Genomic DNA, 57,671 nt, shown 5'->3' on the forward strand with positions numbered 1-57,671 from the left:
GTGATGTAACAAGAATACCAAATACATAGACTAGCGCCAGCATGATAACAATGGATGCAAGCATTCCACCCATTTGATGGCATGGAAGCCATATAGCGAAAGTACAATTTGCACCAATTGAATCGCGACAAAGCAAATGACCGTATTATCAAAAGCGCCACCCGTAATGATCTTTACGATTTCGTTTAAGGCAGTACCGCCAATCCAACTTTGAAAACCGTACCAGATTATGGCCGGAATACCACGCAAAAGTGATGATAGGATGGAGCCTTTCATCCCGAAGGACATTCTGAGCTGAACAACATAGGGAATACCGGTCCTGTATCCAATCCTATCATTTAAAGCGAAAATCACGGAAATGATAGCGATGGCAATGGCAGCTGCGGTAAATGTCTGAAGAATATTCAACGTAGCGGTTCCTGCTACGACCAAGCTTGCCCCAAGTGTCATATTCCCTAAATTGACGCCGTCCCCAATCCACATGAACGTATAGGATATCGGGCCAACCGTCCTATCTTCTTTTGATCTCGGCTTCAGAGATTCATCCAAATCCGCAGCATGGTGGAACTCCGCCTCTTCTAAAGCATGGCTTTCTAGATATGTAGACAATTTACACTCAACTCCTATTCATAGTGTGTTATATGATATGACTATTGATGTGATAAAAACTAACATGAGAAAAGTATACAGGTTTCGTATTTAGGAATCATTAGAAGAAGTGTGAAATTTCAGATATTATTTTGTGCTTTTTAACTAAATGAAGATCAAATGAACTCTTGTCCTGCTGTATCGTGATTTGTTTGCAGTAACTAAGGTTGCTGCGGCAGACCTTTTCGGGAAAAACGACGCAGCATAGGTAAGATTAAGCCTTGAAATTCATTGAATAGAAGTGATAAAATTGTTATATCAGTGTGTAGAGATATTGGTCTTTTTTATTGACCAAAAATATATGTCTCACGATACGTCTGCCATCTGAAATATTTTTAATGGGGATGATCATATGCACGATGAAACAAGATTACCGCGAAATGGAAAAGACTTTGTATTATTTTTAGCGATTATATCAATACTTTCAGTCAACATTATTGCACCACTTATTATGGGATTTAAATTTGGATTCAGTAAAGAAGTGTATTTTGAAACCTTACGAGTAATTCCAGTTGTATGGATTTGTGTCATTTTATTAGTAACACTTGTTGTAAATCCTCTGGTTAATAAACTCGTACAAAAGTTTATTGAACCTACGGACGGTTTTAATGCAAGAGTGTTATTCACGATATTATTCAGCGTAACCATCCTGTCCATTTTACTGACGGTTATCGGATCTTGGATTGGCATGAGAGAAATTAGTATGGAGCCGATTCAGTCGTTCTTTTATGAGTGGCCACGTAACTTTTTCATCGCATTTTGGGTTGAAGTACTGATCGCACAGCCGATAGCAAGATTTGCAATGAAAAAATTACATGCAAGTCAGGCCCGTAAAGCAGTAAATGCGTAACATTCAAATAAATTGCCTATATAGCCGATTGGTTTTATTAAAAACCAGTCGGCTTTTTTGTGCAGAAAAGCGGCGTAATTAATGAAGAAATTTCCATTTTTCACACAATGAAAAGCTGTCAAATGGTATGATTAAATAAAAAATTGTACTTAAGGGGAAATAATTTCTTGAAAATAGTTAAAATCATCTTAGCTATAATTGTAGTTTCTTTATATGCATATCAGCTAATTACTGGAAGTGTTGAGTTGATGCCATATTCTATGTTGTTTCTCGCGGTAATTATGTTAATAACAGGATTAGAGAAGCCTCAAAAAGATAGAAAAGGAGGTTTTTTGAGGTACGTTGTTGTCTCATTATTTCTTTTCTTTGTATCCATGCTGGGTTTCTTAATGAACTAAAACGTGAGCTACTATTACCTCTTTAGTAGGTGAGGAGGAGGAAAAATGAAGATAATAGAACTGCCAATTGAATTTGAATTTAATGGGCAAAAAAATCACATTAATCCTAGCTTGATTGTATTGAAGAATGAACTAACCTTGGTCGATACAGGGTATCCTGAATTTTTACCTTTAATTGAAAATGAAATTATAAAAAGTGGTTATGAAATGAAGAATTTAAAGAATATAATCATTACTCATTATGATATTGATCATATAGGCTCCTTATATGATTTTAAGGAAAAGTATCCTTTGATTAACATTATAGCCAGTGAAGTAGAATCAAAATATATTAGTGGTGAAATGAAATCAGAGAGATTGGTTCAAGCCGAAGAAATGCTGGAAAATATGGCAAATCAAGAAATCGAGTTCGGTAAATGGTTTATACAACAATTAAAGAATTTGAAGCATGTTTCAATTGATGAAAAGGTACATGATGGTGATTTGATTTTAGATAACGAATGCAGGGTAGTAGCAACACCAGGTCATACTTCAGGGCATATTTCATTATATTTTCCAAGTTTAAAAAGTGTAATAGCAGGTGACGCAGCTGTTATAGAGAATCATGAATTGGTCATTGCTAATCCGCACTTTTGTCTAAATGTCGAGGAAGCAGAACAGTCCTTAAGAAAGATTAAAGATCTTAGAGCTGTAAATTACTATTGTTATCATGGTGGGACATTCACTTTATAATTGGGTTTTGCTTAAGATTGGGGCTGTCTTTAGGCAGCCTTTTCTTATGAGCTAAAGGGGCAGGATAGTTAAGGGCTAGAAATGAAACCCCCATCTAAACCAGGAAGGGGGTATATGTGTTTGAAGTTTTAAAATTAAATAACTTATTGTAATCTTGACATTTCTTTATTGCGGGCGGTGACAGCTTCGCTGGTACTACCCATTTATACAGAAAAAACCGAACTTTTTACAGTTCGGTCAAGCAAAGGTGGGGGAATATATCCTTTGGAATCTATATTGTTTGCTAGTTTGAAGATTTTTGTAGAATCATAATATATTAATAATTCTGTTGTTCACTTCCAATAGGAAATGAAACCCCCATAGTTCGTAAAGCTTCTTTTGCTTGATTTAAATAGGATTCCGCTTGTTCTTGCCATTTGATAATCACTTTAATAAAGGCTATATATTCAGGTCCTGCGTTTTCCTCCATTACTTTTAATCCTTCATGTACTTTTTTATCTTGGGTTTCAGCGTTTATTATACAAGCTGTCATTGTTTCTACAATGGTTTGCTGTTGCTCGCCATTTTTTAGTCTTTGGGCTGACCCCACTGCGGTTACACGGTGATATGAAGCAGGGATTAGATGGTTATGCATCTCGCGACTTCCTTTTAAATCTTTGGTTTCGGGTATATGGAAAAGCTCACTGCTCATGGCACATACCATTTCTTCAGCATATAAACTTTGATGTAACATATATAAAATAGGTTCCCAGTTGTTTACTCGATAATAATAATCATTCGGATACAAAAAAACATCTCCTCTTTCAGTACATTTTATCGTTATAATTTAGGATTGAAATTAATGAAATTGTGTTTTCCATCATATGTTTATTAATGTTGTCCAGTTCAAATAATAATGCAAAGGTTAAACATGGATAACTTATTCCTAGATGACAACTGAATATGTACCTTTACCGCCTCTAGTCAAGATGTCCGTAACTCAGTAGATTATTTATGAGAAAATACATATAAATCCAACATTTTATCCTCTGAACAGAGATGGAGACTAATGGTGTCATCTTCCTGATTAGAGCATAAGATGATATTACCCATTTATTCCTCCTTAAAAAAAAGGAGATGTTTCTATATGTCAGGTTGTGAACATGATTTTGACCGCGGTTTTGGATTTGGTGGAGGTTTCGCCTTTATAGTCGTTTTGTTTATACTCTTAATCATTGTTGGGTGTAGTTGTTTTTAAGGCGGGAAAGGGCGGCTTCTGCTAAAAAAGTATAAAAAAGCCTGACCCTATTTGGTCAGGCTTTTTATATTTAATCTAAGTATCATCAATTTTTGAATCAGCCTAGATACTGCTTTAATATTTCTAATCCTATTTTTAACTCATCGAATGAGTTTGTGGAAGAAAGTGCAATACGCAAATACATATCAGGGGTGGTCTGCCCGCTTTGAAAACGATTGGAATGAAATACCCGAATACCTCGCCTTTTCAAATCCGTTTCCAGCTGTAACGCATCGTTATGTCCTTTAATTGGAAGCCAACGATAAAGACTGAGAGGATGTCCAACATCCATTCTTAAAGGAAAGTATTCCGAATAAATATCATTTGCAGTTTGTGCAAGCTGTTTCTTTTGAGAAACAATTTCATGAGCCTTTCCTGATAGGATTAACTCTGTGATAACCTCTGCATCAAAAGAAGAGGTCTTTACATTAATGTTGAAAATGGCTTGGGCAATTTTCTCGCGAAAGGCCTCCCCATAAACCATATAGGCAACTCTTAATCCAGAACATATTGACTTAGAGGTGCCGCAAATATAAACGCTCTGTTCCGGAAGCAAATGGAACATCGGCTGCCGGTAGTCGGAGATAATGCCTGCAGTCAAAAATGCATGAATATCATCCTCAATCAAAATTAAACGATGCTTACGGATGATCGCAGCTAATTCCTGCTTTCGAAAATCTGAGATCATGACTGTAGTTGGATTGTTGCAAGAGGGCATCAGGAAAATGCCGTCAATATTTGTTTGAGAACACTGCTTTTCAAGTTCATCTGGCAGCATTCCATAATGGTCTCCGGGAATGGGCACTAACTTAATATGAAACATCTTTGCCAGCTCGATAAAGTTTGAATATGTGTATAAGTCGGTTGCAATTCTATTACCAGGCTCAAACAAAGCTGCCAAGGCTATGGCCAATGCATTTTGGGCACCGGAAACGATTGCAATATGCTCTTGATCCGCGTGAATGCCGAAAGATTCCATCCAGTTTAGAGCTGCTGTTTTTTGATGTGGAATACCAGTCGGGTCGTTGTAATTCAGCAGATGCTCCAAATAACTTTTGTTCACAGTTTTTTGTAAAGTTTCTGAAACAATATCATTGGTTTGCTCAAAAGATGCCACAAAACCAAGATCAATGCTGTTTGCCGCTTTATCTGCGGAAATGGTTATGGAACGAGTGGCATTAGGAGCCACAAAAGTTCCGCTTCCCGTAACAGCATATATCAATCCCTTTACTTCACATATTTTGTAGGAACGAGTAATCGTGGTGAAGTTTAAGTCTAGAAAATCCGCCAATTCTCGTTGCGGGGGCAACTTGGTTCCAGGTGCTATAAAACCATTTGTTATATCTTGTTCAAGTAATGAAGCAAGAGATTTATAAAAAGGCCGCTTTAATGCTTTCTTATCAGGTTTCCAAGACATTGGATAATTGTCAAATGAATTTACGGGCATAGTTCACCTCTACTATCACATTCCATACAATCATAACATTTTTTGTATGGAACTCTAATGGATTTGAGCTGGCTTTAAACGAATATAAGGTGATAAGCCTATCAGTCCGTCCGTTTCATGAAATGTGCGAATTTTATTTTAATTGTAATCCATACAATTAACTTGTTTTTTGTACGGATTTTGTATGTTAAGTTTAAATAAATTTAGTCATCAGGATGTGAATTATATGAAAAAAAGAACTCAAATGCTAACTGCATTTCGTGCGGCTTTTCCGTACACAGTGCCCATTTTGGCAGGCTTTTTATTTTTAGGCATCGCTTATGGAATCTTTATGAATTCATTAGGGTTCAGTGCGATTTACCCGATATTGATGAGTCTAACAATATTTGCAGGATCGATGGAGTTTATTGCAGCCAATTTATTGCTTGTCGCGTTCAATCCGATTAACGCCCTTTTTCTAACATTAATGGTGAATGCACGGCATTTGTTTTATGGCATATCAATGCTGGATAAGTATAGGGGGACCGGTAAGAAAAAGCTGTATCTGATTTTTGGGCTTTGCGATGAGTCTTTTTCCATCAATTGTACCGTTGATGTTCCGAAGAATGTAGACAAGGGCTGGTTTATGTTTTTCGTGACAATGCTCAATCATTGCTATTGGGTGATAGGATCAACGATTGGCGGTATTTTTGGCTCTTTTGTCAAATTCAACACAGAAGGACTCGATTTTGTTATGACGGCTCTCTTTGTAGTGATTTTCATTGAACAATGGATGAAAGAGAAAAAACATCATAGTGCTCTCGCTGGGCTTGGGCTGTCAGCTGTCTGCCTTATTATTTTTGGCGGAAGCAATTTCATCATCCCTGCCATGTTTGCCATTTTGGGGGTACTCACCTTACTTAGAAAGCCGTTAGAGAAAGTTGAGGTGAGAACCATATGACAATGACTTTAACGCAGCAAATCATTACAATCGCTATGGTTGTTTTAGGCACAATGCTTACAAGATTTCTTCCCTTCATCGTTTTCCCATCAGGTAAACCTACACCGAAGTATGTACAGTATCTTGGTAAAATGCTGCCATCTGCAGTAATTGGGCTTTTGGTCATTTATTGTTTAAAGGATGTGAGCTTACAATCCGGAAGTCACGGCATCCCTGAATTTATTGGGGTGGCTGTAGTTGCCTTGCTTCACCTTTGGAAGAAAATGATGCTCCTCTCCATAGCGGGGGGAACGATTGTCTACATGGTGCTGGTTCAATTGGTTTTTTAAATTGATAATAATCAGCACAACCAATTCATGTCACAATTACTATGGTATTGGAAGGGGCAGGTAATGGTGAAGAAGCAAATTGATGAATATCAAATTTATGAAAAACACTATGAACAAATTCATGAGCAAGTGAAAAACGATCCGTATGCTCAGTCGTTAGGCATTCAGTTAACAAAATTCGAGGCAGGTTTTGCAGAAGCAACGTTAGAAGTGCAAAGCACTATGGTAAATACATATGGAACTGTTCACGGGGCAGTTATTTATGCTGTAGCAGATCATGCTTTTTCCGCAGCCTGTAATGCCTATGGCAAAACATCATTAGGACTTTCGACAACCATCCAGTTTATTGAATCAGCTAAACCCGGGGACAAGATAGTAGCCCGTGCAACTGAAGTCAAACGAAACTATCGGACAGGATTTTATCGAATAGACGTCTTGCATGAGCAAAACCTGATCGCGACCATGGAGGCAGTGTCATACCGTAAGGATCATTATTTTAGTGAACTTGATGAACAAGATTAATCAGTTTAATAGTTTACGAGCAGAGCTGTCTTTAAGACAGCTTTTTTCTTATGGCAATATAGGGCAGGATTTTAATTCATATCTCCGTAAACTCAACTTTAAATGAATACCTCTTAGTAAAATACAAATGTTGATAACCTCTTGTTCCCACATTTTGGTTACTTAAAGGAAATATTAATCAATCCGCTTCCAGCACTGATATAAAGTCGATTCCGATTTAGATAGAAACGTAAGAGGATTAGGCATTGATTTAAGAGAAATAGGACAGCGGCCGCTTTTTAATCTGTAGGATAATGAGGATACCTCCACATTAATACACTACTCTTTTATAGTGTTTATGTGCTAATGCCTCAAATTACAAATTCACTGTATATATGGGAACGATTGCTAGTTTTGTATAGTAATAATTCGGAAAGAAACTTGGAGGAAAATAGATGAAAAAACTATTATTTATGTCCCTGGCTTTGGTCATGTCCAACACTCTTTCTGCATGTAACAGCAATAATGACAGTAATGGGATTTCCCAACAGGAACAACAATCAGAATCCAATCGTGAATTGGTTGAATTCCCTGAGAACTACGATAAAGGTGTAAACTATACCACTGTCAATCGTGGAAATGTCAGGGAGGAACTATACACGAGCAGGGAAGCGATCGAAGCGGTGCAGAACGGTCAGTCAATCCCTGACGGCACAATAATCACACTCGAAATCTATCGGGATAAAGATCTTGATGAAATCTTCGTAATGGAAAAGCGTGCTGGCTGGGCTGATGGGAACCCATCTGAGATGCGTAATGGAGATTGGCTATACCAGGAATTCAATGGAGACAAGTCGGTGGATTACAAGGAAGAAATCGGCAGATGCTTTACTTGTCATGCGAACCAGGAACGGGATGACTTCGTGAACACGATGGATGAAATGAAAAGTTTTGACCTTGGAGAGTTTACAGGATCAAAGGATGGCAATACGGGATCCCAGATCGCAGGTATCCCCACCGAACACTGGGAGGTGAAAGCGGCAGATGACCTGGAGGGCTCTCAGGATATATTGCATGAAAGCAGATTAATGGAAGAAGAAAAATCCGGAATTATCCAGAAGGTTCTATTGATGGTTCATTATAATAAAGAGACATAGGGAGTTAGCTTACGGAAAACCAACCTAGGGATAAATAAAATTAGAAAGAGGAGAACTTCTTGAATCGAAATATGTTAATCCGGCTGGTCATTGACCTTTCTATGACAGTTCTGATGTTAGTTGTGATGGCTTACCAGATTACTGGAAATGCAATGCATGAACTGGCAGGAGTATTATTGTGTTTATTGTTTATTACCCACAATATTTTAAATCGACGATGGTATAAGACGATCTTTAAGGGAAAGCACAATGGACGACGTATTCTGAGCATAGCGGTCAATCTGCTTTTTCTTGTATCCATGGCTGCAGTGATGATAAGTTCTGTGCCCATATCTTGTGACATAATACCTTTTATTTCGATTAACAATGACACGGTTCCATTGCAGATACATGTTATGACTTCATATTGGGGATTTATCTTCATGGCTGTGCATATAGGAATGTCCTGGGCAACCATTATCAATTCAGTTCGAAAGATGACGGGCATTACTGGCACCAGCCGTATCCGCACCATAGCATTTCGTGTCATAGCGGTGTTGATTGTTGTTTACGGGGTTCAGGCTTCTTTCGAAAGGGAGATGTTTTACAAATTAACCATATATAATCCGTTTGGTTGGAAATTTAATGATTCCTCCATGGGGTTTTTACTAGATCATCTAGCTATCATGGGAATATATATCAGTGGGACTCATTATGTTCTGAAATTTGTTCAGAAGCAGGATAACACAAATTTCCAGAATAAAAAAGTGCATTAATCCATAATAGATTAATGCACTTTTTTATTCATATGTTGCCTTCAGGCGGTTAATATCTTCTTTCGGGGGTAAACCAAACAAGCGGGAATATTCACGGCTGAATTGGGATGGGCTCTCGTAGCCTACGCGGAATGCTGCTTCAGTGGCATCTGTTGACTCGGATAATAATAGGCGCCGGGCTTCCTGTAGCCTCAGTTGTTTTTGGAACTGAATGGGACTCATTGCTGTTACCTCTTTAAAGTGCCTATGAAGCGATGAAACGCTCATATTTGCAATTTCCGCAAGGTCTTCAATCCGAAAAGACTGGTCATAATTATTCATTATATGGTCGACAACGTCGCCAATTTGATAGGTGGAACTTCCTTCTATCGCAATTTGGCCAAGAGTAACTCCATGCTGCCCTTGTAAAACCCTATAGATGATTTCCTTCTTGATAAGAGGTGCGAGTACCGGTATATCATTAGGATTGTCCAGCAAACGAGCTAATCTGGTTACCGCGTCCAACAGAGATATCTCTATTTGGCATACATACATGCCTCTTTTAGCATGTTCTTTCTGGTTAACAGCAAGTTGAGAATCCTGTAATACCTCCAAGATCTGGCTTGGTGTAAATTCGAGTTTGAGTGCCAAATATGGATTTTCGGAAGAGGCTTCTGTGACTATTCCGGTAATTGGCAAGTTAACAGAGGCAATAAGGTAATCGGCTGGACCGTATACATAGCGGTCCTGTGCAAGCAGTACCTCCTTCATACCTTGAACGATAATGCATAAGGAAGGCTTGGAAACTCCGTAATTCGGACCGGTAACTGTAGAGAATCGAGAGTAAAATAAAGAAGGAATTGCAGTCGGATGAGACCCGTCCTCGCCTGTGTGACTCTCAATGAGTTGGGTGAGCTCTGCCCGCTGTTTATAGATTTGTTCAGACATAAAAACCTCCTTGATTCCTTATTCTTTCTAGTTCCATTCTAATACATATCGCTCTGGAATTTAAGTGATGTGAGAGGATTAGGCAATGATTTGGCAGGAATGGTATAAGGGTTTCTTATTTATATATTGCATAATAAGGGAGTAATTGAATGTGTTGAAACGCACTATGGCTAACTCTTATCATTTTTTAGTTCGAACATCTCAATTACCCAATCAGATTTTCTTACTGCCGCCCATGTGCTTAACACCACATCGGTTGCGGATAAAATATAACAGCAAAGTGACAATCAAAAAAGAGGAGGGAATAGTTATGCAAAAACGTAAATTAGGAAAAAGTGACTTAGAAGTTTCTTCTATCGGACTTGGATGCATGGGCATGAGCCATGGTTACGGTCCTGCTTCGGACAAGAAGTTGATGATTTCGCTGATTCATGAGGCAATTGACCGAGGTGTTACTTTTTTCGATACTGCTGAAGTATATGGTCCATTTGTAAATGAGGAGTTGTTAGGAGAAGCGCTTGCCCCTTTCAAGGGAAAAGCGGTTATTGCGACTAAATTTGGTATCCAAATGGTAAATGGCAAGCAGGTGCTTGACAGTAAGCCGGAGCGTATTAGGCAATCAATCGAAGGCTCGCTTAAACGGCTTAAGGTTGACACCATAGATCTGTACTATCAGCATCGGGTGGACCCAAGTGTTCCAATTGAGGAGGTTGCCGGAGTAATACAAGACCTGATCAAGGAAGGCAAGATTAAGCATTGGGGACTTTCTGAAGCAGGGGTGGAAACGATTCGTCGTGCACACTCGGTTTATCCACTCACTGCCATTCAAAGTGAATACTCAATGATGTGGAGAAGTCCTGAAGAAGAACTACTGCCTGCCCTTGAAGAGCTTGGAATTGGATTTGTTCCTTTCAGTCCGTTGGGTAAGGGATTCCTTACTGGGAAAATTAATAAGGACGCAACGTTCGGCAGTTTTGATTTCCGCAGTATTGTTCCTCGCTTCAAATCTGAGAATATCGAAGCAAATCAGGTATTGGTCGAACTGATAAAGAAGATTGCTGCAGGAAAAGATGCAACGCCTGCTCAAATCGCTCTATCATGGGTACTTGCTCAGAAGCAATGGATTGTTCCGATTCCCGGTACACGGAAATTGGAGCGCCTCGAAGAAAATCTTGGTGCAGCAGATATTGAACTGACCCATGAGGAATTAAAAGATTTGAACAATGCGCTCTCGAAAATAGAGATTTCAGGAGATCGCTATCCGGCAGAATACGCAAATAGAGTAGGTAAATAACAGATAAAACAGGAGGATTTCATATGCAAAAAGTAATCTTGAACAATGGTGTTGAAATGCCGATACTAGGTTTTGGGGTTTTTCAAATTCAAGATGAAAATGAATGCGAACAAAGCGTTTATGACGCTATTATGGCAGGCTATCGTCTTATCGATACCGCTGCCTCTTATCTAAATGAAGAAGCAGTAGGCAGAGCAATCAAGCGGAGTGGTGTGCCACGAGAGGAATTGTTTATTACTACAAAACTCTGGGTTCAGGATGCTGGTTATGAGAGCACAAAGAACGCATTCACAAAATCGCTGAAAAGACTACAATTGGATTATTTGGATTTGTATCTGATCCATCAGCCATTTGGGGACGTATTTGGTTCTTGGCGTGCAATGGAGGAATTGAACCGTGAGGGAAAAATTAGGGCAATTGGGGTTAGTAACTTTCAGATGGACCGTCTAGTGGATTTGATTATCCACAATGACGTAATTCCTGCAGTAAACCAGGTTGAAACTCATGTTTTTAATCAACAAATAGAAAGTGCGAAACTTATGAAAGAGAACAATGTTCAAATAGAGTCGTGGGGTCCATTTGCTGAAGGAAAAAATGATATGTTCCAGAACGAAATATTAGTGTCCATCGCCGAAAAGTATAATAAATCTGTGGCACAGGTGATTTTACGATGGTTGACACAAAGAGGAGTCGTTGCGATTCCAAAGTCTGTTCGTAAGGAAAGAATCATCGAAAACTTCAAAATCTTTGACTTCGAATTGGACCAAGAAGATATGGAGAAGATTGCTGCGTTAGATACGAAAGAGAGCTTGTTCTTTTCTCATAGCGATCCTGAAATTGTGAAATGGATCAGTACCCGTAAACTTGATATTTAACGCTCTCTTCCAAAATGAAGCGAAGAAATAGTCGATTTCCTTTTAGGAATATCGGCATTTCTTCGTTATAAACATTTGATAGGGATTTTAAAAGCGGAAAAGGATTTATGCACAAAAAGGATTACTGATGAAGTTTACCAAAGAAATGAGTAATTGTTGTTGATCTATCGGGTGCGTTAGCTGAAGGTTGGAGCTGTCTTTAAGACAGCTTTTTCAAATTGAGGTAAAGGGGCAGGGAAATCCGGTAACTTTATTTGGAAACTATGTTAAGATTGGGGTATTGATTTTTGAAAGGCGTTGGAATATGAGTCAAGACAATCCAAAAACAAAGATATACCTCTGGCTATCTGTTACGCTTTTACTCTGTGGAATTGTTTCTTGGATTCCTTATTTGGTCTTTAAAATTGAAGTATCTTACGGGATGCTAACATTTGTTCTTAACCCAATTGGAGTAATATTAGGTTCATTTTCAAACAATAGATTAATAGCCTTTAGCAATTTATTTATGGTCTTTAGTTTTATTCCTGTTATGATATTTGTATATCTAACAAAAGGGTACATTCCTATGTGATTGTCAGGTGATTTTTTGACACTCCATCAAACGTTATATAGAAGTAATAGGTGCGAGAGCAGTAAATCAGATCTGTCATCTAGATAGGTTTAGTTATGTGAAATGACACTCCTTCTAAAAAATAATAAAGAAAAAGTTATTGTGTCGCAGTTCGATAGAATTGTGGTGAAAAATAGGATGATAATTGTTCAACTAACAAGTGCTTCACTTCACTAAGAAAGGTTGCTGCGGCATCCTGTTTCATATGAAACTAACGGGGTCAGGTTAGTTCAAGCAGGTAAAGGGAAGGTACTAATCAATTAGACTTCCTCTTTATGTAATAACGGAATAGAATATAAATAAAAAGGTGATTACAATTAAAAAAGTAAAAAGTATCCTATTTTTTCTTCTTGGATCCATATCTCTTTTGATTGGTATTGCAGGGACTGTGTTACCAGTTCTGCCGGGCGGTCCATTTTACTTATTTGCTGCTTTTTGCTTTGCTAAAAGTTCCAAGTCGATTGAAAATTGGTTCAAGAGCACCTCATTATATGAAAAATACGTTGAAGCATTCCTGCAAAAAAAAGGTATGACTCGAAGAGAGAAAATCAGAATCAATATAATTGCCGATTTCTTCATCGTAATTTCTGTATTTTATGTGGACATCCTATTAGTGAAAATCTTATTGGTCGTGCTAGCCCTCTACAAACATTATTATTTCATTAAAAAAATTAAGACAATTGACCGAAAAAGTACGGAAAAAAAAGCTTTTTGAACCTTAATTAACGGAGTTGCTTCGGCAGCTCTTTTTTTATGGAGCTAAAGGGGCAGTATAGCTAAATAAAAACAAAGGGGAAATCCCCTGATCCCAAGCAAATGTAACAGAAGGCATTGATTATTGCCATAAGTTAACAAAGTGCCAACATGCATTCCTGCGTAACACTCATGTGCTTAGACGGTGCTGACAAATGGCAGTCTGTTATAGGATAATGGTGATATATATTGATGGGCAAAATATTAGGGAAAACTCCATAATGAAGGAAGTGCTAAACGATGAATTTAGAAATGGTCATGCAGGAGCTTGAAGCCCTTGGCAAGGAACGAACTAAAAAAATGTACATATCAAATGGGGCGCATGAGCCGCTTTTTGGCGTGGCTACAGGCGCCATGAAACCAATTGTAAGGAAAATAAAAATAAATCAGCGTTTAGCTGAAGAGCTTTATTCGACAGGTAACTATGATGCAATGTACTTTGCAGGCATAATTGCAGACCCAAAAGCCATGACTGAGTCTGATTATGATCGCTGGATGGATGCTGCGTATTTTTATATGCTGTCCGATTATGTAGTGGCTGTAACTTTATCAGAGTCAGATATTGCACAAGAAGTTTCCGATAAATGGATTGCAAGCGGTGAAGAGCTGAGAATGTCAGCGGGCTGGAGTTGCTATTGTTGGCTTTTAGGAAATCGAAAAGACGTTGAATTTTCAGAAAGAAAAATTTCCGATATGCTTGACCTTGTGAAAAGTACGATTCACGATTCGCCAGAACGAACGAAATCCGCTATGAATAATTTTCTATACACCGTGGGGATTTCATATTTGCCACTCCATGAAAAGGCAGTCGAGACCGCAAAGGGAATAGGAATCGTAGAAGTCAAACGGGACAAGAAAAAAAGCAGTTTTCTAAATGCTTACGAAAGTATTCAAAAGGAAGTCGGTAAAGGAAAGCTTGGTTTTAAGCGCAAGCATGTAAGATGTTAAAATTGGTTTTGCAAAATTGAAGTGTAATTTCAATAAAGGAGGTTGCTTAGGCAGCCTTTTTCTTAGTTGATGAACCAAACACAATAAATGTGGGGTGAATTATACTTGAAGTCATTTCAACTGAACGAAAAAACAAGATCTTTTTTATCGGAATATCAATTATTTGAAGATGATTTGATACAACAAGTTCAGTTGCAGCACCGTTTGGAATTAGTATCGGCATTTGGGATTCAAAAAGGAATGCGTGTATTAGAAATAGGTTGTGGTCAAGGGGATACAACCGTTGCTATAGCAGACGCAGTAGGGGAAAGCGGATCTGTTGTCGCAATAGATATTGCTAGTCCCGATTACGGAGCACCGTTAACATTAGGTCAAGCAGCAGAACGTATTAAGGAATCTTCATTAGGAGAGCATATTGACTTCCATTTTGAAATGGATTTTAATTTTTTTGAATCACCTATACCATTTGATGTGGCGGTATTATCCCATTGTTCATGGTATTTCAAGCAACCCGAAGATTTATTGAAATACTTTAAAAAAATTCGTAAATTGGCAGAACATATATGTTTTGCAGAATGGGACCTCGATTTTACCTGCATTTCTCAACGTCCCCATTTTTGTGCAGTTTCCATTTTGGCATTGTACTCAAACTTCGTAAAGAATGAAGGAAATATCCAAAACTTGTTTCATAAAACTCAAATTCACCAGCTACTCCAGCAGGCAAATTTTGAAGTGATAAAACAACTTACCGTAGATGCAGCATTTTTACAAGACGGTCAATGGGAAAAAAGTTATGCAAATAGTATCCGTGCAGAATTCATTAAAGTTCCTTACATGATGCAACCGTTGATAACTGGTTATTATGAACTGATGAACAATTCGAATGAAAAGGAGAATTCATTAAATAGTTTCATTGTTTGTGCAATGTAATGAGTACCTCATTTGCGACCGTCACAACTCATTAAAGCTATAGTACCTTTTAGTTGAATTAATCAAATTTGATGTTTTTTCTCCTTTTTCAGCTTGAGCAAAAAAGAAAACAATTCGGCAGCTCTGGATTTTGACCTCGTTTGTTAAAGTACCAAAAAGCATATCTTCAAATAATCAAACTGAATACTGAATCACAAGAAAATCCATTTTGATCAATCTTTCTCAAAATGGATTTTTTTATTTACGCTCGTTAAAGAGGACATTTAGATTTATTTCAAAGCTACAGCAGTTAAAACATTTCATTAACTTCCCATGATTCGACTATTTGATGCGCCAACCTTGGATCATATCCTTTACCCATCAGATAGGCAATAGCTGCAATTTCCATCATTGCATGAGGGACAGATGTTTTTTGAGCTTCGTTTAAACCATACTGTACCCAAGGGCCAACCTGTGACAATGTCTCTTGTTTGAGCTGGTGTGGGTTAGTGTAAGAAGGATACACAATATTACATCCTTTCAAAAATATAGTTAAATATCACAATTCCATTTTATGCACCTTAACTCATCCCGTGTTCGATAATCTCTAATTTTATAGATAAAAGTTATGGGTCAAAGGATGTCCTTCTTCAACAATGGAGGGAGGGGAGTTTAAGTTGGAAATTGCACAAGTGTTTCTAATTAAAGTATTGTAACTTCCTCGAGAAGAAACAATCAGCCTAAAGAATATAAACTAAATCAGGAAAAGTGAATTTTTTTGAAATTGGTTAAACTAGGGGTATCTATTAATCCTTCAAAGATTTATAAAAAACGTTGACAAAGTCCACTAATCACAATAAAGTATTAGTGGATAAAGTCCACTAAAAAGGAAGTCTATAATGAATATAAATAAAAATACCATTGCAGATATCCGGCAATTCAATAGATTTTATACGAATATACTTGGTGTGTTGGATAAGCATATTTTGGATACCGGATATTCTTTTACTGAGGCACGGGTAATTTTAGAAATCGGTTTGATGGAGCAGTGTATAGCGAACAATTTAGTTGATAAACTGGAAATTGATCGCAGCTATATGAGCAGAATAATTAATAAGTTAAGCAAAGATGGACTGGTTATGAAGGAAAATTCGGCCTTGGACAACAGAACTAGTCTAATTCGGTTGACTCCTGAAGGGTTGACTCTTTTTGACCAGCTTAATGAAAGATCTGATGAACAATTAGTGAGGTTATTCCAAGGATTATCAGAAAACGAAATAAAAGAAATCCATGCTTCTATGATGTTCATTCAGAAGAAATTGGATAGTTTGGGGAGATTATAGGATGATACGTTTTGAAAATGATTATACAGAAGGTGCTCATAAGCGAATTCTGAAAAGGTTAATAGAAACCAATGAAGAACAAACACCTGGATATGGAGTGGATGAACACTGTGAAAAAGCGAGAGTCTACATTCGAAAAGAGTGTGATGCTGCAAATGCAGATATACACTTTTTAGTAGGAGGAACACAAACGAATACAACTATTATCGCTTCAATTTTGCGGCCGCATCAAGGTGCAGTTTCTGCAATTACCGGTCATATCGCGGTACATGAAACAGGGGCGATTGAAGCCACTGGTCATAAAGTGCTTACTTTGCCGAGTGATGATGGAAAAATTCAAGCTGGACAGGTGAAAGAATTATATGATGCTCACTGGAATGATGTTACTCATGAGCATATGGTACAGCCAGGCTTGGTTTACATTTCTAACCCTACAGAAAATGGAACGACTTATAGTAAAGCCGAATTGGAAGCATTGAGTGAAGTTTGCCGGGAATGTGGTTTGCCATTGGTATTGGATGGAGCTAGATTAGGGTATGGCTTGGCTTCGAAAGACAGCGATTTAACCTTGGCGGATGTTGCCAGGCTATGTGATGTGTTCTATATAGGGGGAACGAAAGTTGGTGCAATGTTTGGTGAAGCGGCAGTCATCATGAATGATGCCCTGAAAAAGGATTTCCGCTATTTCATCAAGCAAAAGGGAGGCATGCTGGCTAAAGGGAGACTTTTGGGGATCCAGTTTGAAACCCTATTTGAAGATGGCTTATATTATGAAGTTTCTAATCATGCCGTGGAAATGTCAATGATGATTCGAGAAGCATTTGTTGAAAATGGATTTTCATTACGATATGACTCCACATCAAATCAGCAATTTCCCATCTTGCCCGAAGATGTAATTTTGGAATTAGGCAAAAAGTATTCATTCTCCTTCTGGGAAAAAGTCGATGCTACACACAGTGCTGTGAGATTTTGTACCAGTTGGGCTACGAAAAAAGAACATGTTGATATGCTCGTAGAGGATATTAACGCAATTAAAGGAGAAAAAAATGGCCACGATAGAGTTATATGTAGAGAATAGTTATCTAAAAGAATGTTCGGCAAATATTGTTTCCATACAAGACCGATTTGTTGTGTTCAATCAAACCATTTTTTATCCTGGCGGCGGTGGGCAGCCTTGTGACCGGGGGATCATTAAACAAGGTGATGAAAGCTATCATGTATTAGCAGTAAAAAAAGTAGATGGTGAAATTATTCATGAACTAGAACGTCCATTACAGGACATTGATCAAACAGTAGAAATGCAGATTGACTGGTCTTGGCGGTATCAGAATATGCAGTATCACACATTATTGCATGTCATTTCAGGTTATTTATATGAACATTACAATGCTTTAGCTACAAGCAGTCAAATTGAAAAAGAACATGCGAGATTAGAGCTGTCTTTTTCTCCTGAAATAATACAAGAAATACCATTCGATCAATTAGAACAAACGATAAAGAAGGTACTGGCCCAACCCCATAATGTTGACACGAATACAATTAGCAGAGCTGAAGCAGAGCAAAAAGAAGGGGTTATTAAAACGGTCATTAATTTACTTCCAGCTTCTATTAACGAAATTCGAATCGTTCAAATAAATGATATTGATGAGCAAGCATGTGGCGGAACCCACGTCAACAACACTAATGAAATTAAAGACTTTTCCATTATGAAAATTCAACAAAAAGGTCCGACGAAAAAAAGGATCAAAATTCAACTATTGGATTAAATTTAATGAGGAATATAAATGGCAGAGATACGTCCTTGTAATTTGGTATTAAGCTAAGTCGGAAACATCGTCCGTGTTTTTTAATTCAATTGACTATCAATGATGTAAATGATTATTATTACTACAAGAGTTTATTCGCTTAAAGAAGGTGTTGGACTAATATGACCTGGGTTTTGAATGTTTCAAACCACCTAACCGATAATGCAGAATCTCTAGCTGAAGAAATTGTTGAAGGTGTTCTGCATAGTATGGAATTAGATATTCCACTGTGGGAAAAAGAGCAAGCAATAAAAATGTATATGGAATTTATAAATTTTTTAGGTGAATCACTTTTGGTCATGGATGAGGGAGTGCCACAGACACTCATTGAATGGAGTAATAAGAACGCAGCTGGACAGGTATCTCCCGAAGGGGCAATTTCAGAGATAATTGTTCGTTATCCGCCAACGAGGGACATTTTTACCGACATTATTACGAAAATCAGCTTAGAGTTCCAGCTTTCATTAAAAGATCATTCCTTCATTATTAAGAGGATAAACAATATGTTGGACATAAGCCTTAATGAAACCATTTTTGCTTTCGAACGCCTTTCCGACGAATATAAGGAGAAAACGCAAAGAGAACTGGATGAGCTTTCAGCACCCATTGTAATGATTAAAGATGGTATTGCGGTACTCCCATTGATTGGTATTATAGATTCATATAGGGCGAATTACATTATGGAAAAAGTCGTACCAAAAATTTCTGAACTACGGTTAAACTATGTGATTGTTGACTCCTCAGGCATATTGAAAATAGATACAGATATTGCACGTCATCTTCATCAAATAGGACGAATGCTTGATTTGCTAGGAATACAAACCCTTACAACAGGGCTACGCCCTGAATTAGCCAAAACCGTTGTAAAAAGCGGAATTAATATGTCGGAAATTACTTCTTTCGCAAACGTTAAGCAAGCATTAGAAAGCATTAAATAAAACTATTATACCAGCAATATATCTGCTGGATTTTTTTATACAATGGATCGGTTAAAACAATTATGTTGAGTTTCTTCTTAGTCTAACGGGGCAGGTCAGTTCAATAAGCGATTTCTTATTGTCGTGTTGTTACTGTTTAATGTCAGTGGAGGCTGTTGAACTTCTAAGATCCAAAGGTGTTAATGCATTTCGTTTAGAGGAAGGTGTACATGATTGGAAGAAATTATAGAATTATAAATGAGGTCTTAACAAATGTCAGGTAAAACTTTTCAAAAGAACCAGAGTTATGTAGATTCTCAAGAAAAACAAAAGATGTTATACAAACGTACATTAATTATTGTAAGTATTTCACAAATTTTTGGCGGTGCTGGGTTAGCGGCTGGAATTACGGTGGGGGCACTTCTTGCACAACAAATGCTTGGCACAGATGCATTTGCTGGACTTCCTTCTGGTTTATTTACTTTAGGGTCTGCAGGGGCTGCTTTAATCGTAGGTAGACTTTCTCAACGTTATGGTCGTCGTACAGGTCTAACAGCTGGTTTCATGATAGGGGGACTTGGAGCGCTAGGGGTCATAATCGCAGCTATAATAAATAGCGTTTTCCTTTTATTTGCTTCCCTGCTCATTTATGGTGCAGGAACAGCGACAAATTTACAAGCTCGTTACGCTGGTACGGACTTGGCAAACAATAAACAACGCGCTACTGCTATTAGTATTACTATGGTGTTTACAACATTTGGTGCAGTTGCAGGTCCGAATTTAGTGAATGTAATGGGGGATTTTGCTCTTTCCATTGGCGTTCCATCACTAGCTGGTCCTTTCATTTTATCAGCAGCAGCATTTATCTTAGCAGGTCTTGTACTTTTCATTATGCTTCGCCCAGACCCATTAGTTGTAGCAAGAACAATGGAAGCGTCCAACCAGGAAAGTAATCGAATTGAGTATTCGATTGATACTGAACGAATAGAAAATAAAAGAGGTATTATGGTTGGTGCGACAATTATGGTTCTTACTCAAATTGTAATGGTGGCTATTATGACAATGACACCAGTTCATATGAGACATCATGGACATAACTTGGGTGAAATAGGTCTCGTTATTGGTTTTCATGTAGCTGCAATGTATCTTCCTTCACTGGTTACAGGTGTCCTTGTTGATAAGTTTGGCCGTACTGCCATGGCTATTGCCTCTGGAGCTACGCTGCTTCTGGCAGGTTTAATATCAGCGATTGCACCAGGCGATTCTATGATTCTCCTAGTTATTGCCCTTTGTTTACTTGGATTAGGATGGAATTTTGGTTTAATAAGCGGGACTGCTCTTATTGTTGATTCAACTGACACTTCAAACCGGGCTAAAACTCAAGGTACAGTGGATGTTTTAATAGCCTTATCAGGAGCTTCTGGCGGTGCCTTATCAGGAATGATTGTGGCCGGTTCAAGTTATACAACATTATCATTTATTGGAGGTTCATTATCTTTATTATTGATTCCAGTGGTAATCTGGTCTCGGGGAAGTAAAAAATAAAAAACTGATTTCTCTACGAAATCAGTTTTTTTGTTGATCTAACAAGTGCTATACTTCATTGCCAGGAGCTGATCTGCAGCTCCTTTTCTTATGCAACAAACGTGGCATAATGCCCCCTCATATAGCAACATTTGTGGTACCTCAACCACCGCGTAATACTTGCCCCCTTATTTTCTTCAGTATCGACTTCAATCGTTCAATTTTGGAATTCACCTTCACTGTATATCCGTATTGCATATAAACCCGTTTTTCAATTCATATAAAAGGCTTGAAAGCGATTCTAGTTGCTATGCTGCCGTACTTATTTTCATATATTAGGACAAGTCACCATGCAATGAAGGACTCTCCTTCATAACATATAACAACTTGAAAAAATGGGTAATGACAGGTTGTTAAAAGGACCATTCGAGTTCCTTTTTTTATTTATTATATTAAGTTCGGAAGCCATACTAGGAGTGATAACATGCATCCATTGGAAGCAAGATCATTAACGTTAGCCTATGGAGAAACAATAATTATTGACCAACTAAATTTACAAATTCCAAATGGGGAAATCACGGTTTTTATAGGTAGTAATGGTTGTGGTAAATCAACCTTGCTTCGTTCTTTAGCACGTCTATTACGCCCTAAGGAAGGTTCTGTTATTCTCGATGGGAAAGATATTGAAAAATGGCCGACAAAAGAAATTGCCAAACATTTGGCTATTCTTCCACAGGGACCAATTGCTCCGGAAGGACTTTCTGTCACTCAATTGGTAAAGCAAGGGAGATACCCTTATCATAATTGGCTGAAGCAATGGTCGGAAGAAGATGAAATTATAGTGAATAAAGCATTGGAAGCTACAGGAATGAAATCTTTAGCAGATCGTTCGGTTGACTCCCTATCCGGGGGACAACGACAAAGAGCCTGGATTGCCATGACACTTGCGCAAGAAACAGACATCATTCTTTTAGACGAGCCAACCACGTATTTAGACATGACCCATCAAATCGAAATACTTGATTTGCTGTTTGAATTAAACGAAAAAGAACAGCGTACTATCGTGATGGTTCTTCATGATATAAATCTAGCCTGTCGATATGCTCAACATATTGTAGCGATTCATAACCGAAACGTTTTTGCTCAAGGAAAACCAGAAGATATTGTAAATGCCGATATGGTTCGTTCGGTTTTTCAAATAGAATGTGAGATTACTGTCGATCCATTGTTTGGGACCCCTTTATGCATTCCATATGGCAAAGGGAGAAAAGTAAGTGATAGGAAGTAATATGCTATTCATTATTGGGTATCTACTATTCTTGAAAAAATCGGGGGAATGAATTATGAAGAAATTATTCAGGGTGCTGTTGTTAGTAACATTTGCAACTATCTTGGCAGCTTGTAACCAATCACAAATGGATGGGACAACTCCTGATGGGCAAACATCCAATGAAAATGAACCAGTAACGATTAAGCATGTATTAGGAAACACGGAACTACACGCAAAACCGAAAAAAATTGTTGTTTTAGAATGGACATACGTAGAAGACTTGTTAGCTCTTGATATACAGCCTGTCGGTGTTACAGATATAGAAGGGTATAACAAATGGGTACAAATCGATGAAGAGCTATCAACTGATGTAACAGATGTGGGCACCAGACAAGAACCGAATCTTGAGGCTATCGCTCAGTTGGAACCGGATCTAATAATTACAACAAAGTTTCGTCATGAGGGAATTAAAAAAGAGTTGGAATCAATTGCCCCTACTATATTCTTTGAACCTTATCCACAAGATGAATCCATTAGCCAATACGATGAAATGGTAACAACCTTCAAAACAATTGCAAAAGCAGTTCAAAAGGAAGATCAAGCTGATGTCATTTTAAATGAATTAAATGAAAAATATAAAGAAACAAAAGAGAAAATCCAAGCAGAAAAATTAAAAACAAATCAATTTGTGTTAACTCAGGCTTATAGCTCGAATCAAGTACCTGTTCTTCGGGTATTTACACCAAACTCAATGGCATCAGTTATTTTGGAGAAGGTAGGGTTACAAAACGCTTATCAAAATGAAAACTTTGAAGTATATGGTTTCTCTACAGTCAATGTGGAGGCACTTCCTGCCTTAGAAGAAGCCAACTTCATTTATGTCGTTCAAGATAATGATAATATATTTGAAAACCAATTAAAGGATAATGACGTTTGGAAAAACATAGCGTTCGTTAAAGAAGATCGTACTTATTCATTAGGGGAAGATACTTGGTTATTCGGGGGCCCGCTATCTGCAAAAGTACTCGTAGATCAAATTGAAAACGCATTGGTGGAAGAATAAAATGAAAAGTTCAATAAAAAAGAGTTCCCCTTGGCTTTTCATTGGGGGCCTCCTTCTATTGTTTGTTCTTAGTATCTTACATTTATATCAAGGCCAAGCAGATTATACGATACGAACATTGATGACAGAGGTTTGGTATGAAGGAAACGTTCAGAATATAGTACTAGGGCTAAGGCTTCCCAGGGTCATTATCGGTATACTTTCCGGGGGAGCATTAGCAGTTGCTGGTGTACTTTTACAAACATTAACGAAGAACCCTCTTGCTTCCCCCAGCACTTTAGGAATTAATTCGGGAGCCTACTTGCTCACTGTTATCGCTATGGTCTTTTTTCCACAATATATAGGGGATTATCCCTTTGTAATTTCCTTTCTCGGTGCAGGGGTATCTGCTGTTCTGTTGATAGCTTTAGTAGGAAGAGTTATGGAGCCAGTTCGTGTCGCTCTTACAGGAATGATTGTTGCCTTACTTTTTTCTTCTATTACAGGAGCTGTACAGCTCCTTTTTGAAAATGAAACAAATGGATTGTTTTTATGGGGATCTGGAACTCTTATACAACTAGATTGGTCTGGTGTGAAATTTTCAATATTTTTCATTTTGATTGGCTTGATTATAGCTTTAGTTCTAGGAAAGTCACTTGATCTCCTATCCCTTGGGGATGACTTGGCCACCTCGTTAGGACAATCGGTAAACCGTGTAAAGGCATTTGCCTGGTTCACGGCTATTTTACTTTCTGCTGTGACCGTTAGTGTTGTCGGTCCCATCGGCTTTATCGGTTTAATGGCACCACATTTAGTTCGGTTAATGGGGATACAAGGGCACAAGTTGTTAATACTTCATTCTTTCTTATGGGGAGCCAACCTTCTTGTAGCTGCAGATGTATTAGCAATGTGGATTCAACCCGGACAAGAAATTCCGGTTGGGGCCATGACGGCTTTAATTGGTGCCCCTTGGTTAATGTATTTAGCCTATAAAACTGGAAAAAGACAAACAAGGGGAGAAAGCCGTCTCGGCAGTTCACTTCTCCCGATATCATATCGCTGGATCTTGTTTGGATTATTTGGATTGACCATTATGATTATATTAGTTTCAGTTTCATATGGAGCAGGAAGTTTTTTTACATTTCAAGACTGGCTTGATAAGTCATTTAACTCACCGTTTGTTATGCAATTCCGTATTCCGCGGATATTGACTGCTTTTCTAGTTGGGATGCTATTAGCGACAAGTGGATTATTCATACAAGCTGTATTAAGAAATCCTCTAGCTGATCCTTCAGTTTTAGGGATCACTTCTGGTGGTGGAGCTGGGGCATTAATTTTCCTAGTGTTATTTCCTGCTGTTTCTATACAATTTCTTCCTATTGCGGCTATGATTGGTTCAAGTATTTCAATCACTATCATTTTAATTCTGTCATGGAAAACTCAATGGCAGCCGATCCTACTTGCGTTAATGGGGGTAGCGGTTTCTGCATTTGGTTCAGCCATTATACAAATATTAATTGTTAAAGCGAATATTGGCGTAGCCCCTGCCCTAGCATGGCTAGCGGGAAGCACCTATGCCAAGGGCTGGGAAGAATTGAAACTTGCTGGCATTGTCGCTCTCATTACGATTCCTTTGAGCCTTTTATTCATTAAAAAATTTGATGTGATTTCCTTTGGAGATGAAGTTGCTGAGGGACTGGGAGTAAATATTATTATGACGAGGCTTTTAGCTATTATGTTAGGAGTTTGTATGGGGGCAGTCAGTGTATCTATTGTAGGAACAGTCGGGTTTATAGGTTTACTAGCACCTCATGCAGCTAGGAGAATGGTTGGATTTGAACATGGAAAGGTTATTCCAGTCAGTCTTTTTCTTGGAGGAATCCTTTTAACTTCGGCTGATCTTATAGGAAGAATTGTTTTAGCCCCTAAAGAAATTCCTTCTGGACTTGTCGTTGCACTAATAGGCACTCCATATCTCTTATATTTACTGAGAAAAATATAGAATACGCCTCCTTTTTCTCTTGAATTTTTCTTTAATAACTTCGGTATACCTTATATAAATTTAGGTGAAGACGTGTAAATTAAGGGGTGGAAAATACTTAAAGTAAATAGGGCTTTTAACATGAGAGTTGCTCTGGCAGCTCTTTTTTTTATGGAGAAAACTGGGTCAATAGCGTCTTTATTTTTGAAATTTTACATGCAATAATTTGTACATTCGTAAAAATAACAAAAAAGTACACGAGGGGAAGTTTAATAGCCAAAGAGATTATTTTTCCGAAACTGCCTTTATCTTGTCTGATTCAAAAAATGATGGCGGCTATGTTGTTCGGATTTATACACCTGATGAAAGTTTCCTTTAAAGAAGGTTGCTGAGGCAGCCTTTTTCTTATTGAACGAACAGGTATACTTACCAATAATCCAATCCATTTAATTTGAAAATGAATGATACAAAATGGGGACAGTCCCACCCAAAAGGAGGTCTTCCAAATGAGTAAAGAATCAATACTAATCGTAGAGGACGAAGAAAAAATCTTAAGATTGCTTGAATTGGAGCTTGAAATCGAAGGCTACCAAGTCGGAAAGGCAATGGACGGAAAGGAAGCCCTTGAAGCGTATCGATCACGAAAGTGGGATTTGATCTTATTGGATGTGATGCTTCCAGGCATAAGCGGGATTGAGCTGCTTCGGAAAATTCGTACGAAAAACAATTTCACCCCTGTCATCCTGTTAACTGCAAAGGGCTCGGTTGAAGATAAAGTTTCCGGTCTTGATCGCGGTGCGAATGACTACATCACTAAACCTTTCCAAATTGAGGAATTGCTTGCCCGAATTCGTGCGGTTTTAAGAATGCGGACTGCTGCACCTTCAATGGAAGATGAATACGATGGATGGCTGAATACTGCTGATTTAAAGGTGAATGTCAAAACACGTGAAGTCATTAGAGGTGAAAGCGAAATTGACCTAACGCCAAAGGAGTATGATTTACTTCTTTATTTATTGAAGAATAAGCGTCAAGTGCTAAACAGGGATCAAATTCTCGAAGCGGTTTGGGGGTATGATTTCTATGGAGAAACAAACGTGGTGGATGTGTATATCCGATATGTTCGCAAAAAGCTCGAATATGGCTTTGATACGCCGCTTATCCATACTGTAAGAGGCGTTGGCTACGTCCTGAAGGATGCAAAATGAGACTTCGTAAAAAAATAAATTTATATACAGCGGTGCTATTCATTTTCCTGCTCCTATTGATGAATGTTTCCATTTATTTTGTTTTCAGTAATCTGATGATGGTGAACGAACTTAATCGTGCGAAAGCGGAGACAGAGAAAATTGCCTTTGATGTTAGTGAAAATGTCAATAATATATCTCCAAGTGATTTACTTCGATCCTATCTGCCTATAGATGGCATGATTGGTATTGTAAAAGAGGGTCAACGAAAAGGCACAGCTGTTACATCCAATTCTGAAAAAAAATTAAGCAATCGCAATAGCAGCTTTTATCCCGGTGAGAAGAGTGCGATCATCACTTATCATCAGAACAAGTATGTATTCGTTTCAAACCCGATCATTTGGGGGGATGGAAGTGTAGTTAATCTTCAAATCACCAAAAGCATTTCAGCAACCGAGGAAATGCTCGCTGTTCTGCGCATCGTATTAATCGCTGTAACCATCATTGCCATGATACCTGTTCTGATATCAAGCACTATTCTTAGTAACTTCATCGCCCGTCCGATTCGATCGATGATTCATACGATGAAGGAGATTCAAACAAGCGGCCAATTTAAGCGACTTAGCCTGGAAGAAAAGGCAAAAGATGAACTTGTGGAAATGGGGAAAACCTTTAATCACATGATTGATTTGCTGCAGGCTAACTTCGAAAAACAAGAGCAATTCGTATCAAATGCCTCACATGAATTAAAAACACCGCTAACTGTCATTGAAAGCTATGCAAGCCTTTTGAAAAGAAAGGGCTTGGAGCGTCCTGAGTTGTTTGATGAATCAATAGAGGCCATTCATTCTGAAGCCATTAGAATGAGAGAGATGACAGAGCAAATGCTCCTGCTAGCAAAGCATCAGGAAAAATGGAATATAGAGAAGGAAAACGTCAATCTGACCGATATCATGGCAGACCTAGCGAAAGTATATAAAAATGCGTACAATCGAACAGTGGAGATTTATAGTGGCGATGCAATTGAAGCACTTACGGACGTGCAAAAGTTAAAACAGCTATTGTTTATTTTTTTAGACAATGCAAGAAAGTATAGTGACGAGCAAATCTCAGTCTATATAGGACAAACTAGTAGAGAAGCATATATCCGCATCGAAGACAGAGGGGATGGAATTCCCCAGGCTGAATTGCCAAAAGTGTTTGATCGCTTTTATCGTGTAGATGAAGCAAGAAGCCGAAAGCAAGGCGGATCAGGTTTAGGGCTTTCCGTGGCAAAGGAAATTGCTGATGCAATTGATGTGCGGATTGAAATGGATAGTCTTGAAGGCAGGGGAACGAACGTTACTCTTTTATTTAATTAAGCCAGAATGACGTTGGATGGGTGATATGATGAAGAATGGAAAAGTGCTGATAACAGCTGGATCAACTCTCGTTTTTGGTCTGCTATTATTCTTCGGATTTCAATGGTGGGCTCCATCGTTATCCGCGGAAAGCTTGACGGAAGAAGAAGTGAACCAGACAGCAAAGGATAAATATCCTGGAACCATTATAAAGACAACGAAAACTGAAGGTGAAGATTATCAGATTGAAATGCAGCTTGAAACCGGGGTATATCTTATTAGTATGGATGCGAAAAGCGGTGAAGTTCGTTCTATAAAAAAAGAAACCATAGGTCATGCAGCAGAAGAAACGGCAGAAAAAACACCCCAAAAGCAACTAACCCAAAATGAAATAAAGGCGCGTATTTCCTCACAAGGCGATCTGGAACAAATTGATTTTGTGCAGGAGAAAGACAACTCCCATTATAAAGCAGTGGTAAATAAGAACAATGAAAAAATCACATTAATTCTCGACCCATATACAGGAGCTATAATTGACTCGACAATGGTAGCAGATAGTATCATTACAGAAAACGAAGCAATCGCGATTGCCGAAAAACATGTAAAAGGAACAGGTGACGATACAGAATTTTATCAACCTTCAGATCAGACACCTTATTATTTGGTCGAAGTTGAATTAGAGGACGATCGAGACGCAGTCGTCCAAGTGGACGGCTACACAAAAGAAGTAAAAACAATCACATGGGAAGATGATGAAGTGGATGATAGAGATGGCCACGAATAATAATTGTATAAAACATAAAAAAGGGTGATGCATAGTTAACTATGCATCACCCTTTTTTTAGTAAGAAAAATGCAAAAAAAAAGAGAAGGAACTGTAATAATTCTCACCATTTTCTAATCCTTCTATCATTTAACTCTAATTTAATATCTCTAACATGGAATAAAGCACCAAATGATAAAACAGAGCCAAATAAGACCGTTTATGAAAGGCATCTGGATTATTGTACATAGAACATATCCATCATATTTCAACACGAGAAAGGAGAATAAATAATGTCAGTCATTTCTAGCATTCTGGATTACAACAAGACGTTTGTCGAACAAAACAAATATAAAGAGTTTCAAACGACAAAGTATCCAGATAAAAAGATCGTCATCATAACATGCATGGACACCCGTCTGTTGGAATTGCTTCCAAAGGCGATGGGGTTAAGAAATGGAGATGCGAAAATCATTAAAAACGCTGGAGCTATTGTTTCTCATCCCTTTGGCAGCATTATGCGCAGTATCCTTGTCGCTGTTTATGAGCTAAAAGTGGAGGAAGTGTGTGTGATCGGACATCACGGATGCGGTATGGTGGGGCTTCAATCCACTTCACTTCTTGATGCTGCAAAGGAGAAGAAAGTCACTCAGGAGCAAATTGATATCCTAACAAACTCTGGTATTGATTTATCAAAGTGGCTGACAGGTTTTCAATGCGTTGAGGAGAGTGTAACGAATAGTGTCCGTTTGATCAAAAATCATCCATTATTACCGGATTCAATCGCCGTTCACGGTATGGTCATCCATCCCGAAACGGGTAAATTGGATCGAATCATAGATGGATATAGAAACGTTGTCAGCAAGGAAGAAATACAAATTCAATAAAAGAAGGAGCGATAAAATGATGAGTTCTAGCAGGCTTGAAGGGTATAACTTAGGCCATTTTCAGAAAGACCTGGTTGCAGGGGTCGTAGTTGGGATAGTAGCAATTCCTTTAGCGATGGCTTTTGCCATTGCTTCCGGAGTAAGACCGGAATATGGACTGTACACATCAATTATTGCAGGAATCATGGTCTCCCTTTTTGGTGGATCGAAATATCAAATTGCAGGCCCGACTGGGGCCTTTGTCCCGGTCTTGTTAGGTGTGGTCATGCAGTACGGATATGAAAAACTGTTAATCGCCGGCTTCCTGGCAGGTATCATGATATTTCTTATGGGTGTCCTCAAACTGGGAAGATTCATCAAGTTTATTCCCCGTCCAGTTACGATCGGCTTTACTGCTGGAATTGCTGTGATTATCTTCTCTGGCCAGATTGCCAATTTCTTTGGACTCAGTAACTTAAAAAAAGAAGAAGCCTTTCTTTTAAATATGAAGGAAATCTTATTGAACTTCAATACAGTGAATATCTATAGTGTACTGGTAGCTATCATAAGTTTAACTCTCGTCATATTAACTCCAAAATATTTACCGAAAATCCCTGGAGCATTGCTGGGATTGATTGTATCAACTCTAGTCGCCAGCTTATTCTTTCCAGGCCAGGTAGCGACAATTGGATCGGCCTATGGCGCCATTCCTAATGCATTGCCCCAGTTTCAGTTTCCCCAGATCACTGGCGGTTTGGTGATTGAACTCCTTCCGGCTGCTTTGGTCATTGCCATGCTAGGAGGAATTGAATCACTATTATCCGCTGTGGTTGCAGACGGCATGACCAACAGTAAACATAACAGCAATAAAGAGCTGATGGGACAAGGATTGACCAATATGATTACGCCTTTATTTGGAGGCATTCCGGCTACAGGTGCCATCGCCCGTACCGCAACGAATATTAAAAACGGTGCTGTCTCCCCCATATCAGGCGTGATTCATGGGCTGGTGGTATTGCTCGTATTAGTCAGTTTGGCTCCTTATGCTTCGGCCATTCCTTTGGCCAGCATGGCCCCCATTCTTATGTTTGTCGCCTGGAACATGAGCGAACGCAAAGAATTTTCGCATATCTTAAAAGCAAAAACCATGGACTCGGTCGTATTGATCGTTACCTTCGTGTTAACCGTATTGATTGACCTGACAACAGGTGTAGGGATTGGATTACTATTAGCCATCCTGTCGTTCGTTAAACTGATGAGCGGTACATTGAAATTATCAAAGGTATTACCAGATCCAGCTGATAAATTAGTTAAACCAGAAATGGTGCAACAAGGTTCAAGCTGCCCGCAGATTAACATTTATACGATAGAAGGACCTTTATTCTTTGGTTCAATCGAAAGGCTGCAAGAAGAAATCGAAGATATGATGCGTTCTAAACCAAAAGTCCTTCTATTAAGAATGAGCAATGTGTCATTCATTGATACTTCGGGAGAAGCACTTCTCACAGACATTGTGAAGCGATTCAAGTCCCACAAACTACAAGTGTTGATTTCCGGTATTCAACAGGAACCTAAAGAAATGCTCGAAAAAACCGGTTTTACTAAACTGGTTGGTGAAGAGCAGTTCTTTTCCAGTACGGGTGATGCCATTAATAAGGCTTTATCCAAACTGGATGAGAATCGTTGTAAAGGGTGTAAACAGTTTTCATTTGCTGAATGTACCGCACTCTCACAGCAAGTTCAAAAGCCAGCGTTATTAAAACAGAAAAGAAAACGGGAGATAGGATTAACTTGACTCCTAAAGAAGAGAAAGGCATCCGCTTTTGGCAGATGCCTTTCTCTTAAACCTTTTTAATTAATTCACCATCACCAAGGGCGATTAATGTGATTTATGATTGCCTAAACGATATTTGCTTTAAAAAACTAAATAAGGATGCGAAAAGGCGTTGATGACCCGATGAAAAATTTAAGACAATAACTAAAATCGTCCAATTTGAAATAGTTAACACATTAGCGTTATTAGCTCAGTGGTTAATCCAGACTATTCAATTGTATGCCACTATAAACATGATCCCAAATGGCCTCATCCCAAATTTGGTTAGGAACTTCTAAAACACAAACATTTTCCAGGTTCCATTCTAATTCAGAAATACTTGTAGCCTCATCCGAGGGGACTAATATTAATACATTAAATTCTTTTTCTTTTAACATGTCCTGCATTGCTTGGTGAAACAAATAGGCTTGGTCATATTTTGTTGACCATCTTACAAATAGGATTGAATCACTATTGTTAATCGTTTCATTGAATCTTGCAATTCTTTTATCTAAATTTTCTTTGAAATAAGGATATGTTTCAAACCATTCTTTATCAGGCAGGATGGGGAAATCGTGAACTGAAGTAACTTTATAATGGTTATCTCTGACCAAATAGGTATTTACAGCATTTATATCCACGTCATCATCAAAATAAGTACCGGAACCATCTACTAAAGTTAAATTCCTCAATTCCATATATTCCTTGAACTGATTTTTATATAGCCTGGCCACTTCTGCAAATGACTCAGTATAGACCCAGTCAAGAGGCAAAGAGAATCTTCTTAAACCAAGTCTTCTTAGGTTCAAAGTGGGAGTGCAAGCACTGCCACAAGGAATGATTACATCATAAGATTTCTTGATTTCGGTTAATTTCACTATTAATCCCCCTTTCTATATTATCAATACTATATTAGATGAAAATTTTCTTTTTTTTGATTGGACAAACCAAAAAAAGGCTTCAGAGCATTCAATCCAACTTGATTATTTGTAGGTATTAAAATGGTTTTAAATATCTTTTTAGACAAAGCAAAACGCATGCCCAAGAATTAAGAGCATGCGTGAACTTTTATTCTTCTATGATATCCAACTCTTTCAGGGCATCCAGCGTAATCGTTTTGGCTTTGCTTCCGCTGCCGTCGATGTTCGTTGCGAAGGCCCATTTTCCTTTGTCCGTTTCGATGTAACCCACATACCAGCCCAATCCCATATCAGAAAGGCGTGTCCCGGTTTTTCCATGGAGGACATATGAGTCTGCTTCTTCATTGATCATGATTCTCTTAACGGTTCTCATATGCTGCTTATCGATAGGCAGTTTTTCTTCTACAAGGTTCTCGATGAATTGGACTTGTTCCCGGGCAGAAATCCTAATGCTGCTGTCGAGCCAAAACTGGTCGATCCCCCCGGAGATATCATGATTGCCATAATCTATCAGGTTCACATATTGCTGCATATCTTCCGCCCCGATATCGCGGGCCATTGCTTGATAATACCAGATCACTGAATGCCTCATGGCTGAAGCCAGCGTATGATCTCTGTTCCAATCCTCAAATTCCCTGATTACACCATCCCACCGCTTCACTTCATATTCATCGCTTACCGCCTTTGTCTGTAAGCCGATTAATGCATTCGCCACTTTAAATGTCGATTCTGGAGTGTAGCGTACCTTACTTCTCTGTTTATCATAGATAAACACTTTATCATTTTTTAAGTTTTGGAGAACCATTGTACCTTCTGCACCATCGAAAGACTCCCCGATATCCAGTTTTTTCACCTTTTGATCGTTTGCACTTGCATGAATCGTACTCATGGAACCAGTGACTAGCAGGACAAGAATGAAACATAACGCTTTGATTTTCATTACACACTCTCCTTCAAGGCTGGATTGATCGATCATCAAAGTAATTTCCAAAAAATAGGTTGATAGCTAAAGTATACCTATTCCTGATAAAAAACGAAACCTAATTCTTGGAATCTAGCTAGATAGTATCGATCAAGGAGGAATTCAGTAGGTAGCTAATGAATATAAAAAGCAAACGATAGAAGGGGAGGAATCTATCATGGAGGTTAACCAAAGAAAAATAAATAGTATTGAAAAAGAAATTACATACACACATATTGAAAACGGAAATCCAGCAGTTTGTTTTATGTATTCAGGTGCGGGGTACACGTATGAGAAGCCGTTATTCTATTATTCGACGATGATCATGCTTCAAAATCAGTATGATGTCGTACATATTCATTACGCTTACGACCAGGATATTTTCAAGCATCCATTGGTAGATATCACAAAAGTGATCGTTAATGATATCAATCCCGTCATTACGGAGGTACTTCAAAATCATGAATATAAAGGAACAGTATTTCTAGGCAAATCACTTGGCACCATACCCATCATCAATGGAATCATGAAAAGTGAGCGGTTTATGAATGCCAAAGTGATATTGCTCACTCCGCTATTGAAGTTCGATTCGGTTTTTGAAGGATTATTGAGCAGTAATCATTCAGCACATATAGTTATAGGAGAAAAAGATCATCATTATATTCCAGCTAAAATTCAAGCGATTGAAAATAAAACGAATATAAGCATGGATAAAATCCCACATGCAAATCATTCATTGGATATTGAACCTTTCGATACTTCAAGGACGATTATCATGCTAGAAGGTGTAATGAATAGAATGGAAGAGTTTTTAAAAATATAGGTTAGCGAAATGCAAAAGGGATTCAATCCATGGATTGGTGGGGGAGAATGTTATAATAAGAGTATTGTAGTTTGGATTTAAGAAGGGAGAAAAGATGGAGGGTACCAATACAATTCATTCAATTGATGAATACATTATACAATTTCCCGAAGAAGTTCAGGAAATATTAAAAACGTTAAGAAAAGTCATAAAGGATGCAGCACCGGATGCAGAAGAAAAGATAAGCTATCAAATGCCTACCTTTGTTTTATATGGAAATCTGGTGCATTTCGCTGCCTATAAAAAACATCTAGGATTCTATCCAACTCCAAGCGCGATCTCTGCTTTTGAATCTGCTTTATCTGAATATAAATGTTCAAAAGGGGCCGTTCAGTTTCCGCTAAACAAGCCAATTCCTTATGAATTAATAACCGAGATGGTTAAATTTAGAGTGGAACAGAATAAAAAGAAAGCAGAAGGGAAATTGAAAAAGAAAAAATAACAAAAACTATTATCGGAATTCACCAAATATTTAACTATTGATTGTGAGATTCAAGAACGAAAGGGAAAGGTGGAAATATCATGTTCAAAAAATTATTCGGTAAAAAAGAGAGTGTGGAACAACTGCTTGCTCCTATTAATGGACAAGTAATAAATATTGAGGATGTTCCAGATCCGGTGTTTTCCGGTAAAATGATGGGGGACGGAATAGCAATTCTTCCTGAGGAGGGGTTGGTCGTATCTCCAATCGATGCAGAAGTAATCCAGGTTTTTCATACTAGACATGCGCTAGGCCTACGCACAAAGCATGGCATAGAATTGTTGATTCATATTGGATTGGAAACAGTTAACCTTAATGGTGAGGGATTTGAAGTCCACGTTGCAGAAGGGCAAAATGTAAAAGCAGGAGACAAGCTAGTTACATTTGATATCGATTTTCTAAAATCAAAAGCTCCAAGCATTGTAACTCCGATCGTTATCACGAATGGCGAGCTAGTTGAAAAACTGGAAAAAACAAATAGTACCCAGGCAAAAATTAAAGAAACACAGATTATGAGTGTTTATTTGAAATAACAAGAAAAGGCCATTAGACTTCAGGTGCCTTCTAGTACATGAAAAGCAGTCCTTGCTGGCGAGTGCCGGCAAGGACTGTTTTAATATAGCTGCAAGACTTCAGCACAGTGTACTAATCCAATTGCACATGTCCTAAATCACTATTAAATGATTTAAGATCGTTAATTAACTGGTTAATATTTTGGCTTGGACCGCTATCATATAGAGCATTTCTAAATCTTAAGAACTTGGTTCCCTTTTCTATTAAATTATTCAATAGCACATTTTCAGGGAATCTTAGTGTGGATTTCTTAGGAATATCATTCCATTCTTTGTTAGCTAAACCATGGTACCATGTGAATAATATAGCAGGATTCTTTTCTTTTAGCCTGTGCATTTGCCAACCCATAGAGCGTCCAGAAAAGCCGAAGTTGCCAATATCGGTATTTAAACAATCATACATTGCCTGTAAAATTGAAAACCAAATACCATCAACCTCATCCCAATCATAAAAGCTCGAGAGAAATTGATTTTGATAAGATATAATGACTGTGCCGTATAAGGAAGTTCCTTTTGAAGTAAATAACTGTTGATTTCCCAGTTGGTTAGCGCTTGAGTGATGGATTGGGATAAAATCTTCGTTAGCAAATAAATGTTTATTAACAATGGCATCATAACTATTTTTTGTTATATATGTTTGAATGGTAACCATTTATGAACCACCTATCCCATAGGGTAATGTTGTTTCCCATCTATTTTTTGAACTTGTGTTGCATTTGCAAAACGAGGATTGCGCTACTTGCATAATAGGGCATGGCTATTGGAGGACGAAATGATTGGGATCAATCCTGGTAAAACAACTGAAATCAGAAAATTTTCCGGATAATTCATGTTTTAATACTAATTTTCATATGCATGCCTCCTTAAAAGTAATTAATTTTAGTAAAGCATGGAATTATATAATTTTTATTTCAAAAAAGAGAAGAAGTGTTTTAGTTATGAAACCATCCGGTATACGAATTTCAATTTTTATGCACGATCCAATGTTGAAGTAGCAAGGGGAGAGGGATATACTTCTTGAAAATTTCTTAAGGTAAACTCCCAGGTTGTTTTAAAATTGAATCAGCCTGTTTAATATTTGAAATTCTAGTAGGTGAATTATGAATGTTCCCTGTGACTAAGGTTGTATCCGTTCAATGTGAATGCAATCACTGCTGCAAGCAGGATAATCGAAAAATGCAGCGAATAGTAGGTGAGTGAACAAATAAATCAAGTGAGGGTGATTGGATGGGAGTTCAAGCAGAAAAGATCTTTGTAAACTTGCCTGTTAAAGATTTGGATGCCTCAGTAGAATTTTTCACAAAGGTCGGCTTTGAGTTTAACGAGCAAATGACCAATGAAAATGCGACATGCATGGTTATCAGCGAGTCCATATATGTCATGTTATTGGTGGAAGACTACTTTAAAACGTTTACCAAGAAGGAGATCCCGGATTCTGCAGCGAGTACCGAAGCCATCGTCGCCCTTTCCGTTAAAAGTAAGGAAGAAGTCGATGAGATCGTGAATAGGGCACTGGATGTTGGCGGAAAGCCTTTTAACGAAGCCATTGATCATGGTTTCATGTATGGTTGGAGTTTTCTGGATATCGACGGACATTCTTGGGAAGTATTTTACATGGACGAAAGCGGATTTAACCAAAATTAAACCAAAAGCAAGGCACAATCCTTCACGAAGGACTGTGCCTTTTTTGTGTTAGTAAGCGATCTTAGCTGAAGTTTATAACAATACTTGGCTAATGTCTTTCCACTCATAAACCAATAGATTCAATTCAGCGCCAGCCATTTTGATTTTTTCGGTTTTAAGCAATTCAGCACCAAATGCCTCATAGAAGTATCGAGATTTATTGTCTTCAAGCACCTCCACGAATATTGTCTTAAATCCCAGTGCCTCGAATTTTAAAAATAACTCTTTGATGAGTTTCTTACCTATCCCCATTCTTTGAAAATTTTCGAGGATATATATAGCAGTTAAATCACCGGAATTCTCAACTTGATTCGTGTCCCTTTTCCCGCCATCTATAAATCCAACTATTTTTCCTTCATTATTTTCTGCGACATAAACATAATTACCATCTCTATTAATATTCTTTATCCATATGTCTTTCCTTTTCTCATAAGACAGATTATCTAAAAAATCACTCGGCATTATTTCTTTATAAGTAGTTCGCCAGCAATCCACATGGACTATTGCTATACCTTCCGCATCTGCAACCGATGCCTGTCTTATTAGCATATTAGTTCCTCCTTTTTTTTGGTTTGCTATATTTCCTATATTTTACTAATAATATCCATCTTGCAACTAATCGGCCTGATATATTCCAAGAATTAACTTTGTGTGTTACTATTTCCTATAGTTTGTTTAATGTGGAAGAAGGTATGAGATGAAACGGATTTTCCGTAGTAAAGTATTTTATTTAATAATCTTCTTGGTTACCTTGGGGGTTGTGCTGGTTTTTAACAATGACAAAGAACCGACTGAGAAATTAAGTGAAGATGAATTTTTTACAACTTTAGAGGATGGGAAAGTGACATTTTTAAAGGTGGAGTCACAAAATAGTGTTTATGAAATAAGAGGTCGGCTGGTAGGGTATGAAAAGGATCAATACTTTATCGCGTCTGTACCAAATAGTGGAATATCGCTAGACAGAATGATTAACGCCATAAGGGAACAGGATATAGGAAAAATTGAGTTTATCCCAGACACAGAGACAAGCGGATGGGTCACCCTTTTAACAACGACCATTCCGTTCATGATTATTTTTATGCTGTTTTTTGTCATTATATTATTTACAGTTGTAATAAAAAGATTGGGCCGTCCTAGATAATATAGGCTTGTTTGGAGTTTTCGTCGATATTTCTGTTTCAGAGATAAATCTATAGTTTTCGTTGATATATTCCCATTTTCGGAGATAAAACTATAGATTTCGTCGATATATTTCTAATTTCGCAGATAAAACTGTAAGTTTCGCCGATATTTCTGGTGAGTTGTGGATTCTGCAAAAAAAGGGATAAACATATAATTTGATATTGAAGATTGCAGAATAGTTTGATAGAATGAAATAAATGAAAAAGACTATGTGCAACTGGCGAAACACGGATAACCGTGAGGGAACACATAGTGTCGTAGCCGTTCGCCTGGGCAGAGGTAAGGGATTTTATCCCTTGCCTCTTTCTGTATATTAACAGATAGTGAATGTTTAAAGTCAGTATTTTGAAATTTCAAAACTATCATATTCAAAAGAGGAGCAAACAAAATGAGCACAATTCTTTTAGAAAAAGTGAAAACGATCAAGGCGTTAAATAATATTGCCGAAAGCGGACTGAATGTATTCAACAAAGGGGATTTTACGGTTGATAATGACAGTGAAAACCCTGATGCAATCGTTCTTCGCAGCTTTAACATGCATACTATGGAATTCGGCGATCAGTTAAAGGCAATCGCAAGGGCAGGGGCTGGAGTCAATAATATTCCGGTCGACAAATGCACCGAGCAGGGAATTGTCGTTTTCAATACACCAGGGGCTAACGCAAACGCTGTAAAAGAAATGGTGCTGACGACATTAATGGCTTCATCTCGTAACCTTTTTGCCGGTGTGGCTTGGACAAAGACGCTTGAAGGCGAAGGAGAACAAATTCCGAAGCTTGTTGAAGCAGGAAAGAAACAATTCGTTGGTAAGGAAATCAAGGGAAAAACACTTGGCGTAATCGGTTTAGGAGCGATCGGTGCACTTGTAGCGAATGATGCGCTTGATTTGGACATGGATGTCATTGGCTTTGACCCGTTCATCTCTGTTGATACAGCTTGGAACTTGTCACGCAATGTACAGCGCGCCATGACGATTGAAGAATTGTTTGCAGAATCTGATTATATTACAGTACACGTTCCATTAACTGACGACACAAGAGGAATGTTCAACCAAGAAACATTCAGCATCATGAAGCCGGGCGTACATATCTTGAATTTCTCACGCGGCGAGCTAGTGAATGAAGATGATATGCAAGCTGCACTTGAAAGCGGAAAAGTAGGCAAGTTCATTACAGACTTCCCGAATGAAAACGTGTTGAAAATGAAAAATGTCGTTCCAATTCCGCATCTTGGTGCCTCTACGCTAGAGTCAGAGGAAAACTGTGCCATCATGGCAGCTCGTCAGTTGAAGAGCTTTTTAGAAACAGGGAACATCAAGAACTCTGTGAATTTCCCGAACACTTCCATTCCTTATACAGGAAACCGTCGTGTGGCAACTTTCCACGAAAACGTTCCGAACATGGTTGGGCAAATCACGCTGGCTGTATCTGGCTTTAATTTGAACATCGCTGACATGGTTAACAGAAGCCGTGGGGGATATGCATATACGATCATCGACATTGACGGTGAAGTAAACGGCGATATCATTCCTGGCTTGGAAGAAAAAATCAAACAAATCGAAGGCATCGTTACAACTCGTATTATCTAATTGGAAACGGAAGAAAGATGATTAATAGTGAAAGCCTCAATTCCTTTAAGGAGTTGAGGCTTTTTTAGGCTTTGTGTATTAAACTGAAAGTCTGTCAGGGTTTCACCTCCGTTTTTTCTTCATAATGTACAAACAACATTAAGTAGAGTGCGAATAGAAGATGCAAATAAAGCGGAATATCCTTATCGTTTTGAATGGCAACAAATACGTAGATTCCATATAGCAATATAGGAATGGTTAAAAGGATTCTGAGCTTAGTCATATGCCACCCTCCCATTTACCCTCAAATATTAATACATCAAGCATTTGAGCCACTTGAAAATCCTTTTCTGCTGTTGCGTTTATAAAACTTGTACAATTATTTTCCCTCAGAACATCTGCTAATAATTGTAAATCCATTGTCATTTTTGCTGGTTTCATTGATTCATCCTCCTAATTAACCAAATATTCAGTCACTTCTATTAATACAATAGTATGAAGTACTGAGAAAATGCTGTCAATCTATATTCCATCTGTACTCATTTTAAGTTAATGGATTCATAATTTATCTACCAAAATAACTATCTCTTATAAATATCTACTTAGTGAGATAGGCAAAACGGTACCCAATAGGGGAAGCATTGCGATCAGCTGAACGCCAGGGAGCAACTTGTTGCGAACCTAAATCAATGTAACCTTAAATTCTCAGCCAACCTTTCAGTTCAATATGACTTTTGTTAATTTCCTCTAAGTAAAAGAATCGTCCCTATGAAATACAGAGACGATTCCTAATGTGAAACACCATTTCTACACAGAATGGATTACCCTATACTGTTCTTCCTCAAAAATTCTGATGCTGATGAAGGATATTCGATGTTAAAAAAGCTCCAACAGGAGGTAATTGCCCGGAATAGGCATTACCGCTAACAGGATATTCATTCAGAGCTATATCAGTAGTGGCAATCCATGATCCAGACTCACCTGCTTGCAGAGAGGGAGGCTTCATAAGAAAACGTCCTTGAAGAATGAAATGTCGAATCCTAATCTGGAAATCATCCATTATGGTCAAGTTGCCAGAGAATGTGGCATAGGGTGAATCAAATGCGATTTGTTTGGTGCTTTCATTCCATAATCCATTAATCGGAATGGGTCTGCCACGAAAATTAACCGTACCAACCACCCTATTATTTGTAATAGAGTCAATGATGAGTGTGCCCCAAATAATCGTCCTGCCAGCTATTGAAGAGTGGATACCCCAAACAGATGGGAATGGAAAGCTAATTGAAGCAGTTCCCTGTGAAGTTACCAATGCTATTCCCTCCCTTGAAGGTTGTTTATGTTCTGAGGAAGATTCCTTGTTTAAAGCAGTATATGCAGCACGAGCAGAATAATTTAATAAACAAAGGTGAAGTACTGCATCCCCTGCCTGAAGTTGCATTCCTGATGAGTTAACAGTACTGCTGGAAAAAAGGAATGAACGGGTCAGAGGAAGGAATGGAGGGAAATGAGGTATTTACGGCGAAAGTAATCTATAGAAATGTGTTGAAAATAGGAAGAGCATCAAGGTAACCATGTAAACGGATTTAAACTGCTAATGAACCGTTGTTGAAGCCAAAAGCATTAAGAAAGCAGCACTCTTGAAAAAAGAAATCGTAATAGATCGTAAAAAACATGAAGGAGTGACGGATATGCACAAAAGAGATTGTTCCAAATTGAAGTGTCATTGTTTCATCGTACCAAACTATATTCTTGAGAATTTGGCACAAAATGAAGTGGAAGAAGCACGGATCAGTTTAGCGAAAAGCCGTCAAGTGCGCAGGCGCAGAATTATGAAAGAATACGATATTGACGGTGTTGTCGCTTTAACGGATGCAGGATCTGGTCGTCAAGGTGAATCTGCCCGCCATGTTTATGATTGCAGGGGGGGAACGAAACTCCGGGAGAATGAGGCAAGAAAAGAAGGAGATCGATCAAGTGCAGATTCTGTTGTTAACGCTGCATATGATTATAGCGGAGTTGTGCGTGATTATTTCAAGGATGTCTTACACCGTAATTCAATTGATAACCAAGGCCTTGATCTCATTCTGAACGTTCATTATGGGAATAAATTCACGAATGCTTATTGGGACGGAGATGAAATGGTATTTGGTGATGGCGATGGGGTCATTTTTAGCAATTTTGCCAATTCACTCGATGTAATTGGCCATGAACTGACACATGGGGTTACGCAGTTCACAAGTGGATTGGAGTATGAAGGCCAGTCCGGGGCATTGAACGAACATCTTTCAGATGTGTTTGGAGTTGCCATAAAACAATTTCATTTAAAGCAAACAGCAGGTGATGCCGATTGGCTAATCGGAGCTGATATAATGGGACCAACACTCAAAGGGCAGGCCCTCCGTTCGATGAAAGCGCCAGGTACGGCATTTGACAATAAGTTAATGGGTAAAGATATTCAGCCTGATCATATGAAGAACTTCTATAAAGGAGAACGCGATAATCATGGTGTCCATATCAATAGCGGCATACCAAACAAGGCCTTTTATCTAGTATCGATGGAAATCGGAACAGACAAAGCGGCATTGATCTGGTTCAATGCGATGCAGAATCTATTTGCGACGGCGAATTTCAATCAATTCGTGCAAATTGTCATCAAGGCAGCGCAAAAACTTGTTGATAGCGGAGAAGTTACGAAAACAGCCATCAAGACAATTGAAAATGCTTTTAAAGCGGTTGGACTGCCTGAGTAGTCATATTCCATGAATAGGAGGCTCCATCTACCATGCATATCAAATTTAGCTGCATAGGGGGATTTGCCAACCTCGACTTGAATTTTCAGATCGATACAGAGAAATTACCGAAAGAGAAAAATGAGGAATTGCAGAACTTAATGAAGACAGCTGACTTACCCAATGCTAGCCAAAGTATAATGTCAGGAGCTAAAGCGCAAGGGTTCGACGCATTTTCATACCAGCTGGATATAGCCGATGAAAAGAAGAAGCAGTCTTACTCATTCACTGACATAACAGCTCCAGAGGAAGTAAGACCCTTATTGGATTATCTACGGAATTTAGCAATTGAAATAAAGATGGCAGAATAACCAAGAAAAAAGTCTATCATCACGATAGACTTTTTTTGTGTTCTTAAAATTTCACAAAAATGTCATTTCATTTCACTTTTATATGAATTTTGGCTGTTTGTTCGCTAAATGGACACATATTAACAAGAAAATAGCAATTTAGAACAGCAGATTTTAAAAGGAAATTCGCAAGTATAGACCTTTACTGGGATTTTGTAAAGAGTCAGCCAATCAAACAGGCGATGCAGTCACAAAAGGAAATCAATTTTGAAAGAGGTGAAATTAGCTGGATTTTACAAAAAAATCATAAAATAGGATAATAGTCGCATGGGGGTGAATGACATATCAAGAAATGAAAGTGACGATAGACGGAAATCAAAAAACCCCTAGGTGAGTACGTCCTGGAAGACATCACCTAAGGGCTTGCGAGCAGGAGTATACCTGCCTCTATATCCAGTATACTCCAAAAAATATGAATAGGGAAATGGGGAGTGAATGGAAGGATGATACGAAAAAACTATTTATTGAATAAGGAAACGGTGGGATTGATGGAGCGTTACGATTCCAATGGTGTGGAGATGTCCACGGTAGTGGAGGGAGAGAACACATTCCATGTTGCCCAATCGCGCCAGGAAATCCTGAATAACACGTTAAACTACTTTGGGTTGAATCTGGATGGCGGACTTGCAGCAGCCAAATCCGTGCTTGGCGGAAAATATAGGCTGCCAGTCTGCATAAACGCCCAGCAGGGAATGGTCTGGTTCTCCTCCCGCTCATTCCGGAAAAGAGGAGGAATCTGGTTTTCCTACATCCACATTCGTGACTTGGAGGAAATGAACGAAAAAGAAACGCTGGTCCACACAAGCTATGGACATTGCCTTCCTGTATCATTAAGCAAAAATCAGCTCGCCTTCAAAAGGGACCAAGCGTCCTATCTGCATACTACCTTCCATGAACGTTCATTGGGAAAAAAGACCTATTATTACGAACCGGGAAGCGGAATCACCTTTTGCAAAGAACCTGGGGAGGCCCATTACAAGGTGAAAGGGAAGGAATAATAAGATGAGATGAAAACCGCCGCATTGGCGGTCTTTTTTAGGATTAGATAAAGTGAGAGCGGGTTTTATTCAAGTAAACTCTAACTATAGAAATATAGTTATTGTAAAAAAAGAAATGATACATTATGATTAGTAAATAGTTAATATTTAGGAAAGGGAGTACGTATTTTGAAAAGATTATTTGCTATTTTACTATCTTTTGGTCTAGTATTGGGTCTCTCGTTTGGCGCGAATGATGTTGCCAGTGCCAAAACAAAGGTGAAGACGTATAAAAACTGTACAGCATTGAATAAAGACTACAAAGGAGGCGTAGCTCGTACATCTTCCGTTAAAAATAAAGGAGGAAAAACGAAATACAAGCCTCACGTTTCAAAGGCGCTTTATGATGCCAATAAAAAAAGCGATCGTGACAAAGACTTGATCGCTTGTGAAAAATAAGAATTATTCTGAGGGACCTTTTATAGGAAGGTCTCTTTAATTTGTAGATAAAAGGTGTTCCATCTGAATTATTAAACAAAGTTGATTGGAACGGAAGGTGAGAGACTCCTTCGGAAAGCGAGTGCCTGGAGAGGAAGGTTCATTTTTGTACAAAACTAAAAAAACGGAAGCTAAAGCCTATACAGGTCTTTAGCTTTTTTCTCGTGGGTTATCTTTCAAACCGTCCAAAATGTGTATTTTCCCGATTTATAAGTGCATCCCCAAGATTAATTCTGCTCATAAGTCTTTCATGGTCCGAAGGAAAACGTTCTTTAATGTTTGCAACTCCCTCTATTGTTGGGATATTACCATTAGGCATAGGACGTTCTTCTCTTTGAAATCCGGGGTTCAAACTATCATTAATCATTACGGGTCTTTCAATGGTATCGTTATCATCATTATTAGTAGTGGGATTATTAGTTGGGTCTCTATCTACATTATTAAATGGATCATTGTTAGTATCTTGTGGCATATATTTCACTCCTTCGCTTATATTATCCTCTGATAGCGTTAATCTATTCGCACGCTGTACTTATCCTTTTTTATATAGTAACAACAATCCTGAATTTTCTAATCAGCAACAACTTGAATTTATCAACAAGTACGAAGGGTCAAAAAAAACTTCTAAATATTATGATTGACTTACATTTTAATTTGTCTTACAATTTCAATGTAAATAGTCAAAACATTCAATTAAATGGAAGGGGAGCTTTTTTAACATTTTTGATTCACTTCAACATGAAGCATGACAACATAAACAGCATCGTAAACTTTATGTCAGTTTCAGAAATGACATAAAGCTCTGTCATAATTTCAATAACTGTTTGTCCAGAGTTATCAAAGTATTAATGCTTTAGAAAAAATGAAAGCGAATACATACTCTTTGGGATGGAGTGAATAACATGAAAAATCAATCAAATCTTGCTGAATCCACTGTGATTGTTCCTGAGGTCGTAAGTAAGAAACCAAATTTCATCACGAAGTTTAAAACATCCTATGGTCCGGGGATCCTTGCCGTGTTGACGTGGCTTGGAGCCGGGGATCTGGTGACTTCTTCTGTTGCCGGGGCAGATTATGGATATAGTTTAATGTGGATTTTAGCACTGTCATTAATCCTTCGTTTTCTAATCGTTAATGTTATTGCCCGGTTCCAGCTTTGTAACACAGAGGGGTTAACCATACTTGAAGGATATGGACGTATCCACCCATTTTTCGGTTACTTTATGTTTGGTTATGCATTAATCATGGGTCATCTTTTTAATGCCTATATGATTAAGGGAGCGGGAGAGGTATTATCGACCCTATTCCAAGTTAATCAGCCATTCTTAGCTTCAATGGTAGTTGTAGGATTAGTTTTTATGCTTATTGGCAGGAATATTTATAATAGAATCGAAAGTGTAATGAAAGTGCTTTTGGCATTATTGACGATTGCTTTCTTGTTCCTCGCCATTCAGGCTACACCGGATGTGGGGCAAATCATTAAAGGAACAGTTGGGTTTAGCATTCCAAGTGATACTGGCGTTCATGGAGCATTATTGGTAGCAGTTTCAATTATCGGTGCAGTGGCAGGATCGATTTCGAACTTTGTTCATCCATATTTCATGAGGGAAAAGGGCTGGACGAAACCGAGTCATCTAAAGGTTCAAAGAAATGATTTGCTGTTTGCCATAGGAGTTTGCATTGTAATCAACTTGGCCATTTGGGTTGTTGGGGCAGAAATTTTAAAACCGAATGGAATTCATGTGGAAACGATTGATGACTTGGCAATGGCATTACAAATGTCGTTAGGAAAATTTGGCTGGTACATTTTCTATCTCGGTGTTTTTGGGGTATTATTCGCGAGTGTAGTAGGCAAGTCAACTGGTTTTCCAAGATTGATTGTAGATGCCTTTTACGTAATAAATAAGGATCGTCGTGAAAAGTACAATGGTAAATATGAAAAAGATCCAATGTATAAATGGGTTATGATTTTTGTATTGGTCACCCCAATCATTTGGTCCATTCCCGGCATGCCTGGTTTCATTGCATTGACGATTGGCGTTAATGCAATAAACATAATCGGTTTTCCGGTAATCGCAATTGGCATGCTGGTGCTATCAAATAAAAAAAGCTTGATGGGGAAATATAAAAACAATTGGTTCGAAAATATCATTCTATCCTTAGCTTCCGTTTTAGCGGTTTGGTCTGCCGTTCAATTAGCTACTACCTTTTTTTAAATAATGGTAGATTATAGATAGAGGCGTAAAACATAAAGGTTATGTCGACTTTTGATCCCGACGGGGTCCAACTTTATTGGAAGTGAGGTATCAGTGATGAAACCGAAAGTAATTGTTTATAAGAAAGTGGATCAGGAAGTGCTGCAATATATTCGAGAGACTTGTGATGTTGTTTATTTTGAAGGCCTTGACTCACGAAATCACTCTGAATTCCTACAAGAGCTGAAGAACGCACAAGGTATATTAGGGTCAGGATTAAAGGTGGATAAAGCTTTACTGGATCAAGCACCGCAATTAAAAATCGTCTGTAATTCATCGGTTGGATACGACAATTTGGATGTAACCGAGCTGTCCAATCGCGGAATCATGGCTACGAACACTCCCGAGGTATTGAATGAGACAGTCGCAGATACGATCATGGGCTTGATGCTGTCCACAGCAAGAAGAATGCCAGAGCTGGATCAAATGGTAAAGTCAGGGCAATGGACATCGAACATCGGAGAAAAATCGTTTGGGTTGGACGTGCATCATAAAGTATTAGGCATAATCGGCATGGGCGGAATAGGCTCTGCCGTTTCGAAAAGGGCTCGTTTTGGATTCGATATGAACATCTTATATCACAACAGATCCAGAAATGAAGAAGCGGAACAAAAGTATGGAGCTACATACTGTTCTCTGGAAGATCTGTTAAAGCAATCTGATTTTGTCTGCTTGATGACACCGCTAACTCCACAAACTGAAAAAATGATGGGGGAAAAAGAATTCAAGCTCATGAAAGGGTCCGCGATCTTCATCAATTGTTCAAGAGGGAAAACGGTGGATGAAGAAGCCTTGATCACTGCGCTTAAGACTGGTGAAATTCATGCGGCAGGACTGGATGTCTTTGTACAGGAGCCCGTCAAGGAGGACAATCCTCTGCTTTCCATGAAGAATGTCGTCACTTTGCCTCATATCGGTTCCGCAACATATGAAACCCGCAAGAAAATGGCGATGCTGGCAGCAACCAACCTTGTAGCAGGATTACAGGGAGAAACTCCGCCTACCTTGATCAAATCTGGGGTAAAGGTAAAGTGATCTTTTAGACAACATTTATAAATTAAGCTGGATAGCCTTATTTGGGGCTATCCATTTTTTTGATCTCGCATTATTCAATATTTTTACTTATTCTGCAAAACAAAAAAGCCCTCACTATAAAGGAGGGCTTTTATATGTTATTCAACTACTTCAGCCATTCCATCAATCAATCTTAATTACGGCTCAGCCCTGAAAAACCTGGGTTTGTCATCTCGTAAGGATAACTTGTAATCGGAAGGTTTTCAACTGCATGCAATGTTTGGATACCTTACTATGCATGCACTGGTACTTGTTATATCTTTCTCAATACGTACGGTATGATTTATATGGATATAGTTTATGCTACGTCTGATTGTTTAATGGAATCAACGTAATGGTTTGCTTTCTTCTGGTCAAATTCTCCTTCCCACTTCGACATGACAATCGCCGCCAATGAGTTCCCCACGACATTAACCGCTGATCTTCCCATATCCAAAATTCGATCGATACCGGCAATGAACGCAACACCTTCCACCGGCAGTCCCATCGAACCAAGAGTTGTTAAAACAACAACAAATGACGCCCCCGGAACGCCAGCCATTCCTTTTGACGTTAACATCAATACTAGTAACAAAGTAATCTGTTGTGTAATGGATAGATCAATTCCATACATTTGTGCTACGAAAAGTGAAGCAAGTGCTTGGTAAATCGATGAGCCATCTAGATTAAACGTATAGCCTGTTGGAATAACAAAAGAAGTAATGGATTTCGGGCAGCCAAACTTCTCCATTTTATCCATAAGCCTTGGTAATACCGACTCTGAACTTGCTGTTGTAAAGGCCAAAATCAGTTCATCCTTTAACACTTTCAGGATAACAAAAATGCTTGTCCCAGACATTTTCGCTATAATTCCAAGAATGACGAACACGAAGAATACCATCGTCACATAAACAGCAACTACCAGGTTCCCTAAAGGAATTAATGTTGCGATACCAAATTTTGCAACGGTTACACCAATGAGTGCAAACACACCAAAAGGGGCAAATTTCATGACTAGATTCGTCACCCAAAACATAACTTCCAACACACCTTCAAAGAATCCAAGAATAGGCTTTCCTTTTTCGCCTATCGCAGCCACACCTAAGCCGAATAAAACAGAAAAGAAGATAATCGGTAATAAATCCGCTTGAGCCATTGATTCAAATACATTTTGAGGAACAATATGAGAAATTGTTTCACCAAAGCCACTGCTTCCAGCCGTCTTTGTTGTTTCTTCATATTTTGAAATATCACTTTTTTCAAGACTGCTTGTATCTAAGCCAGCCCCCGGATGGAACAAGTTTGCCGCCAGTAATCCAAGAACAATGGCAATTGTAGTGACAATCTCGAAATAAAGAAGGGTCTTCCCGCCTAATTTCCCTAGTTTTTTAATATCGCCGACTCCCGCTATTGAAACCACTAATGCAGCCATGACGATCGGGATGACAATCATTTTAATTAAATGAATGAAAATATCGCCGATAGGTACCATAATGGCCATGGCTGCTTCATTACCATGGAATAAAGCACCGACAACGATACCTAGTACAAGTGCAATGAAAATTTGAGTAGCTAAGCCAAACTTTTTCATTTAAATTCCCCCTTTTATATTGTTAACGCTTTCAATTTTTAGATTATTTTAAGTTTATGATCATCCTACCGGAACCTACTGAAACCTACTGATATTTACAAGTGATAGAAAAAATAAAAATTTCAGTTAAAAGCCCTCTCTCTTTTTAATCATTTCATGTGTTATGTTTTTATAAAGTGACTGGGGAGGGACCGTGTTGAAAAAGAGTATAAGGATATTATTATTGATTATGATTGCGGTGCCTCTTGCGGGTGAATTCAAGTTTTATCCATTCGACGGTACATTCAGAGTCAGTTTGGGAACTCCCGTCTTTTTCTTGTTTTTGCTATGGGGGAGGGGGATCCACCCGATTATTGCAGGTATTTTAACGGGGATGAGTGTGTTTGTTTTTCGTTTTTCAATGGCTGTCGGAATACGGGACATATCTGTTGAGGAAGCGATGTATCTTCATTTTCCCGCCTTTTTCTATTATTTCATCTACGCGTTCGCATTTCATAAGACTAAATTGAACGAACGCCACGATCAGCCTTTAATGGTCGGGCTTTTAGGGGTATTGATCGAGCTTTTTGCAAGTGTATCGGAAATGGCGATCCGTTCCTTCTTGGCGAATCAGGACACACCCTTGCTAGCCATTGACCAACTCGTTTTAATCGCCTTTATTCGAAGCTTTTTCGTCCTCAGCTTTTTTAATATATTAAAGCTGAGAGAAGCAAAGTTCGCAGAAGCGGAGCAGCGCATGCAAAAGGAACAAATGCTGCTTTTCATTTCAAGTTTGTATGAAGAATCGGTTCAACTGAAGAAAACGATGCAAAATGCGGAAGAAATCACCCGCACTTGTTATGACTTTTACCGTCGGTTAAAATCAGAGGGTAATAATGGAAGCGATCCGCAAACTGCGTTGCAGATTGCAGGTCTCGTGCATGAGGTCAAAAAAGATAACCAGCGGATTTATGCGGGGCTGTCGGAACTCATGTCTTCCGAAAACCTGCAGGAATATATGAATATCGAAGAGCTTGGTAACATCATGATCGTGTCCAATAGACGATATGCAGAGTCCCTTCGCAAAGATATTTCATTTTCCTTGCATATAGATGGTGACCATCCGCCCTACCATGTATATATGGTATTATCATTAATAAATAATTTATTGGCCAATGCAGTGGAAGCCATTAAAGAAGAGGGATACGTATCTCTGCATGTGAAAAGGAAAGATCAATTCGTGGAGTTTTACATCAGTGACAATGGCCCCGGCATTGCACCGAAGCAGAAGGAAGTCATTTTTACAGCAGGATATACAAAGAAATTCGATGCGGCGGGAAACCCTTCGACGGGAATCGGTTTATCGTATGTGAAACAAACTGTTGAAAAATTTGGAGGACATATCAGGCTAATGGATAACTATAAAGAAACCGTATTCATCGTTGGACTTCCGATTGATGCGATTATGGAGAAAGGGTTAACGAGATGAATTATTTCATTATAGATGACGATCCTGCCATTCGAGGAATGCTGACAGAGATGATTGAAGATGAAGATTTAGGCAAAGTGGTGGGAGAAGCGGAAGACGGATCGATAGTGAATAATGGCTTGCTGTTTTTAAAGAAAGCAGACGTTGTCTTAATTGATTTGCTCATGCCAATAAGGGACGGAATTGAAACGATCAGGGCTCTTGCTGATGGATTTCAAGGAAAGTTCGTGATGATTTCGCAAGTGGAATCGAAGGAACTGATTGGAGAGGCATATAGATTAGGGGCGGAATACTACATTACAAAACCGCTGAACCAAGTTGAAATTTCATGCATATTAAACAAAGTGAACGAGCGAATACTGGTGGATCAATCGATCCAGGGCATTCAAAAATCGTTGAACGTGTTTACGGGACGCCCGAAGTCTTCGAAAAAAGTGTCCTCCTTTCATACAAAAAATATCATGGAAGCCGGACGTTCCTTAATTTCTGATTTAGGTATGATTGGCGAAGGGGGAAGCGAGGATTTACTAAACATTTTAGGGTTCCTCCAAAATGAAAAGCAAAGGCTCGGTCCAGCCTATACGTTTCCATATTTAAAGGAAATTTTTGCTAGGATTGCTGCTGAAAAGCTGGGAGATCAAGCGAAAGAGGCCGAAATCCAGAAAGAAATGAAAGCCTCTGAGCAGCGTGTCCGCCGTGCTCTTAATCAGGCCCTCATCCATATCGCTTCATTAGGATTGACGGATTATATGAATCCAAAATTCGAAGCCTATTCATCCACATTTTTTGATTTCTCGGAAGTCCGCAAAAAAATGCTGGAGCTAGAAGACAAAAGCAAAAAAGTAAGCAGCCAGAGCCGTAATAACATGAAAAAGTTTATCCAAGTGCTGTTTATGGAAGCAAGACAGATGATGAAATAATAAACTGGAAACACAAGTTGAATAGATTGAAAATTCACAAAAACATTTTCGTATTATTCAATTGAAGAAACAAAAAGACAAATCCGTTTTATATGGATTTGTCTTTATCGCCTTTTTCTTCGCATTTTTATAAACAGTACGACTTTCTTTCAAATCTACAGAAAAAAAAAAAAGTTCATTCGTTTTCTAATAGTTGATTAATTCCATCGCTCTAACTTTGGGATGCCTCTAGTGAAAAACTTAGCAATAAATTTAGGCATTTTCATATTTTCCATCATATGATTTTGAACAAATTTTTGCATTTCTATCGCAGTAATATTTTGAGTGAAGTCACCATTTATATAACAATGACTGCAATATTTAGTACTTTTACTACCGTCTTTTTCAGTTCCTCCACCTAATTCATCCTTAGATAGCGGCATTCCACAACTTTGACATGCTTTATATTTTTTCATTATAAATTCTCCTGCAAAAAGTTTTATTCTAAACATTATCTAACAAACAATATTAAGTCAAGACAATATCACATGTCATCGTTACAACGAATCAACCGTTAATGTGAGTGTTGCAGCAAAAACAGGACTAGGCTTTCGAGATGAAAATATTCATAAAAAAATAACCAGTCAAGCTACTTGCTCAAATGGTTACTGACTTTAAATGTTAAATTAGAGTTTAAAATGACGATTCATTATGGCAACTGTTATGAAATATACATTGATATAATTCAGTAGTTATGATAAATTAGTATAGAAACACATTTAATTATATACGAAAATAGTTTACCCCTTACTATAAGTATAAGGTAAAACTCACCTCTAGTCAACCCCTAATTTCTCATTTTTTAAAGGAGTGTCTGTTATGACCAATGAAATTCGGCAGGAGCAAGAACGTTTGGATGAGGTGATAGAAACAATCACGAAACAAATCAGCAAAATAGAAGGAGAGACTTCACAGCGCAGAAAAGAAGTTGTTAATATCCGTAAACATTTCTGGGATGACCTCAAGGTTAATATCGATACTTTCGATGATTACCTCGAGACGATCATTGGCTTAAGGCAGCAGGCTCAAGACTTGTCACAAAGCGAAGGCGCACATAGATATTCCTTCAAGAGGTTGTCAACACTGCGCCGCATGCAGGAAGTGCCTTATTTCGGTCGGATCGATGTCACTGAAGAAGGGTCATCCCTTACGGAACAAATTTATATTGGGACCTCCACTCTTACTGATACAACAGGAGAAAACTTCATTATCTACGATTGGAGGGCTCCGATTTCGAGTGTTTATTATGACTATCCTCCTGGTCCCGTAGAATACTCCACTCCCGGTGGCATAATTCGGGGGATGCTGGAGAACAAGTGGCAATACATGATCAAGGGAGGCGTTATCGAATCAATGTTCGATACGAGTCTCACCATTGGAGATGAGATACTGCAGCAGGTGCTTGGCAAGGGAACGGATAAGCATATGCACAGTATTGTTGCCACCATTCAACGGGAGCAAAATAGGATCATCCGGAACGATCGCGGACGTCTGCTCATTGTTCAAGGTGCAGCTGGCAGCGGCAAGACATCAGCTGCCCTTCAACGGATCGCTTACCTGCTCTACAAGAATCGAGAAAGGCTGAAAGCGGATCAAATCATTCTATTCTCTCCTAACTCTATGTTTAATAACTATGTATCCAATGTGTTACCTGAACTTGGCGAAGAGAATATGCAGCAGGTAACATTCCAGGAATACCTGGATCATCGTCTGACTGACTCGTTTCAAGTTGAGGATCCTTATGAGCAATTAGAATTTTTGTTGACTGCAGCGGATGATCCTTCCTATAGCACTAGGACAGCGAGTATCCAATTTAAGGCATCGATTCGCTTCTTTGAAATCATCAAAACATACAGACAATCATTGGAGCAATCTGGAATGATCTTTAGAGGGGTAAAGTTCCGAGGGGAAACGCTCGTCTCGGCCAAACAAATCTCGGAAAGATTTTATAACACAGACACCACACTAAGGTTTCACAATAGGATTGAAAAATTGAAAGAGTGGTTATGTGAGATGCTTGATGAAACGGAAAAGTCCGAGTTGGAAAAACCATGGGTCCAGGAGGAAATCGAGTATCTTAGCAAAGAGGACTATCAAAAGGTATACACCTACTTAGAGAAAAAACGCGGTCTTAATGAAGATTCATTTGACGATTATGAGATAGAAAATAAAATGCTTGCGCGAATGATTGTTCGAAAGAAATTGAAGACGTTGCGCAAACGGATAAAAGCACTTCATTTTATCAATATTAAGGGAATATACAAGCAACTTTTTGACGAACAAATAATGATCGAACTGTGGAATGAGGGTGAAACACCTGCCGAAATGGAAATTTGCTTATCAACGCAAAAAATGCTGGACGAAGGTAAATTGTATTACGAAGACGCGACTCCGTTTTTGCTGCTGAAGGAGTTAATACAAGGGTTTCAGACGAATACCGCTATAAAATACGTGCTTGTCGACGAAGCACAAGATTATTCCCCGTTTCAATTCGAGTTTTTGAAACGGTTGTTTCCTTCAGCAAGGATGACCGTGCTCGGTGACTTTAACCAAGCAATATTTGCTCATGCCAGCGAACGGGTGGATTTCCAGACTCTTACCAGTTTATACGGGATAGATGAAACCGAGAGTATAACCTTGGATCAAAGCTACAGATCCACAAAGCAGATTATAGAATTCACACGTGAACTAGTTCCTGAAGGCCATCGAATTAAGGCATTCGAACGTGAAGGCGAGAAGCCTGTGCTGACTCAAGTGTCCAGCCGTGATGAATTGCACCGTAAAATTCTGTCTAAAGTTAAAGACTTTCAAAGCCGCGAGTACAATACAATCGCAATAATCTGTAAATCTGCTGCCGAAAGTGCCGCTGCATACGATGCCCTTAGTGTACACGGTGAAATTAAACTCGTACAGAAAGGCACAAATGAATATGAACAGGGTGTTGTTGTTATTCCGGCTTATTTGGCCAAGGGTATCGAATTTGATGCTGTCATCATTTATGATGCATCTGTGCAAACATATGGAGATGAGAGCCTGCGTAGATTGTTCTATACCGCATGCACCAGGGCAATGCATGACTTACAAATATATACTGTTGGCGAACCAAGTCCTTTCTTGCACGATGCAACGAAGAGCTTACTTCTGACTTTGGAATAACAAAGTGGAACTTTTCAGGTTTATCTGAATGGATTAAGTATTAGTGGTGCTTCCTTTTTTCTCCTTTAATTTTATTATTCTTTTATCAAATACTATAAAAGAATCTTTAGAAAAGGAGGAGATGAATTGAAAAACGAGAAAGAACAGGTGGAAACGGGAGGAAGCCAGGCGACTGGTGAATCAACAACTCAATCAGTTAATGATGGTCATTATCATTATCCAGGGCCCATGGAAGAAGGCTATAGCGGAAATACAGGAAGAGCAGTACAGCCTGCCGGGAAAAAAGATCCTGACGTTCCTCAAAACAAAGACACATTTAATTACACTCGTAATTTAAAGTAGCTCCGTCCCACATTGTAGGTGTTTAAGGACATTACATGATAGGATTTCATGGATATACAAATTCCATATTAGAAATATGGAAAACAGATTTTGAAACCTGTGTAGAATTTAGTTCTATGCAGGTTTTTTATTGGGGTAATTTTTATAAGTTCCTGATTGCAGGAAGACATTCACAGAAAGAAACCACCTCGTTTTTAATTTATAACAGTCGGACATAATATACTTGGAGGTGAAGGAAATGAGTAAAAAGACAGGAAGAGGTCGCATCGCACCAAGTGTTAACCCGCAGGGACATGGAAAAGATGTGGAATTCTCCACAGAGCCAAAAAGCGAGCTTGAAAACAAGGCAAAAAAGTCCAATACAAAATAAGCGTATTGGTCAAAATTATGGTCATACTTTATAAAGAATGCCCTTCTCTTAATGGAGAGGGGCTTTTATAATCTAAAAGAAGGCTCAATCTGCAGATGATTGAATATCCAACCCTATTTCGTATCACTCCTCGTTTTTTGTCGATGAATCATACGTTTTTGAAGAAGTGGAATGTGAAAGAATAGAAGGCTGTAGTTACCGTTAAAAAAATACCAAATACATATACCGCTATGCTAATATGAAAGACTGAGCTTAAAAAATGGAGAGGAGTTACATATGAAAATAAATCGATTAATAGCGAACAATATAAACCATTTAGATTCATCACTGCCAGACGACCAATCATTAGGAATTGCTGGATTATCAGGTTCCGGGAAGACGACTTTTTGTCAAACCATTGGTGAAGAATCCAAGAAGCGTCTCGTTTCCTTATTGCCGAAGTCTGAATATCAGTATTTATTTCCTAATATTATGGAAACCAACTTCAGTGCCATCAAGATGGAGGAAATGCCGCTGGTCCTTTTTCTCGGCAAATCATCCATTTCAGCCAATCCCCGTTCGACCATTGGCACACATACTGGTGTGTTTAAAGAGATTCGTGTTTGTCTTGCAGAAAAATTCAATCTTTCTCCGGAAGTTTTTTCATTTAATAATGCCTTAGGCTGGTGCCCCACTTGTAAAGGACGCGGTACGACGAAAAATGTCGAATGTCCAAAGTGTGAGGGGAAGCGCTACAATCCAGAAGTCGAGCAATATACCATCGAATTATTAGATCGCCCGCATACTATTTCCGATATTAACAACTTAAGCATCGAAACGATCCTTTCACTCTCAGAGACCTTACATATTAGTGAAGCTAAACAGCATATTCTCCAAAATATAATCAATATGAATATTGGTTATTTAGGCTTGAATCGTATTATGGGGACAGTGTCTGGGGGAGAATTAACCCGGCTTTATTTAGCCGAATTCATGGCAACAAGTGAAAATACCGTTATCATCATCGATGAAATCTCCGTCGGTCTTGATCATCAAACCCTTTTGGAAATTTTGGAACAGATTAAGCAATTAGGTTATAAAAATCAAATTTGGCTCATTGATCACTCAGACACGGTGCTGGATAGCACTGATGACCAATTGTTCTTTGGACCCGGCAGCGGAAAATATGGCGGGAAAATCGTTGAGGAATCACCGCGGCCCAAACCAATCAGCTGGGAACGAAATGAAGCAGCACCAACGGAATACTATCAATTTCAGGATCTTTACTGCCGTAATATTCAAATGGAAGAAATTCGGATTCCCAAGAATAGACTCGTTACCTTTTCGGGTGAGTCAGGCTGCGGTAAATCTACACTAGTCAATGAATGTATCTCCAAAGATTTTCAGAAGCGGTATCCAAAGGATAAGCTGGTCATGGTCGGGCAGGATCGAAACAAATCGATTACAAGTCGTTCAACCGTTGTGACGTTTCTTGATATTAAAAAGAAGCTAACCAAATACAGTGATGAAATTGATGATATTTTTCAGCGTTCGATCGAAGATATCATTGAAGAATTGCCAAAAGAAGACATCGCTCATAAACGCTTGAGCTTATTGATCAAACTTGGGCTTGGTTATTTGACGTTAGAAAGAAAAACACAAACACTATCGACGGGTGAATTTCAATGTGTCCACTTAGTTTCCGAGCTGTTTGCGAAGACAAGAAACCCGCACACGCTTTTCATTTTTGACGAGCCTTCAAAAGGGTTATCGCAAAATATTTTAAATCAATTCATTGATAGTGTCAGGGTCATTCTGGAGGATGAATCCGTCTCCATCATCATGATTGAACATAATGCCTATATGCTGGAAAGTTCGGATTATATAGTGGATTTTGGCAAAAGACAGCTAACACCTGTCCAGCATCTTGATGTTGTCAGTCATGATGATTATTACAGTCACAAAAGCAATGACGATCGAGTGGAGCCATTGCAAATCTCTTCCACACTTCGGTCAAAAAATAGCATCAATTATTTACAGGAAAATCATCTGGACTATTTCAAAAACGCAGAGAACGTCTATAAGGGCGGCATTTTAAAAAGCTTATCACCAATCGCTCGTGTGATTTATGGGGAGTACGAGTCAGACATGATTGCACCTGTCATCGCCATCGACCTTGAACGGCACTTGTACAGTCAATTTACGTTTCTTTATGAATTGGGAGGAATGATCAACCATATAGTGGCTGCACATCCGACCAATAAGGATACAAGAAGCTTTGATTTCTATTCTGCAGAAAATCATTGTCCAAGCTGTTCGGGGCGCCGGGTCATTGAAAAATTCGACATTGATGTAGTCATACAAGACAAAAACGTGCCATTCTGGGATGGTTTATTACATCCAGACGTGATGGAAGTATTAAAATATTATCAACATTCAAAGCTGCAATTCCTGTT

General features: G+C 38.5%; 59 protein-coding genes, 2 pseudogenes and 1 riboswitch (2 of these 62 cut by a window edge). Of the genes and pseudogenes, 46 read left to right on the forward strand and 15 right to left on the reverse strand.

Translation table 11 applies throughout. From position 1 onward, the window contains the following. Positions 1-609, reverse strand: a pseudogene (locus tag LQ188_RS21095) (NCS1 family transporter) (it extends 794 nt beyond the left edge of the window). 391 nt (positions 610-1,000) lie between these two features. Between LQ188_RS21095 and LQ188_RS21100 the strand changes: the two are divergent. The 3 genes from LQ188_RS21100 to LQ188_RS21110 all read left to right on the forward strand — a co-directional run bounded on the left by LQ188_RS21100 (position 1,001) and on the right by LQ188_RS21110 (position 2,628). Further along, on the forward strand, positions 1,001-1,498 hold the full coding sequence (locus tag LQ188_RS21100; protein WP_230178087.1) for a hypothetical protein: 498 nt from the start codon (positions 1,001-1,003) through the stop codon (positions 1,496-1,498). Between the two features lie 167 nt (positions 1,499-1,665). Next, on the forward strand, positions 1,666-1,896 hold the full coding sequence (locus LQ188_RS21105) for a hypothetical protein (protein WP_230178088.1): 231 nt from the start codon (positions 1,666-1,668) through the stop codon (positions 1,894-1,896). A gap of 45 nt (positions 1,897-1,941) precedes the next feature. Then, positions 1,942-2,628, forward strand: a complete 687-nt coding sequence (locus tag LQ188_RS21110) for an MBL fold metallo-hydrolase (RefSeq protein ID WP_230178089.1) — start codon at positions 1,942-1,944, stop codon at positions 2,626-2,628. A gap of 316 nt (positions 2,629-2,944) precedes the next feature. Here LQ188_RS21110 and LQ188_RS21115 read toward each other — a convergent pair whose 3' ends face one another. Further along, positions 2,945-3,415, reverse strand: a complete 471-nt coding sequence (locus LQ188_RS21115) for a hypothetical protein (protein ID WP_230178090.1) — start codon at positions 3,413-3,415, stop codon at positions 2,945-2,947. Between the two features lie 339 nt (positions 3,416-3,754). Here LQ188_RS21115 and LQ188_RS21120 point away from each other — a divergent pair. After that, a pseudogene (locus LQ188_RS21120) lies at positions 3,755-3,862 on the forward strand (YjcZ family sporulation protein); the annotation flags it as partial. Between the two features lie 100 nt (positions 3,863-3,962). Here LQ188_RS21120 and LQ188_RS21125 read toward each other — a convergent pair. Next, a complete protein-coding gene (locus LQ188_RS21125; RefSeq protein ID WP_230178091.1) occupies positions 3,963-5,351 on the reverse strand; it encodes a PLP-dependent aminotransferase family protein in 1,389 nt (462 codons plus the stop codon). Between the two features lie 184 nt (positions 5,352-5,535). Here LQ188_RS21125 and azlC point away from each other — a divergent pair, with 184 nt between their 5' ends. The 5 genes from azlC to LQ188_RS21150 all read left to right on the forward strand — a co-directional run bounded on the left by azlC (position 5,536) and on the right by LQ188_RS21150 (position 9,033). Then, positions 5,536-6,291 carry an azaleucine resistance protein AzlC gene (gene azlC, locus LQ188_RS21130; RefSeq protein ID WP_230178092.1) on the forward strand — a complete coding sequence of 252 codons (756 nt, stop codon included), beginning with the start codon at positions 5,536-5,538 and terminating at the stop codon, positions 6,289-6,291. After that, positions 6,288-6,620, forward strand: a complete 333-nt coding sequence (locus LQ188_RS21135; RefSeq protein ID WP_101223313.1) for a branched-chain amino acid transporter permease — start codon at positions 6,288-6,290, stop codon at positions 6,618-6,620. Before azlC ends, LQ188_RS21135 begins: the two co-directional genes overlap by 4 nt. A 63-nt stretch (positions 6,621-6,683) precedes the next feature. After that, positions 6,684-7,142 carry a hotdog fold thioesterase gene (locus LQ188_RS21140; RefSeq protein ID WP_230178093.1) on the forward strand — a complete coding sequence of 153 codons (459 nt, stop codon included), beginning with the start codon at positions 6,684-6,686 and terminating at the stop codon, positions 7,140-7,142. Between the two features lie 434 nt (positions 7,143-7,576). After that, positions 7,577-8,278 (forward strand): cytochrome P460 family protein, encoded by a 702-nt coding sequence (locus tag LQ188_RS21145; protein WP_230178095.1) that lies wholly within the window; start codon positions 7,577-7,579, stop codon positions 8,276-8,278. A 59-nt stretch (positions 8,279-8,337) separates the two neighbouring features. Next, complete coding sequence (locus tag LQ188_RS21150; protein WP_230178096.1) at positions 8,338-9,033, forward strand: DUF4405 domain-containing protein; 696 nt, start codon at positions 8,338-8,340, stop codon at positions 9,031-9,033. A gap of 24 nt (positions 9,034-9,057) precedes the next feature. On the opposite strand, the gene LQ188_RS21155 is transcribed toward LQ188_RS21150, so the two are convergent. After that, positions 9,058-9,960: an AraC family transcriptional regulator gene (locus LQ188_RS21155; protein ID WP_230178099.1), complete on the reverse strand. Its 903-nt coding sequence runs from the start codon at positions 9,958-9,960 to the stop codon at positions 9,058-9,060. Between the two features lie 310 nt (positions 9,961-10,270). On the opposite strand from LQ188_RS21155, the gene LQ188_RS21160 reads away from it, so the two are divergent. From LQ188_RS21160 to LQ188_RS21185, 6 genes are all read left to right on the forward strand, one after another. Next, on the forward strand, positions 10,271-11,254 hold the full coding sequence (locus tag LQ188_RS21160; RefSeq protein ID WP_230178101.1) for an aldo/keto reductase: 984 nt from the start codon (positions 10,271-10,273) through the stop codon (positions 11,252-11,254). A 23-nt stretch (positions 11,255-11,277) separates the two neighbouring features. Beyond that, the gene (locus LQ188_RS21165) at positions 11,278-12,129 is read left to right on the forward strand and encodes an aldo/keto reductase (protein WP_101223308.1); all 852 of its coding nucleotides are present in this window, start codon (positions 11,278-11,280) and stop codon (positions 12,127-12,129) included. A 187-nt stretch (positions 12,130-12,316) separates the two neighbouring features. Next, entirely contained in the window at positions 12,317-12,700 is a 384-nt protein-coding gene (locus LQ188_RS21170) for a hypothetical protein (RefSeq protein ID WP_101223307.1), read from the forward strand. A 346-nt stretch (positions 12,701-13,046) separates the two neighbouring features. Further along, on the forward strand, positions 13,047-13,454 hold the full coding sequence (locus LQ188_RS21175) for a YbaN family protein (RefSeq protein ID WP_260358589.1): 408 nt from the start codon (positions 13,047-13,049) through the stop codon (positions 13,452-13,454). 278 nt (positions 13,455-13,732) lie between these two features. Continuing rightward, entirely contained in the window at positions 13,733-14,440 is a 708-nt protein-coding gene (locus tag LQ188_RS21180; protein WP_230178105.1) for a DNA alkylation repair protein, read from the forward strand. Positions 14,441-14,545: 105 nt separating this feature from the next. Further along, positions 14,546-15,370: a class I SAM-dependent methyltransferase gene (locus LQ188_RS21185; protein ID WP_230178106.1), complete on the forward strand. Its 825-nt coding sequence runs from the start codon at positions 14,546-14,548 to the stop codon at positions 15,368-15,370. 289 nt (positions 15,371-15,659) lie between these two features. Here the strand turns inward: LQ188_RS21185 and LQ188_RS21190 are convergent, their stop codons facing one another. Next, complete coding sequence (locus tag LQ188_RS21190; protein ID WP_101223304.1) at positions 15,660-15,875, reverse strand: hypothetical protein; 216 nt, start codon at positions 15,873-15,875, stop codon at positions 15,660-15,662. 373 nt (positions 15,876-16,248) lie between these two features. On the opposite strand from LQ188_RS21190, the gene LQ188_RS21195 reads away from it, so the two are divergent. The 13 genes from LQ188_RS21195 to sulP all read left to right on the forward strand — a co-directional run bounded on the left by LQ188_RS21195 (position 16,249) and on the right by sulP (position 31,182). Beyond that, a complete protein-coding gene (locus tag LQ188_RS21195; RefSeq protein WP_230178107.1) occupies positions 16,249-16,692 on the forward strand; it encodes a MarR family transcriptional regulator in 444 nt (147 codons plus the stop codon). Position 16,693: 1 nt separating this feature from the next. After that, positions 16,694-17,770, forward strand: a complete 1,077-nt coding sequence (locus LQ188_RS21200; RefSeq protein ID WP_230178108.1) for an aminotransferase class I/II-fold pyridoxal phosphate-dependent enzyme — start codon at positions 16,694-16,696, stop codon at positions 17,768-17,770. Next, on the forward strand, positions 17,739-18,458 hold the full coding sequence (locus LQ188_RS21205) for an alanyl-tRNA editing protein (RefSeq protein ID WP_230178109.1): 720 nt from the start codon (positions 17,739-17,741) through the stop codon (positions 18,456-18,458). Before LQ188_RS21200 ends, LQ188_RS21205 begins: the two co-directional genes overlap by 32 nt. Before the next feature lie 161 nt (positions 18,459-18,619). After that, positions 18,620-19,435: an STAS domain-containing protein gene (locus LQ188_RS21210; protein WP_230178110.1), complete on the forward strand. Its 816-nt coding sequence runs from the start codon at positions 18,620-18,622 to the stop codon at positions 19,433-19,435. A 252-nt stretch (positions 19,436-19,687) separates the two neighbouring features. Beyond that, entirely contained in the window at positions 19,688-20,959 is a 1,272-nt protein-coding gene (locus LQ188_RS21215; protein ID WP_230178111.1) for an MFS transporter, read from the forward strand. A gap of 463 nt (positions 20,960-21,422) precedes the next feature. Then, a complete protein-coding gene (locus LQ188_RS21220; RefSeq protein ID WP_101223298.1) occupies positions 21,423-22,226 on the forward strand; it encodes an ABC transporter ATP-binding protein in 804 nt (267 codons plus the stop codon). A 55-nt stretch (positions 22,227-22,281) separates the two neighbouring features. Further along, positions 22,282-23,271, forward strand: a complete 990-nt coding sequence (locus LQ188_RS21225) for an iron-siderophore ABC transporter substrate-binding protein (RefSeq protein WP_101223297.1) — start codon at positions 22,282-22,284, stop codon at positions 23,269-23,271. A 1-nt stretch (position 23,272) separates the two neighbouring features. After that, entirely contained in the window at positions 23,273-25,252 is a 1,980-nt protein-coding gene (gene fhuB / locus LQ188_RS21230; protein ID WP_230178112.1) for a Fe(3+)-hydroxamate ABC transporter permease FhuB, read from the forward strand. A gap of 485 nt (positions 25,253-25,737) precedes the next feature. After that, entirely contained in the window at positions 25,738-26,439 is a 702-nt protein-coding gene (locus tag LQ188_RS21235) for a response regulator transcription factor (protein WP_101223295.1), read from the forward strand. After that, positions 26,436-27,779 carry a HAMP domain-containing sensor histidine kinase gene (locus LQ188_RS21240; RefSeq protein WP_230178113.1) on the forward strand — a complete coding sequence of 448 codons (1,344 nt, stop codon included), beginning with the start codon at positions 26,436-26,438 and terminating at the stop codon, positions 27,777-27,779. The genes LQ188_RS21235 and LQ188_RS21240 overlap by 4 nt, the downstream gene beginning before the upstream one ends. 25 nt (positions 27,780-27,804) lie before the next feature. Further along, positions 27,805-28,542, forward strand: coding sequence for a PepSY domain-containing protein (locus tag LQ188_RS21245; protein ID WP_230178114.1), 738 nt, complete (start codon positions 27,805-27,807; stop codon positions 28,540-28,542). A 272-nt stretch (positions 28,543-28,814) separates the two neighbouring features. Continuing rightward, on the forward strand, positions 28,815-29,408 hold the full coding sequence (locus tag LQ188_RS21250) for a carbonic anhydrase (RefSeq protein WP_101223292.1): 594 nt from the start codon (positions 28,815-28,817) through the stop codon (positions 29,406-29,408). 16 nt (positions 29,409-29,424) lie between these two features. After that, positions 29,425-31,182 carry a sulfate permease gene (sulP, locus tag LQ188_RS21255; RefSeq protein WP_230178116.1) on the forward strand — a complete coding sequence of 586 codons (1,758 nt, stop codon included), beginning with the start codon at positions 29,425-29,427 and terminating at the stop codon, positions 31,180-31,182. A gap of 236 nt (positions 31,183-31,418) precedes the next feature. Here sulP and LQ188_RS21260 read toward each other — a convergent pair whose 3' ends face one another. Further along, a complete protein-coding gene (locus LQ188_RS21260; protein WP_230178118.1) occupies positions 31,419-32,078 on the reverse strand; it encodes a DUF1796 family putative cysteine peptidase in 660 nt (219 codons plus the stop codon). 190 nt (positions 32,079-32,268) lie between these two features. Beyond that, on the reverse strand, positions 32,269-33,060 hold the full coding sequence (gene blaOXA, locus LQ188_RS21265; protein WP_101223288.1) for a class D beta-lactamase: 792 nt from the start codon (positions 33,058-33,060) through the stop codon (positions 32,269-32,271). Positions 33,061-33,259: 199 nt separating this feature from the next. Between blaOXA and LQ188_RS21270 the strand changes: the two genes are divergently transcribed. From LQ188_RS21270 to LQ188_RS21280, 3 genes are all read left to right on the forward strand, one after another. Further along, positions 33,260-33,904 carry an alpha/beta hydrolase gene (locus LQ188_RS21270; protein ID WP_230178120.1) on the forward strand — a complete coding sequence of 215 codons (645 nt, stop codon included), beginning with the start codon at positions 33,260-33,262 and terminating at the stop codon, positions 33,902-33,904. Between the two features lie 94 nt (positions 33,905-33,998). Continuing rightward, positions 33,999-34,385, forward strand: a complete 387-nt coding sequence (locus LQ188_RS21275; protein ID WP_230178122.1) for a DUF1801 domain-containing protein — start codon at positions 33,999-34,001, stop codon at positions 34,383-34,385. An 80-nt stretch (positions 34,386-34,465) separates the two neighbouring features. Further along, positions 34,466-34,957, forward strand: coding sequence for a PTS glucose transporter subunit IIA (locus tag LQ188_RS21280; protein WP_230178124.1), 492 nt, complete (start codon positions 34,466-34,468; stop codon positions 34,955-34,957). Between the two features lie 112 nt (positions 34,958-35,069). Here the strand turns inward: LQ188_RS21280 and LQ188_RS21285 are convergent, their stop codons facing one another. Then, a complete protein-coding gene (locus LQ188_RS21285; protein ID WP_230178126.1) occupies positions 35,070-35,648 on the reverse strand; it encodes a hypothetical protein in 579 nt (192 codons plus the stop codon). Positions 35,649-36,223: 575 nt separating this feature from the next. On the opposite strand from LQ188_RS21285, the gene LQ188_RS21290 reads away from it, so the two are divergent. Next, positions 36,224-36,640 (forward strand): VOC family protein, encoded by a 417-nt coding sequence (locus tag LQ188_RS21290; protein ID WP_101223282.1) that lies wholly within the window; start codon positions 36,224-36,226, stop codon positions 36,638-36,640. Positions 36,641-36,712: 72 nt separating this feature from the next. Here the strand turns inward: LQ188_RS21290 and LQ188_RS21295 are convergent, their stop codons facing one another. Beyond that, entirely contained in the window at positions 36,713-37,228 is a 516-nt protein-coding gene (locus LQ188_RS21295) for a GNAT family N-acetyltransferase (RefSeq protein ID WP_101223281.1), read from the reverse strand. A 148-nt stretch (positions 37,229-37,376) separates the two neighbouring features. Here LQ188_RS21295 and LQ188_RS21300 point away from each other — a divergent pair, with 148 nt between their 5' ends. Then, on the forward strand, positions 37,377-37,820 hold the full coding sequence (locus tag LQ188_RS21300; protein WP_101223280.1) for an ATP-dependent metallopeptidase FtsH/Yme1/Tma family protein: 444 nt from the start codon (positions 37,377-37,379) through the stop codon (positions 37,818-37,820). Between the two features lie 244 nt (positions 37,821-38,064). Then, a riboswitch (ZMP/ZTP riboswitch) is annotated at positions 38,065-38,143 on the forward strand. A gap of 106 nt (positions 38,144-38,249) precedes the next feature. Next, positions 38,250-39,449 carry a phosphoglycerate dehydrogenase gene (locus LQ188_RS21305; protein ID WP_101223279.1) on the forward strand — a complete coding sequence of 400 codons (1,200 nt, stop codon included), beginning with the start codon at positions 38,250-38,252 and terminating at the stop codon, positions 39,447-39,449. Positions 39,450-39,543: 94 nt separating this feature from the next. Here LQ188_RS21305 and LQ188_RS21310 read toward each other — a convergent pair whose 3' ends face one another. From LQ188_RS21310 to LQ188_RS21320, 3 genes are all read right to left on the reverse strand, one after another. Further along, positions 39,544-39,711, reverse strand: coding sequence for a hypothetical protein (locus LQ188_RS21310; protein ID WP_170971670.1), 168 nt, complete (start codon positions 39,709-39,711; stop codon positions 39,544-39,546). Then, the gene (locus LQ188_RS21315) at positions 39,708-39,869 is read right to left on the reverse strand and encodes a hypothetical protein (protein ID WP_230178127.1); all 162 of its coding nucleotides are present in this window, start codon (positions 39,867-39,869) and stop codon (positions 39,708-39,710) included. The genes LQ188_RS21310 and LQ188_RS21315 overlap by 4 nt, the downstream gene beginning before the upstream one ends. A 400-nt stretch (positions 39,870-40,269) precedes the next feature. Next, positions 40,270-40,737: a hypothetical protein gene (locus LQ188_RS21320; RefSeq protein ID WP_101223278.1), complete on the reverse strand. Its 468-nt coding sequence runs from the start codon at positions 40,735-40,737 to the stop codon at positions 40,270-40,272. A 379-nt stretch (positions 40,738-41,116) separates the two neighbouring features. Here LQ188_RS21320 and LQ188_RS21325 point away from each other — a divergent pair, with 379 nt between their 5' ends. The 4 genes from LQ188_RS21325 to LQ188_RS21340 all read left to right on the forward strand — a co-directional run bounded on the left by LQ188_RS21325 (position 41,117) and on the right by LQ188_RS21340 (position 44,003). Continuing rightward, complete coding sequence (locus LQ188_RS21325) at positions 41,117-42,178, forward strand: M4 family metallopeptidase (protein ID WP_230178128.1); 1,062 nt, start codon at positions 41,117-41,119, stop codon at positions 42,176-42,178. A 32-nt stretch (positions 42,179-42,210) separates the two neighbouring features. Beyond that, positions 42,211-42,528 carry a protealysin inhibitor emfourin gene (locus tag LQ188_RS21330; RefSeq protein ID WP_101223277.1) on the forward strand — a complete coding sequence of 106 codons (318 nt, stop codon included), beginning with the start codon at positions 42,211-42,213 and terminating at the stop codon, positions 42,526-42,528. Positions 42,529-43,010: 482 nt separating this feature from the next. Next, complete coding sequence (locus LQ188_RS21335) at positions 43,011-43,565, forward strand: competence protein ComK (RefSeq protein WP_230178129.1); 555 nt, start codon at positions 43,011-43,013, stop codon at positions 43,563-43,565. A gap of 168 nt (positions 43,566-43,733) precedes the next feature. After that, positions 43,734-44,003 carry an excalibur calcium-binding domain-containing protein gene (locus tag LQ188_RS21340; protein WP_101223275.1) on the forward strand — a complete coding sequence of 90 codons (270 nt, stop codon included), beginning with the start codon at positions 43,734-43,736 and terminating at the stop codon, positions 44,001-44,003. Positions 44,004-44,211: 208 nt separating this feature from the next. On the opposite strand, the gene LQ188_RS21345 is transcribed toward LQ188_RS21340, so the two are convergent. After that, on the reverse strand, positions 44,212-44,514 hold the full coding sequence (locus LQ188_RS21345; protein WP_230178130.1) for a hypothetical protein: 303 nt from the start codon (positions 44,512-44,514) through the stop codon (positions 44,212-44,214). 430 nt (positions 44,515-44,944) lie between these two features. Between LQ188_RS21345 and LQ188_RS21350 the strand changes: the two genes are divergently transcribed. Next, positions 44,945-46,258: an Nramp family divalent metal transporter gene (locus LQ188_RS21350; RefSeq protein ID WP_230178131.1), complete on the forward strand. Its 1,314-nt coding sequence runs from the start codon at positions 44,945-44,947 to the stop codon at positions 46,256-46,258. A 96-nt stretch (positions 46,259-46,354) separates the two neighbouring features. After that, on the forward strand, positions 46,355-47,332 hold the full coding sequence (locus LQ188_RS21355) for a D-glycerate dehydrogenase (RefSeq protein ID WP_230178132.1): 978 nt from the start codon (positions 46,355-46,357) through the stop codon (positions 47,330-47,332). A 337-nt stretch (positions 47,333-47,669) separates the two neighbouring features. Here the strand turns inward: LQ188_RS21355 and LQ188_RS21360 are convergent, their stop codons facing one another. Continuing rightward, the gene (locus LQ188_RS21360; protein ID WP_230178133.1) at positions 47,670-48,941 is read right to left on the reverse strand and encodes a cation:dicarboxylase symporter family transporter; all 1,272 of its coding nucleotides are present in this window, start codon (positions 48,939-48,941) and stop codon (positions 47,670-47,672) included. Between the two features lie 196 nt (positions 48,942-49,137). Between LQ188_RS21360 and LQ188_RS21365 the strand changes: the two genes are divergently transcribed. Next, the gene (locus LQ188_RS21365) at positions 49,138-50,409 is read left to right on the forward strand and encodes a sensor histidine kinase (protein ID WP_230178134.1); all 1,272 of its coding nucleotides are present in this window, start codon (positions 49,138-49,140) and stop codon (positions 50,407-50,409) included. Beyond that, positions 50,406-51,329, forward strand: a complete 924-nt coding sequence (locus tag LQ188_RS21370; protein ID WP_230178135.1) for a response regulator — start codon at positions 50,406-50,408, stop codon at positions 51,327-51,329. The genes LQ188_RS21365 and LQ188_RS21370 overlap by 4 nt, the downstream gene beginning before the upstream one ends. A 197-nt stretch (positions 51,330-51,526) precedes the next feature. Here the strand turns inward: LQ188_RS21370 and LQ188_RS21375 are convergent, their stop codons facing one another. Beyond that, positions 51,527-51,784: a zinc ribbon domain-containing protein gene (locus tag LQ188_RS21375; protein ID WP_230178137.1), complete on the reverse strand. Its 258-nt coding sequence runs from the start codon at positions 51,782-51,784 to the stop codon at positions 51,527-51,529. 403 nt (positions 51,785-52,187) lie between these two features. On the opposite strand from LQ188_RS21375, the gene helD reads away from it, so the two are divergent. The 4 genes from helD to LQ188_RS21395 all read left to right on the forward strand — a co-directional run. Continuing rightward, positions 52,188-54,524 carry an RNA polymerase recycling motor HelD gene (helD, locus tag LQ188_RS21380; RefSeq protein WP_230178139.1) on the forward strand — a complete coding sequence of 779 codons (2,337 nt, stop codon included), beginning with the start codon at positions 52,188-52,190 and terminating at the stop codon, positions 54,522-54,524. Positions 54,525-54,650: 126 nt separating this feature from the next. After that, on the forward strand, positions 54,651-54,866 hold the full coding sequence (locus LQ188_RS21385; RefSeq protein ID WP_230178141.1) for a hypothetical protein: 216 nt from the start codon (positions 54,651-54,653) through the stop codon (positions 54,864-54,866). A 238-nt stretch (positions 54,867-55,104) separates the two neighbouring features. Beyond that, a complete protein-coding gene (gene sspL, locus LQ188_RS21390) occupies positions 55,105-55,236 on the forward strand; it encodes a small, acid-soluble spore protein L (RefSeq protein ID WP_061464729.1) in 132 nt (43 codons plus the stop codon). Positions 55,237-55,512: 276 nt separating this feature from the next. Continuing rightward, positions 55,513-57,671, forward strand: partial view of an ATP-binding cassette domain-containing protein gene (locus tag LQ188_RS21395; RefSeq protein WP_230178142.1) — the 5' portion only. 1,012 nt of this gene lie beyond the right edge of the window; only the first 2,159 of its 3,171 coding nucleotides appear in the window; its start codon is at positions 55,513-55,515; its stop codon lies off the right edge, out of view.

It is taken from the genome of Peribacillus sp. Bi134, assembly GCF_918698065.1.
Taxonomy (GTDB): Bacteria; Bacillota; Bacilli; order Bacillales; family DSM-1321; genus Peribacillus.

Coding starts and splice junctions, on each gene's coding strand:
- LQ188_RS21100 (WP_230178087.1), top strand. CDS start 1,001: ATGCACGATGAAACAAGATTACCGCGAAATGGAAAAGACTTTGTATTA.
- LQ188_RS21110 (WP_230178089.1), top strand. CDS start 1,942: ATGAAGATAATAGAACTGCCAATTGAATTTGAATTTAATGGGCAAAAA.
- LQ188_RS21125 (WP_230178091.1), bottom strand. CDS start 5,351: ATGCCCGTAAATTCATTTGACAATTATCCAATGTCTTGGAAACCTGAT.
- azlC (WP_230178092.1), top strand. CDS start 5,536: ATGTTAAGTTTAAATAAATTTAGTCATCAGGATGTGAATTATATGAAA.
- LQ188_RS21135 (WP_101223313.1), top strand. CDS start 6,288: ATGACAATGACTTTAACGCAGCAAATCATTACAATCGCTATGGTTGTT.
- LQ188_RS21140 (WP_230178093.1), top strand. CDS start 6,684: ATGGTGAAGAAGCAAATTGATGAATATCAAATTTATGAAAAACACTAT.
- LQ188_RS21145 (WP_230178095.1), top strand. CDS start 7,577: ATGAAAAAACTATTATTTATGTCCCTGGCTTTGGTCATGTCCAACACT.
- LQ188_RS21155 (WP_230178099.1), bottom strand. CDS start 9,960: ATGTCTGAACAAATCTATAAACAGCGGGCAGAGCTCACCCAACTCATT.
- LQ188_RS21160 (WP_230178101.1), top strand. CDS start 10,271: ATGCAAAAACGTAAATTAGGAAAAAGTGACTTAGAAGTTTCTTCTATC.
- LQ188_RS21165 (WP_101223308.1), top strand. CDS start 11,278: ATGCAAAAAGTAATCTTGAACAATGGTGTTGAAATGCCGATACTAGGT.
- LQ188_RS21180 (WP_230178105.1), top strand. CDS start 13,733: ATGAATTTAGAAATGGTCATGCAGGAGCTTGAAGCCCTTGGCAAGGAA.
- LQ188_RS21195 (WP_230178107.1), top strand. CDS start 16,249: ATGAATATAAATAAAAATACCATTGCAGATATCCGGCAATTCAATAGA.
- LQ188_RS21200 (WP_230178108.1), top strand. CDS start 16,694: ATGATACGTTTTGAAAATGATTATACAGAAGGTGCTCATAAGCGAATT.
- LQ188_RS21205 (WP_230178109.1), top strand. CDS start 17,739: ATGGCCACGATAGAGTTATATGTAGAGAATAGTTATCTAAAAGAATGT.
- LQ188_RS21210 (WP_230178110.1), top strand. CDS start 18,620: ATGACCTGGGTTTTGAATGTTTCAAACCACCTAACCGATAATGCAGAA.
- LQ188_RS21215 (WP_230178111.1), top strand. CDS start 19,688: ATGTCAGGTAAAACTTTTCAAAAGAACCAGAGTTATGTAGATTCTCAA.
- LQ188_RS21220 (WP_101223298.1), top strand. CDS start 21,423: ATGCATCCATTGGAAGCAAGATCATTAACGTTAGCCTATGGAGAAACA.
- LQ188_RS21225 (WP_101223297.1), top strand. CDS start 22,282: ATGAAGAAATTATTCAGGGTGCTGTTGTTAGTAACATTTGCAACTATC.
- fhuB (WP_230178112.1), top strand. CDS start 23,273: ATGAAAAGTTCAATAAAAAAGAGTTCCCCTTGGCTTTTCATTGGGGGC.
- LQ188_RS21235 (WP_101223295.1), top strand. CDS start 25,738: ATGAGTAAAGAATCAATACTAATCGTAGAGGACGAAGAAAAAATCTTA.
- LQ188_RS21240 (WP_230178113.1), top strand. CDS start 26,436: ATGAGACTTCGTAAAAAAATAAATTTATATACAGCGGTGCTATTCATT.
- LQ188_RS21245 (WP_230178114.1), top strand. CDS start 27,805: ATGATGAAGAATGGAAAAGTGCTGATAACAGCTGGATCAACTCTCGTT.
- LQ188_RS21250 (WP_101223292.1), top strand. CDS start 28,815: ATGTCAGTCATTTCTAGCATTCTGGATTACAACAAGACGTTTGTCGAA.
- sulP (WP_230178116.1), top strand. CDS start 29,425: ATGATGAGTTCTAGCAGGCTTGAAGGGTATAACTTAGGCCATTTTCAG.
- blaOXA (WP_101223288.1), bottom strand. CDS start 33,060: ATGAAAATCAAAGCGTTATGTTTCATTCTTGTCCTGCTAGTCACTGGT.
- LQ188_RS21270 (WP_230178120.1), top strand. CDS start 33,260: ATGGAGGTTAACCAAAGAAAAATAAATAGTATTGAAAAAGAAATTACA.
- LQ188_RS21275 (WP_230178122.1), top strand. CDS start 33,999: ATGGAGGGTACCAATACAATTCATTCAATTGATGAATACATTATACAA.
- LQ188_RS21280 (WP_230178124.1), top strand. CDS start 34,466: ATGTTCAAAAAATTATTCGGTAAAAAAGAGAGTGTGGAACAACTGCTT.
- LQ188_RS21285 (WP_230178126.1), bottom strand. CDS start 35,648: ATGGTTACCATTCAAACATATATAACAAAAAATAGTTATGATGCCATT.
- LQ188_RS21290 (WP_101223282.1), top strand. CDS start 36,224: ATGGGAGTTCAAGCAGAAAAGATCTTTGTAAACTTGCCTGTTAAAGAT.
- LQ188_RS21295 (WP_101223281.1), bottom strand. CDS start 37,228: ATGCTAATAAGACAGGCATCGGTTGCAGATGCGGAAGGTATAGCAATA.
- LQ188_RS21300 (WP_101223280.1), top strand. CDS start 37,377: ATGAAACGGATTTTCCGTAGTAAAGTATTTTATTTAATAATCTTCTTG.
- LQ188_RS21305 (WP_101223279.1), top strand. CDS start 38,250: ATGAGCACAATTCTTTTAGAAAAAGTGAAAACGATCAAGGCGTTAAAT.
- LQ188_RS21310 (WP_170971670.1), bottom strand. CDS start 39,711: ATGACTAAGCTCAGAATCCTTTTAACCATTCCTATATTGCTATATGGA.
- LQ188_RS21315 (WP_230178127.1), bottom strand. CDS start 39,869: ATGAAACCAGCAAAAATGACAATGGATTTACAATTATTAGCAGATGTT.
- LQ188_RS21325 (WP_230178128.1), top strand. CDS start 41,117: ATGCACAAAAGAGATTGTTCCAAATTGAAGTGTCATTGTTTCATCGTA.
- LQ188_RS21330 (WP_101223277.1), top strand. CDS start 42,211: ATGCATATCAAATTTAGCTGCATAGGGGGATTTGCCAACCTCGACTTG.
- LQ188_RS21335 (WP_230178129.1), top strand. CDS start 43,011: ATGATACGAAAAAACTATTTATTGAATAAGGAAACGGTGGGATTGATG.
- LQ188_RS21345 (WP_230178130.1), bottom strand. CDS start 44,514: ATGCCACAAGATACTAACAATGATCCATTTAATAATGTAGATAGAGAC.
- LQ188_RS21350 (WP_230178131.1), top strand. CDS start 44,945: ATGAAAAATCAATCAAATCTTGCTGAATCCACTGTGATTGTTCCTGAG.
- LQ188_RS21355 (WP_230178132.1), top strand. CDS start 46,355: ATGAAACCGAAAGTAATTGTTTATAAGAAAGTGGATCAGGAAGTGCTG.
- LQ188_RS21360 (WP_230178133.1), bottom strand. CDS start 48,941: ATGAAAAAGTTTGGCTTAGCTACTCAAATTTTCATTGCACTTGTACTA.
- LQ188_RS21370 (WP_230178135.1), top strand. CDS start 50,406: ATGAATTATTTCATTATAGATGACGATCCTGCCATTCGAGGAATGCTG.
- LQ188_RS21375 (WP_230178137.1), bottom strand. CDS start 51,784: ATGAAAAAATATAAAGCATGTCAAAGTTGTGGAATGCCGCTATCTAAG.
- helD (WP_230178139.1), top strand. CDS start 52,188: ATGACCAATGAAATTCGGCAGGAGCAAGAACGTTTGGATGAGGTGATA.
- sspL (WP_061464729.1), top strand. CDS start 55,105: ATGAGTAAAAAGACAGGAAGAGGTCGCATCGCACCAAGTGTTAACCCG.